Consider the following 57,063-nt stretch of genomic DNA (forward strand, 5'->3'; position numbering starts at 1 on the left):
AGTTGTCCAGGTGCTTGCGGAAGTGATTGACCGAGAAGAAGCTCTGGCGGGCGTAGTACCACTCGATGGCCAGGTCGATGTTCTTCGACTTGACCGGCTCCAGCGCCGGATTGCCCTGCGAACCGGTGCCGCCTTCGACGCGCGCCAGGGTGTCGAGCACCTGGCCGCCGGCGATCTGGTCGTAGCGCGGACGGCCGATGGTTTCGCCGTAGCTGAAGCGGCCCTTCAGGTCGGGACGGAAGGAGATGTCGGCGTCGAACGTCGGCAGCACGTGGTTGTACTTGCCGGTCAGCGTGGTGAAGCCCGATTCGCCGAACACCACCGGCAGTTCGTTCTGCGACACCCAGCTGATCGCGACCGGGGTCGGCACCAGCGCGGTCGAGCTGACGTCGGTCTTCTCGTAGCGCACGCCGACCGAGGTGTTGATCGGGTAGCGGGTGTCCCACTCGGTGTTGAACTGCAGGTACAGGCTCTTCGACTTTTCCTCGGTGCGGCGGTCGGTGTCGTAGGTGGTCTTCGGCAGGTACAGGTGCGGCAGGCCCGAGGCTTGCGCCACGATGTCGCGGATCTGGCCGAAGTTGAAGGTGTGGAAGCGGTTGAACAGGTTCGGGTTGCCGCTGCCGTCGATCTGGTCGAAGTATTTGGACAGGCTGTCCGGCGTGAACAGGCTGGCCGGGTAGTCCGAGGCCTGGGTGGCGCCGCCCCAGGTGTCGCGCTGCTGCACCGAGAACGCCGAGCGGTACTTGACCTTGGTGGCGCCGACGCCGAACTTGAACTCGGACGCTTCCATCACCTTCCAGCTGCCGTGGGTCTGGATCTGGTCGACTTCGGTCTTCATGTAGCCGTTCTCGAACACCGAGCCGGTCACCTGCTGCGGCGAGCGCAGGAAGTCGGCGCCGTCGATGGAGAGGACCGGGAAGTCCTGCGAGAAGTCGGCGGTGGTGTTGCCGCGGCTGAAGCTGGCGGTGCCGATCACGTTGCTCGAACCCCATGGGCTGTCCGGAGTCGATTCGGCCGACGAGCTGTGGGCGTCGAGTTCCAGGCGGAGGTCGGGGTTGACGCGCCAGACGGTGTTGAAGCCCAGCGACTTGTTCTCGCTCCTGGTCGCGAAGTCCGAGGCGCCCATGGCGATGTCGCTGTTACCGGCCGGGATCAACTCGGTGTACACCAGCGGCGAGGCGATCGGACCGTCGGTCCAGCTGCTCGACGACGGGCCGAAGTTGAACCAGGCCGACATGTCGTTGCGGCGGGTGTGGATCTTGTTTTCCGAGTAGGTGTAGTCGAGGGTCGAGGTGATCGACTTGTTCGGCGCGAACTGGAACACCACCTGGCCGTTGGTGCGCTCGCGCTGCACGCCGGAGAGGTTGTAGTTCAGGTTTTGCGGAACCTGGTACTGGTCGTTCGGGCCGGGACGGTTGGTGATCAGTTCCGAGCCCGGGGTGCCCGGCTGCGGGATCGTGCCCCAGGTGTTCTCGTCGCCGCGGAACGGGCCTTTCCAGCCATTCGGCACCGAGGCGCGGTTGTAGCCCAGGTTGCGCTCCTGGTAGCTGGCCGACAGGCCGATGCCGAAGCGGCCGTCGGCCGAGGTGTTCGAATAGATGCCCGACACTTCAGGGGTGACCTTGTTGCCGTGCTGGAGGCCATCCGGCAGGTTGGTGGCCGAGGTGTCGTGCACGCCCTTGATGCCGATGCTGGCCTGCATGCCCGGACGCGACAGCGGACGCGCGGTGATCACGTTGATGGTCGCGCCGACGCCGCCGGTCGGGGTCTCGGCGCGGCTCGATTTGTAGACCTGCAGCTGCGAGATCGCTTCCGAGGCGATGTTGGCGAAGTCGAAGGCGCGGCCGTTGCGGTCGCCCAGGTTCGAGACCGGCATCTGGCGGCCGTTGAGCAGCACCAGGTTGAAGTCGGGGCCCACGCCGCGCACGGTGATCTTCGAGCCTTCGCCGATTTCGCGGTCGATCGACACGCCCGAGATGCGCTGCAGCGATTCGGCCAGGTTCGTGTCGGGGAATTTGCCGATGTCTTCGGCGACGATGCCGTCGACGAAGCCCTGCGCATTGCGCTTGAGGTTCATCGACGATTCGAGACTGGCGCGCAGGCCGGTCACGACGACGGTCTGGGTGCCCGGCTGCGCCGGGCCGGTGATCGAGCCGGAGGGGTTGCTGGCGGGATCAAGTGCCTGGTTCGGGGCGCTGGTCGCGGTCTCGGCCGGCGCGGTCGCCTGGTCCTGCGCGAATGCCGGGATGAATGCCGAACATGCGCTGGCAACTGCCAGGCTGATCAGAGTCTGTTTCGCCTTCGGGTAGTACATGTCTTCTCCTGTTTTTTTATAAATATGACCGTCGCCTAGCTACGGTGTCTCCGCCAAATCGGACGCACTGCGGCATGCGTCGTGTTTTTCGCTACTCGCTACTGATCCATCCTTGCCTGGTCACCTCCCGACCAGGAAGACCTGCGGCGCGCCAAGCGGCGCAACGAGGCCGCCGGCTGGTGCCGGTGGCCTCGTTGCGTGGATTGCCCGGTGCGCGTCGCGCTGTTTCATGTGTCCTCGGCTCCTTGGCCTTGTCGACCATTTGGGAACGAAGCTGCCTGGTTCGAGACATGGAAACGTTTCCATGAAGTTGACTGAATATTAGGGTTAGGAAAAAAAATTGTCAACCGAATATCCAAGGGGGTATGACGTAGTTTTGCAACACTTTGGTGCAGCCCTAGAGTGAGCGCCGGTTACCGAAGGAAGGCGCGTCCTGTGGTTTCCCTCGTTGACACCGATTTTTCGGGGGTGCTATAGTCGGGTTGACGTTATGGTAACGTTTCCAAATTGGAGCATGGATGCACCACTTTCTTGCCCGTCGCGCGGGCCGCGCCATCATCCGGACCGCCCTGCTCGCGGCCGGCGTTGCCTTCGTCGTCACCAGCCCGGCGCATGCGCAGGAAGCCGCCTTTGCCTGGCCCGGCGGCGCGCGGGCCGCGGTCAGCCTGGCGTATGACGACGCCCTCGATTCCCAGCTCGACAACGCGATCCCGACGCTCGACCGTTACGGCATCAAGGGCACGTTCTTCCTGCAGCTGTCCAGCGAGCCGGTGGCCAGGCGCATGGAGGACTGGCGCGCCGCGGCCAGGGGCGGCCATGAACTGGGCAACCACAGCCTGTTCCATCAATGTTCCGGCGCGGGACCGGACCGCGCCTGGGTCGCGCCGCATCGCGACCTGGACACCACCACGCGCGAGCAGATGCAAGACCAGGTCCTGCTCGCCAACACGTTCCTGAACGCGATCGACGGCCGCCGCGAGCGCACCTATACCGCTCCCTGCTTCGACGTGCAGGCCCTCGGCGGCGACTACCTGCCGGCGCTGCACGCGCGCTTCGTGGCGATCAAGGCCGGCAATGGTCCCGGCGTGCCGGCCTCGATGGCGGCGGTCGATCCCTACCGGGTGGCCTCGATCGCGCCGGTGGGCGCGAGCGGCGCCGAGCTGATTGCGCAGGTCAAGCAGGCGCGCGAACGCGGCACCATGATCGCGTTCACCTTCCACGGCGTCGGCGGCGACCACTTGAGCGTGTCATCGCAGGCGCACGAGGAGCTGGTCCGCTTCCTCGCCGCGCATCGCCAGGAGTACTGGACCGACACCTTCCTCAACATCATGAAGCACGTCAGGCAGCAGCGGGCGGCGACGCCCGCGGCGCGATGACGTCGCCTTGGAGACATATGAAGACAATGAGCAAACTGGCCGCGCTGCTCGTGCTGGCCGCCAGCGCGGGCTGCGCCACGCAGCCCACCGCCACCGACGACCTGGCCGGCTGGACCCTCGAATGGAGCGATGAATTCGACGGCGCCACGCTGGACCGCGGCAAATGGCTCCCCGAGACCGGCGGCCATGGCTGGGGCAACAACGAGATGCAGTTCTATACCGGCCGGCCCGAGAACGTGCGCGTGGAAGACGGTCACCTGGTGATCGAGGCGCGCAAGGAAAGCCATGAAGGCAAGGACTACACCTCGGCGCGGATCAAGACGGCCGGGCTGAAGGAAACGCAGTACGGCCGCTACGAGGCGCGCATCAAGGTGCCGAAGGGCCAGGGCATCTGGCCCGCGTTCTGGATGCTGGGGGCGAACATCAAGCAGGTCGGCTGGCCGAAGAGCGGCGAGATCGACATCATGGAAATCATCGGCAAGGAGCCGGCCAATGCCTACGGCACCCTGCACGGGCCGGGCTACTCGGGCGAGCACGCAAACAGCCGCGCCAGCGCGCTCGAGGGCGCGGAGTACGGCGACGACTTCCACGTGTTCGCCGTCGAATGGGAGCCGAAAGAAATTCGTTGGTACCGCGACGGCATTCACTACCACACCGCGACGCCCGCGACGGTCAAGGGAGAATGGGTGTTCGAGCATCCCTTCTTCGTGCTGCTCAACCTGGCCGTGGGCGGCTACTGGCCGGGCTATCCGGATGCGAGCACGCCGTTCCCGCGCCGCATGCTGGTCGATTACGTGCGCGTGTATCGCAAGGCCGCGCCCTGACGGCCTGGCCGGGCGGCCGGATTCATGGCCGCCTCCTGCAAACAATCCGCATCGGTGCGAGAATACGGCCAGGCACGCAACCCTGACACAGGGTGCATGCCAGAACCGATTCGACAATCCCCGATCTTTCTCCACAGCGACCACAGACCCGAGCGGCCATTTGCCGCCCGGCGCGCCAGTATTGGCGTCGTTGCGCAGGAAGCATCACCTGGAAAGCACCAATGACCGCATTATTCACTCCCTTCACCCTCAAATCCGTCACCCTGCGCAACCGCATCGCGGTGCCGCCGATGTGCCAGTACAGCGCCGTCGACGGCGTCACCAATGACTGGCATCGCGCCCACTACGCGTCAATCGCGCGCGGCGGCGCCGGCCTGGTGATCGTCGAAGCCACGGCGGTTACGCCGGAAGGCCGCATCACCCCCGGCTGCGCCGGCCTGTGGAACGACGAGCAGGTGGCCGGCATGGCTGCCATCGCCGGCGCGATCAAGGCAGCCGGCGCGGTGGCCGGCATCCAGATCGGCCACGCCGGCCGCAAGGCGAGCGCGAACCGTCCGTGGGACGGCAACGCGCACATCCCGAACGACGCGCCGGACGGCTGGCAGACCATCGCCCCATCCGCCCTCGCCTTCGGCGGCGACCTGCCGAAAGTGCCGCAAGAGATGACCCTGGACGACATCGCGCGCGTGCGCCAGGGCTTCGTCGACGCCGCGCGGCGCGCCCTGGCCGCCGGCTTCGAATGGCTGGAGCTGCACTTCGCCCACGGCTACCTGGCGCAATCCTTCCTGTCGCCGCATTCGAACCGCCGCGATGACCAGTACGGCGGCGACCTCGATGGCCGCGGACGCTTCCTGCTCGAGACCCTGGCCGCGGTGCGCGAGGTATGGCCGCAGCACCTGCCGCTGACGGCGCGCATGGGCGTGATCGAATACGACGGCAGCGACGAAGAGACGCTGGCGGAATCGATCGAGCTGACCCGTCGCATGCGCGAGGCCGGCCTGGACATGTTGAACGTGAGCGTCAACTTCACCGTCCCCGACGTCAAGATTCCCTGGGGTCCGGGCTTCCTGGCGCCGGTCGCCAAGCGTGTGAAGAACGAGGCCGGCCTGCCGGTGGCGTCGTCCTGGTATATCGGCGACCCGCAGGTGGCCAACCAGGCGGTGCTTGATGAGCAGATGGACCTGGTGATGATCGGCCGCGAGCACCTGGCCGATCCGCACTATGCCTTCCGCGCGGCCAAGGAGCTGGGCGTGGAAAATCCGTTCGCCATCCTGCCGCCGCAGTACGGCTGGTGGCTGGAACGCTACCGGTAAGCCAGCCGCTGCCCGTCCTCAGCCGGCGCGGGCGGCGCCAGCCGCAACGCCGTGCCGTGGCGCGCCAGGTCGCGGCCCAGCACCAGCCGCAGGTTGACGGGCGCGCCCAGGTCGACTTCGCGCAGCTGGGTGCTGCCCAGGCGCTGCGCCAGCCTGCGCGCGGCGTCGGCATGGGACGGCTCGTATTCGATGCGGGTATGCGACACCGCGAAGCCCGGCTCGTTCGACAGGCGCGTCACCCGGATGCCCGGTTCGTCGATGCGGTTCGACAGCGCGCGCGCCATGCCGGTCACCCCATTGCCGTTGCGGATCTCCAGCCGCGCCACCGCAGCCGAAGCCGGCGCCTCGCGTTCCTCCTGCGCCTCGTGCGCCGCGCGCGCCGCCTCCACCCGCCGCAACTCCATCATGCCATCCACGCCGACGTGGATATACGACTGGGACCAGTCGGGGTGGGCCTGCGGCTTTGGCGCGGCCAGGGCCTGGCCGAGCGGCGCCACTTCGGTCTTGCCACCGGCGGCGGCAAAATCGGCGCGCAGGTCGTGCTGGCGCAGCGCCGCCGCCTGTCTGTGCATCTGTTCCGCCCTTTCCGTTTGTCCCAAGCCCGCAAGCGCGTCGCCCAGCAGCTGCCAGGCGCGCGGATTGAGCGGGTCGAGCAGGCAGGCGCGTTCCAGCGCGCCCCGCGCTTCCTCGTGCGCGCCGCCCAGCAGGTAAGCCTGCCCCAGGTTCGCGAACAGATAAGCCTTGCCCGGTCCCGCATCCAGGCCGATCGACGCAGTCAGCTCGCGCCAGATGGCGCTCGCCCGTTCCAGGTCGCCTCCTTCGGCGTGCAGGGTCGCCAGGCCGTTGCGCGCGCCGGGATGGCCGGGCTCTAGCTGAAGCGCGGCCTGGTAGGAGGCGCGCGCGGCGTCCGGCTGCTGCGCCAGGTGTTGCGCGCGGCCGGCGCCATAGAGTTGCTCGGCCTGCGCGCCGGTGTCGACGGCGGCGCGCCAGCCGAACGGCGAGCAGGCCATCAGGCCGGCGCACAGCAGCGCCAGGCGGGTCATCTTGAGGGTGCGTCGCATGGGAGTCGCTCCTTTCAGCGCGCGAAGGGCAAGGAGCCCAGGGTGCGCGAGATCTGGATCGCCGCCGGTCCGAGCAGGACCATCAGCAGCGTCGGGAAAATGCAGAAGATCAGCGGGAACAGCAGCTTGAGGCCGATCTTGGCGGCGGTTTCCTCGGCCACCATGCGCCGCTTGTGGCGCAGGTTCTCGGCATGCACGCGCAGCGAGTCGCCGACGCTGGTGCCGAAGCGCTCGGACTGGATCAGCATCGCGACCAGGGTGTCGACGTCGTCCACGCCCGAGCGCAGCGCGAAGTTGCGCAGCGCCTTTTCCTTGCTGAAGCCGGCGCGCATCTCCATCAGCACCAGTTGCAGCTCCTGCGACAGCACCATGCTCTTGATGTGGATTTCGGCCGCCACCTTGACCAGCGCCCGCTCCAGGCTCAGGCCGGCCTCGACGCAGACCGTCAGGAGGTCGAGCGCGTCGGGGATGGTCTCGAAGATCTCGCGCCGGCGCCGCCGCACCAGGCGCTCGAGCACCGCGTTCGGCGCGTAGTAGCCGAAGGCGGCGCCCAGCAGCAGGATGCCCAGCACCTTGCCGCCGTTCAGGGACGAGCCATACAGCACCAGGAACGGCGCGCACAGTGCAGGCACCAGCAGCGCCAGCGCGGTCTTGGACGCGAAGTACAGGGTCGGCGCCGACGGGTGGCGCCAGCCGGCGTTCATGAAGCGGGTGCGCAAGGTCGATTTTTCCCAGCCTTCCTCGGGGATCGACAGCCTGGTGAGGGGACGGGCGACGCTGGCGACGCGCTCGATCCAGCGCACGCCTGCTTCCTGTCCGGCGCGCGGGCCGAGGAAGCGGAGCAGGCGCTCGCGCAGGGCCAGCGGCGCGAACAGCACCAGCGCGACCCAGGCCAGCAGGCAGACGACGGCGAAGACGATCAGCAGGAATATCAGCTGGGAAGAAGTCATGGAGGCCTCACACGCGGATGCGGATGGTCTTGCGCAGCCACAGCACGCCGAACACGATCATGCCCAGGCCGTACCACAGCAGGCGCACCCCGGACGGATCGGTCCACAGCATGCGCACGTAGGCCGGGCTGCTGACCAGCATCACGCCCATCACGCCGAACGGCAGCAGGCCCAGGATCCAGGCCGACATGCGGCCCTCGGCCGACAGCACGCGCACGTGCGCCACCAGCTTCAGGCGGGCGCGGATAATCTGGCTGATGTTGCCGAGGATTTCAGCCAGGTTGCCGCCCGACTCGCGCTGGATCAGCACCGCGATGATCAGATAGCGCAGGTCGGTCAGCGGGATCCGTTCGGCCAGGCCGTGCAGGGCCTCGTTCATCGGCACGCCGTAGTTGATTTCCTCGCGCGTGATGCGGAACTCGCCGGCCAGCGGCTCGGGCAGCTCGTTGCCGACGATTTGCAGCACGTTGGTGAACGAGTGGCCGGCGCGCAGCGCGCGCGCGATGAAGTCGGCCGCTTCGGGCAGTTGGTGCTCGATGCGCACCAGGCGCCGCATGCGCATGCGGTGCAGGAGCCACCAGTGCAGGAGCAGGCCGCCGACGCAGGCCAGCAGACGCGCCGGCAGCGGCACCTCGACCGCGCTGACGGCGCTCGACGTGAGCACCAGCGCCGCCGCCAGGCAGCCGAGCGAGCCGGCGAGGAACTGGCCGACCGACCAGGTGGCGCCGGCCTGCACCAGCAGCGCATCGACGCGCTGCGCCAGCGTCGAGCGATGCAGCAGGCGGTCCAGCGCCTCGATGCGGCTGTAGCGGCGCTGCTTGAGGATCGAGATCCGTTCGCCGCTGCGGCCTTGCAGGCCGCCGGACATGATCTGCAGGCGGCGCGCGATGCGGCGCGCCGCCGCGCCATGGGTGCTCATCCACCACAGATAGAAGCCCTCGACCGCCAGGATCACGGCCGCGAACACCAGCACCACGAAGCCATAGAACAAGCCGTCCATATGCGCGCTCCCGGTCGCTCGATTCAGTCAAACCGGCGGTCGGGGTCGAACGAATCGTCCGGCACCGGGACCCCGAACAGCTTGAGGCGGTCGGCGAAGCGCGGGCGCACGCCGGTGGCGCTGAAGTGGCCCAGCACTTTCCCGTCGACGTCGACCCCGCGCTGCTCGAAGCGGAAGATCTCCTGCATCGAGATGATCTCGCCCTCCATGCCGGTGATCTCCTGCAGGCTGACCAGCTTGCGCGTGCCGTCGGTCAGGCGCGAGACCTGCACCACCACCGTCACCGCCGACACGATCTGCTGGCGGATCGCGCGCGGCGTCAGGTTCACCGCCGCCATGCTGACCATGTTCTCCAGCCGCGACAGCGCGTCGCGCGGCGTGTTCGAGTGGATAGTGGCCAGCGACCCTTCGTGGCCGGTGTTCATCGCCTGCAGCATGTCGAGCGCTTCCGGGCCGCGCACCTCGCCCAGGATGATGCGGTCGGGCCGCATGCGCAGCGCGTTGCGCACCAGCGCGCGCTGCGGCACCTCGCCCTTGCCCTCGATGTTGGCGGGTCGCGTCTCCAGGCGCACCACGTGCGGCTGGCGCAGCTGCAGCTCGGCCGCGTCCTCGATCGTCACCACCCGTTCGGTGGCCGGGATGAAGCCCGAGATCAGGTTGAGCAAGGTGGTCTTGCCGCTGCCGGTGCCGCCCGAGATCAGGATGTTGACCTTGGCCGTGCCCAGCCCTTCCAGCACCCGGATCATGGGCGTGGTCATGCTTTTATAGTCGAGCAGGTTCTGCACCGTCAGCGGGCTGCCGCCGAAGCGGCGGATCGACAGGATCGGCCCGTCCACCGCCAGCGGCGGGATGATCGCGTTCACCCGCGAGCCGTCCGGCAGCCTGGCGTCGACCATCGGGCTCGACTCGTCCACCCTGCGGCCCACGCGCGAGACGATCTTTTCGATGATCTTCATCAGGTGGGCGTTGTCGTGGAAGGTGATCTCGGTCAGCTCCAGCCGGCCGTGGCGCTCGACGTAGACCTTGTTGGCGGTATTGACCAGGATGTCCGAGATCGAGGGGTCGGACAGCAGCGGCTCGAGCGGGCCGAAGCCCAGCATCTCGTGCTGGATGTCGAGCACCAGGTGATGCCGCTCGTGCTGGTTGAGGACGATGCGCTCGTCCTCGATGATGCGCTGGACCAGCAGCGCCAGCTCGTGCTTGAACTGCTCGGCGGTCAGGCGCTTGAGCCGCTCCAGGTCGATCCGGTCGAGGATCATCTGGTGCATCAGCTTCTTGAGCTCCTGGTAGGCCTGGTTCGGCGCGTCCTGCAGCTCGGCGCCGCCGCTGGGGATGCGCTCCTGGCCGGACAAGGCAAGTCGTTCGCGAAGGGACATGGGCGTCTTTCTCAACTGGTCAGTAATCGGCGTCCTGGCGCCCGAACAGGCGGTCCAGCAGGCCGCGGCTTTCCTGGACCCGGTGCGCGGTCACCAGCTCGACCATCTCGGCCAGGCTGCGCGCGGCGGAGCTCGAGCGCGACAGCTGCAGCACCGGCACGCCCTGGTTCACCGAATCGGTTACCGCGACATAGTCGTTGGGGAAGGTGTGCACCACCTCGCAGCCGAGCGCCGCATGCAGGTCTTGCAGGCGCAGCTTGCCGCCCTTCTCGTAGCGGTTGACGATCAGGCGGATGTTGTCCAGCACGTAGCCCAGCGAGCGGAAGATGTCGAGCAGGCGCCGCGCGTCGCGGATGTCGGGCAGCGCCAGCTGCAGCACCGGATAGATGGTGTCGGTGACGTCCAGCGCGCGCAGCGACACCGCGTCGATCTGGCGCCCGACGTCGAGCAGCACGTAGTCGTAGTTCTGGCGCGCCACGCGCAGGATGGTGTCGATGTGTTCCGGCTTGGCCTCTTTCGCGTGGCCGGGATCGTCGGCCGCGGCCAGCACGCCGAAGCCCGGCGTGACGTGCACCAGGCACGATTCGAGGAAGGGCCCGTCCACGCGCGCGATCTGGGCGCACACGTCCGACATCGTCATGGCCGGCTTCTGGTCCGACACGTACAGGGCGGCGTCGCCGAACTGGCCGTGCAGGTCGATGAGCAAGACCTTCTTGCCCGCCAGCGTGGCCAGCGCATAGCCGAAGTTGGCCGAGATGAAGGTGGCGCCGCTGCCGCCCTTGCAGGCGATGAAGGCCAGCACCTTGCCTTCGCGCAGGCTCGACACGCCGGCGGCGGTGGCGATCCGGTCCATCGCCTCGTGGAAGGCGCGGTGCACCAGCGGCAGTTGCAGCAGCTCGCGCACGCCGGCGCGCATCGCCGTGATCAACAGGTCGGGCTGGTGCTGGTTGGTGAGCAGCATCAGCTGCGATCCCGGATACTGGCGGCCCAGGCGCTCGAGCAGGGCGGCCTCCAGCGGCTCCAGCCCGCTGGCGTCGACGATCACCAGTTGCGGGGCGTCGGGTTCGGGGCGGTCGAGCGCTTCGCGCAGGCTGGCGCGGGTGGCGGCCAGGTGCAGGGGCGGCACCCGCGCCGCGCCCTGCGAGGCCAGCTCCGCGTACAAGTGGCTGTCGCGGCTGATCAGGAGCGCTCTCATGGCAGCCCCGGACAGAGGACGTTCGCTGCGCGCGCGTCCATCACTGGTCCACCATCGCCGCCGGCTGGCCGGTATCCGGCCGGGCGAACGAGCGCTGGTAGTTGTCGATGGCGGCGCGCGCGGCGCGGCCATCGAGGCCCAGGGCGGGATTGCCGCTGGCGGCGCCGCTCGGGTCGAGCACCTGGGCCGCCAAATTGCTGCGGGTGGCCGCGCCGAAGCGCGCATCCCAGTCCGGCGTGGTCGAGACGCATCCCGACGCGCCGCAGGCGAGCAGCGCCAGCGCCGCCCATCGTGTGAATGTGGTTCGCATTGCATTCCCCTGTGTCAGTTCGAAGCCGCCGGCGTCAGTTCGAAGCTCCCGGATACCGCGCCGGATACCGCGGCCGGCGGCGTGGCCGGCGCCCCGGCAGGCGCCGCGGCGGCGGGCCGATCTCCTTCCAGCCGCCCGCCCAGCATCAGGCCGGCGCGCGACGGCGCGACATGGCCGTCGGTGGGCAGCACGTGGCTGCCGCCCGGCAGCGGCTTGACCAGGCGCGCCGTGATCACGAACACCAGCTCGGTGCGGTCCTGCTGGTAGTCGGTGCTGCGAAACAGCGCGCCCAGCACCGGAATCTCGCCCAGGCCCGGCAAGCCTTTCATGTTGGCGATCAGGTTGTTGCGCACCAGGCCGCCGATCGCGAAGCTCTGGCCGTCATGCAGCTGCACCGTGGTGCTGGCGCGGCGCGTGGTCACCAGCGGCATGATGGCGGTGCCGGTGATGCCGGTGGCGGTGATGCCGATCCCTTCGCGCGACAGTTCGGACACCTCCGGCGCCACCTTCAGGTTGATGCGCCCGCCCGACAGCACGGTCGGGGTGAAGCGCACGCCGACCCCGAATTCCTTTTCTTCCAGCGTGACGCGGTCATCGTCCTGCGACACCGGGATGTAGAACTTGCCGCCGGCCAGGAACGAGCCTTCCTGGCCGCTGATGGCCAGCACGTTCGGCTCGGCCAGGATGCGCACCAGGCCATCGAGCTTGTCGGCCTCGATGGCGAAGCGGTTGCCATTGGTCTTGACTCCCGACAGGCCGCCGCCCAGCAGGCCGCTCAGGAAATCGGTGGCCAGGGTGGTGGTCCAGCTGCCGGAGCCGAAGCTGAAGCGGGTGCCGGTCTCGAGCCGTTCGAGCAGGGTGCGCGAGATCTCGGCCACCTTGACCTCGAGCTGCACCTGCTGCGGCGCGCTCACCGCCAGCAGGTTGATCACCCGGGCGCCGGCGCCGCCCGCCGCGCCGGCGCCGCTGGCGCCGTTCCTTCCCACCACGATCACGCCATCGGTATCGTTTTCCTTGTCGGCCGCCGGCAGCTGGCGCAGCGGACGCCGCACATAGGCGCCGGCCAGCTCCACCGCGCGCTGCACGACGGTGGCGTCGCTGACGGTTCCGGTCAGGATCAGGCTGTCGTTGGCCGCCATCACGCGGATGTCCTGCTCGTCCGGCATCGCGGCCTTGAGCGTGGCTTCCAGCCCGCTCGGGTCCATCGCGATCGTGATGTCGATCACGCTGCACAAGCCGCTGCGACCCTGCACGATCATATTGGTGCTGCCGACGTCGACGGCGGCGATGTACAGGGTGTCCGGGGCGACCAGCATCGCCTGCACCACGGCCGGGTTGCCGACGCTGCGGCGGGCCACCTTCTCGGGCAGGCGCAGCATGGTCGACTTGCCCATCTGGAGCGCCATCACGGCCGACCGCGCGGCCTCGCCGCGGCAGCCTTCGGCGACGCGCGCGGGCGCTTCGCTCGCGGTGCGGGCGGGCGCCGGCTTCTTCGGCGCCGGCTTCGGTTCCGCCACTTTTTGCGCGGCGGCGGCGGTGGCGGGCGCGGCGCTGGCCAGGGCCGGGCCGGCCAGCGCGGCAAGGACGGCGGCAAGGGTGGCGCGCAATGCGATCGAGGGACGTCGTTTCATGATCGATCCAGTCGGTGGTCAGAAGCATTCCTGCGATGCGTGCAGGCCGTTGATGACGCTGATGCAGTCGCGCTTGGGCGGGGCCGGCGCGCGCGCCTGCTGCACGCGCGGCCGCGGCGGGGCCCGCACCACCGGCGGCGGCGCGGCGGCGACAGCGGGCAGCAGGTTCTCCTTGGTCGCGCCGAAGGTGGCGGCGGCGGCCGGATCGACCTGGTTGCGCAGCGCCAGCGACAGGGTGCCCACGCTGCGCGCCAGGTCCAGCTTTTCGGCCTCGCTTGGCGTGACCTCGAGCGTGACGGCATTGACCACCTTGGGCTTGGTCTCGTCGCGATTGACTTCCTGCGCCACCGCCAGCACCAGGATCCGCTCCAGCACGATCTTCGAGATGCTCTGCTCGCGCGCCCGGGTCGCGTTCGGGTCCGGCATGGTCTCGGTGCTGACGATGATGTCGACGTAGTTGCCCGGCAGGGTGAAGCCGGCCACCCCGATCACGTCGTTGACGCGCACCGTGATCGCGCGCTTGCCCTCGGTGATCAGGGCCGACAGGCCGCCCAGGGTGCCGGCCGGCGCCAGCTTGGCTTCGCTGATCGGTTCGCCCGCGAGCAGGCTGCTGCGCAATACCCGTCCGCCCAGCGGCGCGGGATCGGTGAAGGCGCCCTTCGGCACGCTGTCGGCCGGCCAGTCGGCCAGCTTGAACATCTCGGGCGTCAGGCGCTGGCCGATGTCGACGTCGGCCTTGGCGACGACGATCCGGCCGGCGCTTGCGCCCGGGGCATTGAGCAGCCAGCTCGCCGCCAGCGCCACCGCCAGCAGGCCCAGCAGCACCGCCAGTGCCATCATGATCACGGCACGCTTGTTCTTCATCGCGCATCCCCTTCCTTGTCTTCCCGCTTCATCGCCGCTGGGTTCGATGCACAAGGCAGCGCGGGCGGCAGGGCGCTGGCTCCGAACAGGCTGCTCCAGGCCTGGACCAGGCCGTCCACGTCGCAGCGCGGCGCGCGGCCGGCGAAGCCGGCGAAATCGGCGATGCGTCCCAGCAGCTCGTGCGGCCAGGCGGCCAGCAGCGGGCGCCGGGTGCGGCGATGCAGTTCGTCGACCAGGAAATCGAACGCCGCCTCGTCGACCTCGATGCGGCGCAGCCGCGCCTGGCGCCGCAGCAGCGCGCGGTAACTCGCTTCGGACAGCGGCCCCACGGCAATGCGGTAGCCGATGCGGCGCAGGCAGGCGTCGTCCAGCACCGATTCCGGCGCCAGGCTGGTGGCCAGCACCAGGCCGACGTCGAACGGCAGCGCGTGGCTCGGGCCGTGCGGCACCGTCACGTGGTCCTGGCCGGCCTCCAGCGCGCCCAGCCAGCGGTGCAGCAGCTCGCCGGCCGGCATCCGCTGGCGTCCCAGGTCGTCCAGCACCAGCAGGCCGTTATTGGCCAGGATGTGGGGCGGTGCGCGCAGCACGCCGCTGGCGGCGTCGACCCGCAGTTCCAGCATGTCGCGCGTGAGCTCGGCGCCGACGTGCACCAGCGGCCGCTGGCTCAGGGCCCAGCGCGCGTCGCAACTGCGGCGTTCTTCCAGGCCGCGCATCTGCAGCGGCAACGGATGCAGGGCCGGATCGTGCAGCTGGACGATCTCGTGGTTGACCAGCACCGCGTACGGCACCGCGATCGGATCCTGGCGCAGGCGGGCGAACTTGCGCGCCAGGGTGGTCTTGCCGCTGCCGGACGGGCCATACAGCAGCAGTGGACGGCCGGAATACAGGGCCGCGCCGATCAGTTCGCGCATCGCCGGTTCCAGGCCGTCGCCGTCGAGCACCGCGTCGAGTTCGGCGCGCGCCACGTGCGGCGCGTCCGGCTGGCGCTGCGACTGCTGCGCCACCACCGAGCGCCAGGCCGCCAGGGTCACCGGCGCCGGTCCGGCATAACGCGACTCGGCCAGGTGCTCGCCGGCGGCGCGCGCCCCGGCGGCGGTGAGCTGGTAGTGCACATCGAGATCGGTCTCGCCCGAATAGGCGACTTCGGCCTGCTGGCTGGCGACCAGGCCCTGCAGCACTTCGCGCACCACGCTGACCGACAGCCGCAGGCGTCCGGTCAGCCTGGACAGCGGCGTCTTGCCGCCCGCATGCAGGACCTTGAGCACCAATCCCGTCACCAGGCGCGGGTCGAGCCCGGTGTCGCGCACGGTGCGCGGCTGGCGCGGCAGCACGGCGGCCACGTCGCCATCGCTTGACGACGCGCTGGCCCCGGCCCCGAACGATGCATCGAGCCCGGCGGCGGCCGTGGTGGCCGACAACATTCCCATCATGCACCCTCCTGCCCATGAAGATGTTTCGGAAAACCTTGATTTGATTCTAGCGAGCGGCCTCATCAGGCACTTGATACCTGACAAAGGCCCGACCCGCTGCTCATAACAGCGGCCGGTCGGCGTAGCGACTGACCAGCAGCGCGATGGCGCCGGCGGCGATCGCCACGCCATAGGGAATCGAGCCGGCGCTGGGTTGGCCGCCGGCGCCGCCGATCGCGGGCGCCGGCCCGCGCGGCAGGCGCAGCAGCATGGGCTTCAGGATCGCCCACATATTGGCCAGCGCCATGCGCAGGCGGCCCTTGAAGACGATGACGGCCAGCGCCATGACGCCGCCCACGCACCAGGCCAGGATGGCGATGCGCAGCGCGTCGCCGGGACCGGCGAAGGCGCCGACCGCGGCCATCATCTTGACGTCCCCGGCGGCCATGCCGCGGACCAGGTAAAAAGGCAGGAAGATCGCCAGGCCGGTCGCCGTCCCGCCCAGCCAGGCGAGCAGCCCCGCCAGCGGTTGCGGCGACAGCAGGTGCAGGACCAGGGCGCATGCCATGCCGGCGGCCAGCAGCCGGTTCGGAATGCGCCGGCTCTCCAAGTCCTTGAGCGCCGCCGCCGTCACCATCAGCAGCAGCAGCGTATCGAGGTAAAGTGCGACAGCCATGATCGGACTCCACGAAAAAAAAAGCCCCCCGGGGCCGAACCGCGTCCCGGGGGGCAGGCGGATTACTCCGGAACGACCAACTGATCGCGGATGTAGATGAAGGCCGCCTCGATGTTTTCACCGACTTCGCCAGCGACACCGGCCATCACCACGCCGATGAGGGCGGCGATCAGGCCATACTCGATGGCAGTCACACCGTTTTCGTCAGCGAAAAATGCTTTGATGGCGGAGGTAATCGTGCTCATGACAAACTCCTTATGATGGTTGAGGAAATACTGGCTGCGACTGGGCCCCGTCGCTACTGCTGTGTTACGTTTGCCAGTGAGTTCACTGTACCGATTAGTGCCGTACGGCAAGTTGACCGTCCACAACTTTTCCGTATGGAAATTCATGCTTCTGATGAGAAACAAACTCCCAGGGCGATGTGTCAACGCGCGGGAAACCATGAATAAAAATTGTTAAGAATAGTTGCCGGTAATACAAAAAAGTATTATGCTGTTTTGCTTGACCGCTGAAAAATGCGGCACCGCCGATCATGGCGCTGGGTATCCATTCAGCGCTGTCCGCCCTGTGCGCCACGCCTTGCGCGGGGCGGTCTCCCGGTACCTCTTATTGCTTGGTCTGATAACGACGACATGGATTCCCTGCTGCGACACATGGTGGACATGACCGGCCACCGCGATCACACCATGCTGGACATCTCCGTGATTTCGGCAGTCCAGGAATTGTCCGGCGCGGCCCGCACCCGGGTGCTCACTATCTCCAGCGTCGGCGAACAGTACTTCGTGCGCTCGCGCGCCTGCATCCATGCCGGCGGCGTGGCCTGCCCCGAAGAGCCGCAGGACAGCGGTCCCGGCGAACCGATCGCGCTCTATCCCGAACTCGGCGCCTGCGTGCGCCGCCACGAACCGCGCGCGGAAAGCATCGGCGCCGACGGCCTGCGCCGCCTGTGGCTGCCGATCTGGTTCGGCGACAAGGCCGACACCTGCCTCGAGATCGTGCATGCCGAACCGTTCACGCCCGAGGCGCTGTACATGGTCAACGGGATCGTCAGCGTGTACCGCAACTTCCAGAACCTGCTCGACTACAGCGAACGCGACTCGCTCACGGGCCTGCTCAACCGCAAGACCTTCGACGACCAGCTGGCGCGCATGCTGCACGCCTCCGAGACCGACGCCACGGCCCCCGGCCAGGCCGAGCGGCGCCACCACAACGGCGAAGAAAAGCAGTGGCTGGCGGTGGTCGACGTCGACCACTTCAAGGGCGTCAACGACCGCTTCGGCCACCTGTACGGCGACGAAGTGCTGATCCTGATCGCCAACCTGCTGCAGTCGTCGTTCCGCGCCCAGGACCGGGTGTTCCGCTTCGGCGGCGAGGAGTTCGTGGTGCTGCTGCGCTCGACGAACCTGGAGAACGCCCGCCGCATCATCGAGCGCTTCCGCGCCGACGTCGAGAGCCACGACTTCCCGCAGGTGGGCAAGGTCACGGTCAGCATCGGCTTCACCAGCGTCAGCGCCGCCGATTCGCCGGTGGTCACGCTGGGCCACGCCGACCAGGCCCTGTACTACGCCAAGGCCCACGGCCGCAACCGCGTGTGCCACTACGAAGAGCTGGTCGCCGGCGGGCTGCTGCAGACCGTGGCCGTCAACGACACCGCCGAATTCTTCTGATTCCCTGCACGTGAGGGCAGCGCGTTCAATCGCATGCCGAAGCAGCCGCGCGCCGCGCCGGCGGGTGGCAGGCGCTCAGGCCTCGGCCAGCTGCATGAAGCGCAGCGGCTCGACCTGCCACTTGGCGGCCGACTCGTGGCGCACGATGCGGTCGCCGCCGCCGAAGCCCGTCGCGCGCGACAGGTCGACCGTCTCGGGGCGGATATACACCTGCTGTTTCGCATGGAAGAACACGTTCACCTTCGGCGTGAGCAGGCTCGATTCGTGCGGCTCGACCACCACGCCCAGCCGGCCCGATTCCAGCAGCACCAGGGTGCCGACCGGGTAGATGCCGACGCAGCGCATGAACTCCTGGACCAGCGCCGGATCGAAGTGGTGCTTGCTCCACTCGTAGATCTTGCGCAGCGCCTCGGCCGGTGGGATGCCCTTGTGGTAGCAGCGGTCGGAGGTGATCGCGTCGTACACATCGACGATGGCCGCCATCTGCGCCAGCTCGCTGATGCCGTCCCCGGCCTGGCGGTCCGGATAGCCGCTGCCGTCGCGCCGCTCATGGTGGTGCAGCGTGATGTCGAGCGGCACCGGGCCGATGCCGGGCGTCTTCACCAGGATGTCGTGGCCGTCGCGCGGATGGCGCTTGACGATGGCGAATTCGGCGTCGGTCAGGCGGCCCTGCTTGTTGAGGATGGCGTCCGGCACCATGGCCTTGCCGGTGTCGTGCAGCAGGCCGCCCAGGCCGGCCTGGTAGATGGTTTCCTCGTCCATGCCGCGCGAGCGGCAGAAGGCGACCAGCAGCGCGCACACGCTGACCGAGTGCAGGAAGGTGTAGTCGTCCTTGTTCTTGAGCTGCAGGAGGCTGGGCAAGGCGCCCGAATTGCGCAGGATCGATTCGGTAACGCTCTGCACCACCGGGCTTACCTGGTCCAGCTCGACGGCCTTTCCCAGGCGCGCGTCCTGCATCACGGCGCGCACCAGACCCTCGGCCTGGCGCCGCACATGGATGGCGCGCTGCAATTCCTCGGCCAGCGGCACCCGCATGCGCGCGGAGGCCGTGGCGGCCTGCGCCAGCGCGGTCACCTCGGCCTCGGTGGCGGCCATGCTCTCGTCGACGGTGGGCGCGTCGACGTCCAGGCCGCGACGGCAATCGATCACGACGCCGCGGATACGCGCCTCGACGATCTTGCGGATCTCGGCCTCGTTCGTGATCAGGAACTGGTTGCGTACGAACGGATGCTCCATCCAACCGCAATCCAGGTCGTGGATGAACATGCCCACCCTGAGCTGTGAAGAATCCACTTTTTTCAGCATCTGTCGTATCTCTTCTTCTGCATGAATTCCGATTATGCATTGAGTATAACAAGCAGATTGCATAATGGAACTTAATGTTGCCTTAGGGATACGCAATGTGAAATTGATCGAAGCCAGCCGTATTACTTCGCCGCGAGCTTGACGTTAACGTTAACGTCATATACCGTACCAGCATCCGTCCTCACCGCTCACAAGGACCCGTCCCTCATGAACGACATCACTCCCGTCGCGAAGCTCGACCTGCCCGAACAGCCGCGCCTGGCCAACAAGGTCCGTTTCGTCACCGCCGCCTCGCTGTTCGACGGCCACGACGCCTCGATCAACATCATGCGCCGCATCCTGCAGTCGAACGGCGCCGAGGTGATCCACCTCGGCCACAACCGCTCGGTCGACGACGTGGTCACCGCGGCGCTGGCCGAGGATGCGCAGGGCATCGCCATCTCGAGCTACCAGGGCGGCCACGTCGAATACTTCAAGTACATGATCGACTTGCTGCGCCAGCGCGGCGGCGAGCACATCAAGGTGTTCGGCGGCGGCGGCGGGGTGATCGTCCCGAGCGAGATCGAAGACCTGCACGCGTATGGCGTGACGCGCATCTTCAGTCCGGAAGACGGCCAGCGCATGGGTCTGGTCGGCATGATCCGCTCGATGCTCGAAGCCTGCGACGTCGACCTGTCGCCCTACGCCCCGACTTCGCTCGCGGCGCTGCGCAGCGGCGACATCGCCGCGCGCCACCGCCCGCTGGCCCAGCTGATCACGGCGCTGGAAAACGATCGGGTCGACCCGGCCCTGCGCAAGGAGATCCTCGACACGGCCGACACGCTGCGCGTGCCGACCCTGGGCATCACCGGCACCGGCGGCGCCGGCAAGTCCTCGCTGACCGATGAGCTGATCCGCCGCATCCGCCTCGACCAGGGCGACCGCCTGAATATCGCCGTGATCTCGATCGACCCGTCGCGCCGCAAGTCGGGCGGCGCCCTGCTGGGCGACCGCATCCGCATGAACGCGATCAATCCCTGGAACGGGCAGCAGCGCGTGTTCATGCGCTCGCTGGCCACGCGCGAAGCGGGCTCCGAGATCTCGCAGGCCCTGCCCGACGTGATCGCCGCCTGCAAGGTGGCCGGCTTCGACCTCGTGATCGTCGAGACCTCGGGCATCGGCCAGGGCGACGCCGCCATCGTGCCGCACGTCGACACCTCGATGTACGTGATGACCCCGGAATTCGGCGCCGCCTCGCAGCTCGAGAAGATCGACATGCTCGATTTCGCCGATCTCATCGCCATCAACAAGTTCGACCGCAAGGGCGCGCTCGACGCGCTGCGCGACGTCGCCAAGCAATACCAGCGCAACCGCGAACTGTGGTCGATGAGCCCGGACCAGATGCCGGTCTACGGCACCCAGGCCTCGCGCTTCAACGACGACGGCGTGACCGCCCTCTACCACGGCCTGCTGCCGAAACTGGCGGAACTGGGCCTGAAGGTCGAAACCGGCAAGCTGCAGGCGCCGGCGCAGCGCTACTCGAGCGGCAAGAACGTGATCGTGCCGCCCGCGCGCAGCCGCTACCTGGCCGAGATCGCCGACACCGTGCGCGGCTACCACCGCCGGGTCGGCACGCAGGTCAAGCTCGCGCGCGAGCGCCAGCAGCTGCAGGAGGCGAAGCGCATGCTGGCCGCGGCCGGCAAGAACACCGATTTCGACGACGTGATCGCCCAGCGCGACAACGCCATGGACGGCGAAGCCAGGGCGCTGGTGGCCTCCTGGCCGCAGCTGCAGGCGACCTACGCGGGCGACGAGCACGTGGTGAAGATCCGCGACAAGGAAATCCGCACGCGCCTGATCTCGACGACCTTGTCCGGCAACCCGGTGCGCAAGGTGGCGCTGCCGCGCTTCGAGGACCATGGCGAGATCCTGCGCTTCCTGATGCTGGAAAACGTGCCGGGTTCCTTCCCCTACACGGCCGGAGTGTTCCCCTTCAAGCGCGAGGGCGAGGATCCGACCCGCATGTTCGCCGGCGAGGGCGACGCCTTCCGCACCAACCGCCGCTTCAAGCTCGTCTCGACCGGCATGGACGCCAAGCGCCTGTCGACCGCCTTCGACTCGGTGACCCTGTACGGCGCCGACCCGGCGCTGCGCCCGGACATCTACGGCAAGGTCGGCAACTCGGGCGTGTCGATCGCGACGCTGGACGACATGAAGGTGCTGTACGACGGCTTCGACCTGTGCAGCCCGTCGACCTCGGTCTCGATGACCATCAACGGCCCGGCCCCGACCATCCTGGCGATGTTCATGAACACCGCCATCGACCAGCAGATGGACAAGTTCGTCGAGAACAACGGGCGCCAGCCGAGCGGCGAAGAAGCCGCGCAGATCCGCGCCTGGGTGCTGACCGCCGTGCGCGGTACCGTGCAGGCCGACATCCTGAAGGAAGACCAGGGCCAGAACACCTGCATCTTCTCGACCGAGTTTTCGCTGAAGGTGATGGGAGACATTCAGGAATATTTCGTGACGCACGGCGTGCGCAATTTTTACTCGGTGTCGATCTCGGGCTACCACATCGCCGAAGCGGGAGCCAACCCGATCTCGCAGCTGGCGTTTACCCTGTCGAACGGCTTCACGTTCGTGGAAGCGTATCTGGCGCGCGGCATGCACATCGACGACTTCGCGCCGAACCTGTCGTTCTTCTTCTCGAACGGCATGGACCCGGAATACACGGTGCTGGGCCGCGTGGCGCGCCGCATCTGGGCGGTGGCGATGCGCGACAAGTACGGCGCCAACGATCGCAGCCAGAAGCTCAAGTACCACATCCAGACTTCCGGCCGCTCGCTGCACGCGCAGGAGATCGACTTCAACGACATCCGCACCACCCTGCAGGCGCTGATCGCGATCTACGACAACTGCAATTCGCTGCACACGAATGCCTACGACGAGGCGATCACCACGCCGACCGACGAATCGGTGCGCAGGGCATTGGCGATCCAGTTGATCATCAACCGGGAATGGGGCCTGGCCAAGAACGAAAACCCGAACCAGGGCGCCTTCATCATGGACGAGCTGACCGACCTGGTCGAAGAGCAGGTGCTGCAGGAGTTCGAGCGCATCGCCGAGCGCGGCGGCGTGCTGGGGGCGATGGAAACCGGCTACCAGCGCGGCAAGATCCAGGAAGAGTCGATGCTGTACGAGCACCGCAAGCACGACGGCAGCCTGCCGATCATCGGCGTCAACACCTTCCGCAACCCGAAGGGCGCCGCGCTTCCCGCCACGATCGAACTGGCCCGTTCGACCGACGAGGAAAAGCAATCGCAGCTGCAGCGCCTGGAAGACTTCCACCGCCGCAACGCCGATGCGGCGCCAGCCGCGCTGGCCGCCCTGCGCCAGGCCGCGATCGACAACGAGAACGTGTTCGCGCGCCTGATGGACGCGGTGCGCGTATGCTCGCTGGGGCAGATCACGACCGCGCTGTTCGAGGTGGGTGGGCAGTATCGCCGCAATATGTGAAAAAGGGGCGCGCCAGCCGCGTCCTTATTCCCTTCCTGACATACCGACCAGTACCTGTCTGGATCTGGCTCAATTCAGTTATGTGGCGAAAATGCGCCACCATGCCAGCGCTTCATTTAAAGGTTGATACAGCATTAAAAAATGTGCAATATGGAAATGTTATTTACATTGATTTGTTGCATCTTTACCTGTTCAACCCAGCTTGAAGGAGCATTACCGTGGATCTGATCGACCAGCTCAACGCACTGGCTACCCGTATTCGTGCTACCAAAGACCTGATTCAGACAGAAGAGGCTACCAAGAATGCCATGGTAATGCCATTCATTCAGATCCTCGGCTACAACGTTTTCGATCCAACCGAAGTCACCCCGGAATTGATCGCGGATGTCGGGACCAAGAAGGGCGAAAAGGTAGACTATGCGATTCTGCGCGACGGGAATCCCATCATGCTTTTCGAGTGCAAACGTTGTGGTGGCGACCTGCATATTAATCATGCAAGTCAGTTGTTCCGTTATTTCCATGTCACCGAATCCCGCTTTGGCGTGTTGACGAACGGCCTGAAATACCGGTTCTTTACCGATCTCGAGCAACCGAACAAGATGGACAGCACGCCATTTTTTGAGTTCGACATCCTCGATTTCAAGGAGCGTGACGTCGAGGAGCTGAAAAAGTTCGCCAAATCGAGCTTCGATATCGACACAATTCTTAACACTGCCAGCGATCTCAAATATACGCGGGCCATTCAAGAACGCTTGAACGAGTGGGTGGCCAATCCTCCGGAAGAATTCGTGCGCTTGCTGTCTGCCGACCTGCTTGGCGGGCGACGCTTCACGCCGACACTCAAGGACCAGTTCACGCAGATCACAAAACGTGCTTTTGAACAGCTGCTAAGCGAGCGCATCAACGTACGACTGAAAGGTGCGATGGCCGCCGAGGCGCCAACGACGTCCGAGCATTCCGCGCCGATCATTCCCCACCCTGCAGATGAAGCCGAAGTCGAAACCAGCGCCGAGGAAATCGAGGGCCTGCATATCGTTCGCTCGATTTTGCGCGATGTCGTCAGCCCACGCCGCATCGTCATGCGCGACAACCTGAGTTATTGCGCCATTCTGCTCGACGACAATAATCGCAAGCCCGTCTGCCGCTTGCGCTTCAATAACACCCAGAAGCTGGCGGTTGGCATATTCGGGCCGGACAAGGCCGAGGAACGTTTTCCACTCGAAGAAATCGATGATCTCTACAGTTTTGCCGATCGGTTGCGAGCGACCGTGTCAATGCACTTGCCGGTCGAGGAATAAACCGAGCCGGGCACGCGAGCTTTCGACCGGCTGGCATTGTTCTCCTCTGGGCAGATGATCGACTGCGCACCTGCCGAAGCACAGCGGGGCAAGCCTGTTCGCATGGACGAACCTACAATGTCAGCAAGACCCCACAGGAGCTCGCATGTCCATCCAGCCAGACCAGCTCGCCGCCCTGATGCGCGAAGTCGAACGGGAAGACCCGATCGACTTCGCCGACCTGCCCTTCCCAGAGGACGAGATGCGCGCCATCGTCGCCGACCACCTGTGCGAGATGGCGGCGGCGATGGAGAACTTTAGCGAGGAAGACCGCACGCTGACCTTGCTCGCCGTGGCGGCCAAGCTGGTGCTGGAAAACCTGGTGCTGCATGTCCAGCTGTTGCGGCGCCACGGCCTGCCGGTGGGCGAGAACGTCGAAGCCCTGCTGGGCCGGCTGCGCCGCGACCCCGGCCTTGACGGCAGCGGCGAGGGGTAATTTTCCCCTGTAGTAATTTTTTCAGCATTCACGCAACACGCATCGAATAAGTTTTGCAATAGCTGTGTCCGTTTGTACACTGGGTGCGCGGTTCCTTCAGGTATGATTTGTTGTTGAGAATTTCGCTTACCCAGCGAAACGACCGTCTCCACTGCCTGAGGAATTCCACATGCCGCGCCATCCCACCAAGCTCAAACTCACCGCCGCCCTCCTGACCGGCGCCCTCCTGACCGTCGGCCTGGCCGGCTGCAACCGGACCCAGTCGACCGAAACCCTGCTGGCGGAAGCATCCGAATACCAGCAGAAGGGCGACATCAAGGCTGCCCTGATCCAGCTCAAGAACGCCGTGGCGAACAGCCCGGAAGACGGCGAGGCGCGCCTGGCGCTGGGCACCCTGCAATTGTCGACCGGCGACAACGTCTCGGCCGAGAAGGAACTGGGCCGCGCGCGCGCGCTCGGCATCGCCGACGAGCGGGTGCTGCCGCTGCTGGGCAGCACCCTGGCGCAGCAGGGCAAGTTCAAGGAAGTGCTGGAGCTGATCACGCCCGAGAAGGCCGGCAAATCGGCCGCGCTGCTGTCGCTGCGGGGCGACGCCTTGCTGGGCAGCGGCAAGCCCGACGAGGCGAAACAGGCCTACGAGGCGGCCCTGGCCGCGAACGCCAATTCCGGCGATGCCCTGATGGGCCTGGCGCGCCTGTCCGCCGTACGTGGCGAGCGCGACGCCGCCCTCCTCTACGTCGACCAGGCGGTGGCCAAGGATCCGAAGAATCCCGAAGTCTTCATCATGCAAGGCGCGATGCTGCGCTCGATGAACAAGCCGGACGAAGCCCTGGGCGCCTACGACAAGGCGCTGGCGCTCAAGCCGGATCACCGCGGCGCCCACATCGAGAAAGCGTATATCGAGATCGCGCGCGGCAAGTTTGATGCGGCAAAGAAGGAAGTCGAGGCGGCGGAAAAGAATTCGCCGGGCAGCCTGCTGGTGGTGTACACCCGCGCCCTGTATGAATTCTCGCAAGGCAAGCATTCGGCGGCGCGGGATGCGCTGGCGAAGATCCTCAAGGTCGCGCCCAACCATTATCCGAGCATCCTGCTGGCCGGCGCCTCCGAGCTGCAGCTGGGCGGCACCCAGCAGGCCGAACAGCATCTGCGCAAGTACCTGGAAGCCAATCCGAACAACGTCTATGCGCGCAAGCTGCTGGCCCAGGCCCAGCTCAAGAATTCGCAGCCGGCCGATGCCGCCGCCACCCTGGCGCCGGCCCTGAAGGATGCGCCACAGGATGCCCAGCTGCTGGCCCTGGCCGGCGAATCGTACATGCAGGTGCGCGACTTCGACAAGGCCGCCAACTACCTGCAGCAGGCCGCCACCCTGGCGCCGGAGGCGGCCGCGGTGCGCACCTCGCTGGGGCTGTCGCGCCTGGCCCAGGGCGACCAGGCGCGTGCCCTGAGCGACCTCGAGATGGCCGCCACGCTCGATCCGAAATCGCTGCAGGCGACCATGGCCCTGGTCCAGACCGAGATCAATATGAAGCGCTACGACAAGGCCCTGGCCGCCGTCAATGCGCTCGAAAAACAGCAACCTGACAGCGCGCAAGTGCAGCAGCTCAAGGGCGCCGTCTACATGGTCCAGAACAAGCACGCGGAAGCGCGCGCCGCCTTCGAAAAGGCGCTGTCGCTGCAGCCGAGCTTCCTGCCGGCGGTGACCAACCTGGCGCGCCTGGACGTGCAGGACAAGAAGCCGGATGCCGCCAAGGCCCGCTTCACCGCCTTCCTGGACAAGAACAAGGACAACGTCGAGGCCATGACGGCACTGGGCGAACTGGCCATGCTGCAAAAGAACCAGGCCGAGGCCACGAGCTGGTTCGAGAAGGCCAGCGCAGCCAATCCGAACGCCACCGCGCCTTCGCTCAAGCTCGGCGCGCACTACCTGGCCACCGGGCAGGCGCCCAAGGCACTGGCGCTGGCGCGCAAGCTCCAGACCTCGCATCCGACCGATGCCGGCGTGCTGGAACTGCTCGGCCAGTCGCAGGCCGCGAACAAGGACCTGAACGGCGCGCTCGACACCTACAGCAAGCTGGTCAACGTGCTGCCGAAGGCGCCTGGCGCCCAGCTGCGCCTGGCTCAGGTGCAGCTGGCGCTGAAGAACGAATCGGCGGCCGCCACCCACCTCAAGCGCGCGGTCGACCTCCAGCCCGACTTCGTGCCGGCGCGCCTGATGCAGGTCGACCTGGCGCTGCGCGGCAAGCGTCCGGACGAGGCGCTGGCGGTGGCGCGCGAGCTGCAGAAGGCGGCGCCCAAGGCGCCGGTCGGCCACGTCATCGAAGGGGACGTGCTGATGTCGCAGCAGAAATTTGCCCAGGCCCAGCAGTCCTTTGAAAAAGGCCTGTCCCTGGCGCGCTCGTCGGAACTGACGGTCAAGGTCATGCAGGCCATGCAGGCCGGCGGCAAGAGCAAGGAAGCGCTGGCGCGCGGCCAGGCCTGGCTGGCCGCCCAGCCGGACGACGTGCGTGTCTTGCTGCTGGTCGCCGAGCTCAACCTGGCGTCCAAGGACTACAAGGGCGCCATCGCCAGGCTCGAGAACGCGCAGAAGCGCGCTCCCGAGCATCCGCTGGTGCTGAACAACCTGGCCTGGGCCTACCAGCAGGTGAAGGACCCGCGCGCACTGGCGACCGCCGAGAAGGCATACAAGCTGGCCAGCGACAGCCCGGGCGTGATGGACACCCTGGGCTGGGTGCTGGTGGAGCAAGGCGACACCGCGCGCGGCCTGCCGCTGCTGCAGAAGGCCAGCAGCCAGGCGCCGAACTCGATGGAGATCCGCTACCACCTGGCGCAGGCCCTGCACAAGAGCGGCGACAAGGCCGGCGCACGCCGCGAGCTCGACAAACTGCTGGGGTCGAACGCGCCGTTCGCCCACGCCGACGAGGCGCGCGCGCTGCTCAAGACCCTGTAAGCGGTGCCTTCGCCGCGGGACCTGGCCCGGTCCCGCGGCGCACCCGTTGAGGCGCCCTTCTTCCCATCAGTAAAGGCTCGCGGCCTCATCCTATCGAACGCTGGATTTATTAATGTCGCGATAAGATAACGTTCTCCTAAATGAGGATGTTTATCGTGGACGACGATTCGTACGGAATCCGGCTTACCGATACTTCGGACGGTCGTAACACGGCCAGTATGCTGATCAACAGGATGTATGCCTGGCGCGGCTACGCCGGAGATCACCAGCCCAGTAGCGACCCCAACCGCATCACCCTGACCGCCACCGACAAGGGCGACGTGGTCGGCACGCTCAGCATCGGCATCGATTCCGAGGTCGGCCTGATGGCCGACGAAATCTTCAAGGACGAACTCGACGCCCACCGCCAGCGCGGCGCGAAACTGTGCGAGTTCACCAAGTTCGCCTTCGACCCTTCGGTGCGTTCCAAGACCGCGCTGGCCAATGTGTTCCACCTGGCCGTGATCTACGCGCGCGACATGCATGGCTGTACCGACATCGTGATCGAGGTCAATCCGCGTCACCGCCGCTTCTACGAGCGCATGCTGGGTTTTCGCAAGGAAGGCGAACTCAAGATCAATCCACGGGTCGACGCGCCGGCCTACCTGCTGCGCGTGAACCTGGCCTTCGTCACCGAACAGATCGACCGTTTCGGCGGCACCTGGGCCGCCGAGGGCGAAACAGAAGAACGTTCTTTCTATCCATATTTCTTTTCCCCACGCGAAGAGCGTGGCATTATCAATCGCCTGTTGCGCATGGACGAATCGCATCCGGCATGAGGCCGGGCTCTTGTTCCCCACTTTTTTTGAACCAATGAATAAACCGTTCAACTACGAACAGGCTTTCTCGCGCAATATCGGCTGGGTGACGCAAGCCGAACAGCAGCAATTACGCGGCAAGCGCGTCGCCATTGCCGGCGGCGGCGGGGTCGGCGGCGTGCACCTGCTGACCCTTGCGCGACTGGGTGTGAGCCGCTTCCACATCGCCGATTTCGACAGTTTCGACATCGCCAATTTCAATCGCCAGGTCGGGGCCATGATGTCGACGGTCGGCCAGCCCAAGGCCGAGGTCCTGGCGCGCATGGCGCGCGACATCAATCCCGAGATCGAGATCGAGATCTTTCCGGACGGCGTGCACAAGAACAATCTCGACGCCTTCCTGGCGGGGGTCGACCTGTACGTCGACGCGCTCGATTTCTTCGCCTTCGACGCGCGCCAGCAGACTTTCGCCGCCTGCGCCCGGCTCGGCATCCCGGCCACCACCGGCGCGCCGCTGGGCATGGGAACGGCCCTGCTCAACTTCATGCCGGGCAAGATGACCTTCGAAGAGTATTTCGGCTGGGGCGACCTGCCCGAGCAGGAGAAGGCGATCCGATTCGTGGTCGGCCTGGCCCCCGCCGGCCTGCACCGGCCTTATCTGATGGTGCCGGGATCGGTCAACCTGGCGGAGCGGCGCGGCCCATCGACCATCATGGCTTGCCAGCTGTGCGCCGGCGTCTGCGCCACCGAGGCGCTCAAGATCCTGCTCGGCCGCGGCGACGTGCTGGCGGCGCCCTGGGGCATGCAGTTCGACGCCTATCGCAACAAGCTCAAGCGCACCTGGCGGCCGGGCGGCAACCGCCATCCGATCCAGCGGCTGATGCTGGCGATCGGGCGGCGCCAGTTCGCGCGCATGGCGGCCGCCGGACGCTGAGCGAGCGCCGCCGGCCGGCGGCTTCCCGGACATAAAAAAGCCACTGCCGGATCGCTCCGGCAGTGGCTTTTACCTTTGCACATCGAGCCTGCGAGGCAGGCCCGTGCGTCGTGCTCAGGCGGCTTTCTTGTTGCGGCGGCGGGCGCCGTACAGGCCCAGCATGCCCAGGCCCAGCAGGGCGACCGATGCAGGCTCAGGCACTTCGGCCGCGTTGCCGAAGACCACGTCGAGCGAACCATTGATACGCTGGGTGCCGCCGACCTGGAAGTTGTTCAGCTGGCCCGACTGGAACGACATGTTGTAGAACGGATTCGGCGAGGTAAAGAACTCTGGACCGAAACCAGCCAGGGCGAACGTCGAGTCGGCGCCGAAGCTACCGCAGTTGATGCCGCGAGGACCGCAGGTCGGCAGAGTCGGATCGAGTACGCCGAAGCCCGACAGCGGATCGCCTTCCGCCAGCAGCAGGTCGTCGCCGGTGTTGCCGAGGATGACGCCGTCAGCTCCCGTTGCGCCAAGGCCGAAGGTGGTGTTCAGGCCTGCATCCAGGTACATCGCCAGGCTACCGCTGCCTTCGGTGAAGGTGAACTGATTACGCCCGTTCACGACGCCATAGGTGCCGCTGGCCCGGTACACAGCATACAGGCCGTAGTCGTTGGTCAACCCGGTGCCGTTGACGGTGGTATTGCCTTCGCCGGTAACGAATTGGCCTGCATTCCAGTACAACGACACGTCGAAAGTACCGCTCGTGGAAGTAGGGGTGCTCGGAGTGAAGGTAGCGACTTCGCTGTAGTTGCCGGTGATCTTGTCGGCGGTGAACGAGCGGCCGTCATACTCCACGGTGAACGGGTTGAAGTTGTCGGCGTGGGCGGCGGTGCCGAACAGCGAGGTGGCGGCAATGGCGCAAGCGATTACGGTCTTCGAAACTGCTTTCATCTTGGATCTCCTGGTTGTAGGGTTCGTACTAACGATCTCTATGTAAGCAACCATCGTGCCAGCAAACTCGATCCTTTTAAAATCAACTACTTAAGCCAGTATTTCGTAGAAGAAATTACAACACTGTAAAAGATCCCGACAGCCCCATTTAAGAAATTCTCATGGCGCTGTCGGTCTTGTCCTACAGGGGTTTCCGCAGCACTACATTCCAGGTATTTCCGGAGGTGAATTCGCTGGCGACCTCGTAGCCAGCCGCCAGCACCTTGGCGCGCAGCTCCTCGACGTGGAAGGGGCTGTACAGGATGCCCTTGCGGATGCCCCAGTCATTGATCTTCTGCGCCGCCCAGCGCAGCGGTGCGAAACCGGACGGATACAGCAGCACGTTGGCGGCCAGCGTCCCGCCCGGCTTGAGCACGCGCAAGATGTCGCGCAAGGCGCCGTCGACCGTCGGGAAGCAGTGGATCGAATTGGCGATATTGGCGGTGTCGAAGCGGTTGTCGGCGAACGGCAGCTGGGCCGCGTCGGCATGCTGCACCTCGACCTGCGGATTACCGGCGAAGCGGCGCTTGGCGCCGGCCAGCATCGACGGGGCGTAGTCGATGCCGGTCACCTTGACCGGCGGCAGCTTGCGGCGGCGGCGCCAGTTCAGGACCATCTCGAGCAGGGTGCCGGTGCCGCAGGCCACCTCCAGGTGGTCGGGTCCGAAATTCGGCCCGAAGAAGCGCATCTGGGTGCCGATCGTGCTGTTATAGGCGAAGGTGAGAATGAAAAAGCCGCGCAGGTCGTACCACCACGGTTCGGATGAATAGGCTTCGGCGATTTCATCCCTGGTCTTACCGGTCGTCATGGAGCGTCCTCGTTGATTGGATAGAAGCGGAAAATATAGGTCGTTAATGAACTGCAGGCAAGCGAGGATCGGGTAGCTCAGCCCAGCTGGCGCAGGCGGTTGATGATGCCGGCCTCTTCGCGCGGCGAGAAGAACCACGGAAACAGCGAGCGCTCGCCCACCGCCCGGTCCTGCATGCCGCCCCATTTCTCCACCTGTTCGGTGCCGAAGGCGGTGTCGACGCGCAGCAGCACCGCCGGGGCCTGCACCCGCGGGTTGGGGCGCGACTCGCACACGGTCTGGAAGCCGAGCATGGCTTCGTAGAAGCGGCGATGACGCGGATTGACTTCGATGAAGATATCCTTGCAGCCGTTCAGGTCGCGGGCATAGATCAGGGCCACGTGGAACAGCGAGGCCAGCACCGCCTTGGACTTGACCGCCGGGTCGACCGCCAGCTTGGTGATCTCGCACACCCGCCCGTCGCTGCGCCGCACATCGATGCAATCCTTGAACACCTGGTCGGCCAGCAAGCCGATCTCGGAATCCAGGCCCAGGCTCAGCGTGCCGAACACCTGGCCGTGGTCGGATGCCGTCAAGGTGATCCGGTTGGGGTCGCTTTGCACCTGGTGGTTGCCGCTGTAGCCGCGCCAGGAATACATCTTACTGATGAGCATGCTGGCGGAATTGCGCTGTGAATCGATATCGGCCGCGCGGATACCGAACACGCGCTCGTTGATGGCGACGTCGATGATGCTGGGTCCGTCGGAAGCGGCGACCTCGTCGTCGCCTGGGCCGGCACAGAAGGAGGCCGGCGCTAATGTCTCGATCATGGTCATTCTCCAGGCAGTCCGGCACGTCGAGTGACGGCGGCATTCCTGATCATCATAGCATTATAAATTACAAATTATCAATTGTATTAACTAGGAGTATTTAATACTTTGACATTTTGAATGTCACCGCATGGTGGACGATAGCAGCTTCAGCAGGCACTGCGGCGCGCGGGGACAATATGTCTTGAAGAAAGTAACCAGCGCACTGGTGGTGACCGGTTGTGCGGCAAGGCGCCGCCGTGGCGAACGCCAGGGGGAAGACGACCGGCGCGAGGGCCGGCCGGGCAGGATGAACGGGCTTAGAAGAAGCTTTCGGGAATGACCAGGATGTCGCCTGGACGCATCATGACATTGGCCGAGATGTCGCCATCCTTGATCAGGTCGTCGAGACGCACATTGATTTTTTCCTGCTTGCCTTCGACGGTGCGCACGATGCTGGCCTTGTTACCCGAGGCAAACTCGGTGACGCCGCCCACCGCGATCAGCACGTCCATCAGCGACATCTCGCGACGATACGGCAGCGCCTGCGGGCGCGCCGCCTGGCCGATCACGCGGATCTGTTCGTTGAAATTGCCGACGAAGTTGGTCACGACCACGGTGACCACCGGCTGCTGGATGAACTGGGCCAGGGCCTGCTCAATGTCACGCGCGAGCTGGGTCGAAGTCTTGCCGGCTGCCGGCAGGTCTTCGACCAGCGGAGTCGTGATCTTGCCATCCGGCCGCACCGGGACCGACATCGACACTTCCGGATTGCGCCAGACGATGATGTTGACGGCATCGCCCGGTCCAATCAGATAGTCCGGGTTGACCGGCGCCAGCGCGGCGGTGCTGGGAGGTACCGGAGTGGAACAGCCGCCCAGCAGCAGCATGCAAGCGGCGGCGCCGGTTGCCAACAGATTCTTCATGGTCTTCGTCATCATCGCGTTCATCCCCTTCGCGCCTACCGGCCATCCCTGGTGGAATAGTGTTCGACGTGAATCAAAAATTGTAATTTCGCCATCACGGCCTGCGCTATTGTAGCGCAGACCGGCGTGGCGACAAGCCATGCACAATTGAAATACTTGCGTGTTGCTGCCGTACGCCAGCGCGCGCCGCCCACCGATGCTAGCGGCTCAGCAATTCCCGCACGTGGCGCACCGGAATGGCATAGGTGATGCCGCTGGGGGTCGAGATCGCCGATTCCTTCAAGCCTTTCACGAACACCATATTGATCACGCCCACCACCTCCCCGGTCGCGGGGTCGTACAACGGCGAGCCGCTGTTGCCCGGATAGGCGGTGCCGTCGAGCTGGTAGATGCTGAACGGCGTGCGCTGCAGCCGGGCCACGGCGCGCGCATCGAGGCGGCGCGCGCTGAGCGAAGGCTGCATCACCGGCGTGATCGCAGCCAGCAGCGCGCGGTGGGTGGCCGGGTGGAGGCCCAGCACCATGCCAAGCGGAAAGCCGGTGAAGGCCAGGTCCTGGCCCTCGACCGCCCTGTCCGCGTCATCCAGGCGCAGGGCCGGCAGCGGCGCGCCTTCCAGGCGCAGGTGAGCCAGGTCGTGCTCGCGGTCCAGGGCCACCAGCTGGGCCGGGCGGAAGCGCACCCCGGCGCCGTCCGGCAGCACCACGCCGAGCTGCTCCATGCGCGCCGCATCGAGCTTGTCCGGCACCACGTGGGAATTGGTGATCACGCTCAGGCCGTCGCCGACCACGAAGCCGGTGCCGCTGAACACGATCGCCGGGCTGCGCGTCTGCAGCTGCGTGCCGACGCCCACGATAGACGGCTTGACCGCCGCCACCGTCTGCGGCAGGGTCGCCGCCTGCAGACCGGCTCCCGCCCACCAGAGCAGCGCGCCGGCGGCCAGGCGTTTTGAAAATAGTCTTCGCGTCATCAAACCTTCACAATCTTGAGGTAGTTGTAACAGAGCTGAGGCAATCGTACAGCCCCTTTCCATTTTTAAACATTACAATAAGCTTCTTTGAATTTCAGCAACTATTTGAAGAACCGCGCGGCCCTGAAGGGCCACGAACCGAACCCCGGCAGATAGGTGGATTCGTTTAGCGAAATACAACATGCGAATTCTTCAGATGTTTGCGATAATGCAACAACTGGCATGATGCAATTTGTTTAACATCTTCTTATTGCAGTGCGGAACATGTGTTGCAAACCGATGGCATCGGTGACCACGAATCGCTGCATCCCTTAACCCTCAATTGCAATTGATTAGGGTACAAGCGATCATGCACATTGTTTATTTGTTGAGCCTGCAGCCCAGGCCCTGACCGACGAGATCGACACGATGGCTGAAATCACAACCCAGATTCTTCACCTCCTCAAAGCCATCGGCAAGTACCGCTGGCATGCAGTCGTCATCACCTGGGTGGTGGCGCTGGCCGGCTGGGGGGTGGTGTATTCGCTCCCCAATCAGTACGAGGCGTCGGCGCGCGTCTACGTCGACACTCAGACCATACTCAAGCCCCTGCTGTCGGGCATGACCACCCTGCCGAACCTGAACCAGCAGGTGCAGTTCATGCGCCGCACCTTGATGAGCCGCCCGAACGTCGAGCGCGTGGCGCGCGAGCTCGACCTCGACTCCCGCACGCGTACCCCCAAGGAATTCGACAGGCTGGTCGACGACATGATCGACAAGCTCAAGATGGCCGGCACCGGCCGCGAGAACATCTATACCATCAGCTACACCGGCACCAGCGCGCGCGAGAGCAAGGACGTGGTGCAGGCCTTCCTGACGATCTTCGTCGAGGGCAGCTTCGCCGGCAAGAAGCAGGACTCCGAAAAGGCAGTCCAGTTCATCGACGAACAGATCCGCAGCTATGAAGAACGCCTGGCCGCGGCCGAGAACTCGCTCAAGGAATTCAAGATCAAGAATATGGGCATGCTGCCGCGCGCCGGCGCCGACTACGGCGCGCGCCTGATGTCGGCCACCGAAGCCCTGAACCAGGCGCAGCTCGACCTGGCCGAGGCCGAACAGGCGCGCAATGCGATCCGCAGCAGGATGTCGGGCGACTACAAGGGCGGCGCCGGCGCCCCGGTGCTGCGCGACCCGGCGCTGGACGAACGCATCGCTGCCGTCAACAAGAACCTGGACAGCCTGCGTACCCAGTACACCGAACAGCACCCCGACATCGTCGCCAACCGCCGCCTGCTCGAGCAGCTGATGGAGCGCCGCGCCGATGCGGCCAAGAATCCCGTGCAGAGCTCGGACCCGGGCGCCAGCTTCAGTCCCATGCTGCAGCAGCTGACCGTACAGCTGTCCGACGCCGAGGCGCGCGTCGCTTCGCTGCGGGCACGCGTGAACGAATACAGCGCCCGCGTGGCGCGCCTGCGCGGCCAGAGCGAACTGGTGCCGGAGGTCGAAGCCCAGCTGGCCCAGCTCAACCGCGATTACGAAGTCAACCGCCAGAACTACCAGCGCCTGGTCGAGCGGCGCGAATCGGCCAAGCTGTCGGGCGAGGTGTCCTCGGTCACCGACATGCTGACCTTCCGCGTGATCGATCCGCCGATCGCGCCGGCCGTGCCGACCGGTCCGAACCGCCTGCAGCTGTTCTCGCTGGTGTTCGTCGGCGCCCTCGCCGCCGGCCTGGCCGGCGCCCTGCTGCTGAGCCAACTGCGCCCGACCTTCCTCAGCCAGGCCTCCCTGCGCGAGGCCACCGGCCTGCCGGTCCTGGGTTCGGTGAGCATGAACTGGACCTCCGAACAGACCGTGCTGCGCAAGCGCCGCCTGGTCGCCCTTGCCGCTTCGGTGTTGCTGCTGTTCGGCGCCTATGGCGCCGGCGTCGCCGCCATCCTGGTCCGCCCCGCGATGTAAGGCCGGATGGCCAATAAGGAGTAAATGTGAGCATTATCGAAAAAGCCGCCAGCCGCATCGACCAGCAGCGCCAGAACGCCGCCCCCGTCAATCCCGCCGCCAGCATCGTGCCGGCCGAGCCGCCACTGGTCGAAGCACCGGCCGCCGTGCTGGTCGACGTGCCGGTCGCGCCGGCCCCGACGCCGGACCTGGCCGCGGAAGCCGCGCCCGCCCCGGCGCGCACCCGCCGTGTCGAACTCGACCTGGGCCGCATGCGCGAGCTGGGCATGGTCACCGCCGCCGGCGGCCGCACCAACCTGCTGGAAGAATTCCGCATCATCAAGCGCCCGCTGCTCAAGCGCGCCTTTGCCGAGCGCGGTCCGAAGGACAACCCGGCCAACCTGATCATGATCACCAGCTCGCTGCCCGGCGAAGGCAAGACCTATTGCGCGATCAACCTGGCGATGAGCATCGCCATGGAGCTCGACCACACCGTGCTGCTGGTCGACGCCGACGTGGCGCGTCCGTCGGTCCTGCGCACGCTCGGCCTGCCGGCCCAGCGCGGCCTGATGGACATCCTGGTCGACGACACGCTCCAATTGCCGGACGTGATCCTGCGCACCAACGTCGACACCCTGGCGCTGCTGCCGGCCGGCGCCACCTCCAACGCCGCCACCGAGCTGCTGGCCAGCTCGACGATGGCCGCCATGCTGACCGAACTGGCCAACCGCTATCCGGACCGCGTCATCATCTTCGACTCGCCGCCGCTGATGCTGACCACCGAGGCGCGCGTGCTGGCCAGCCACATGGGCCAGATCGTGGTGGTGGTGGAAGCCCAGACCACGACCCAGCATGCGGTCAAGGAATCGCTGCAGCAGCTCGAAGGCATGAGCAACGTCAATCTCGTCTATAACAAGACCAGGGATATCCCCGGCATCGAAGAAACGTATGACTATCACTACGGCTAAAGAATCCGCCGTCATCCGCTCGCGGCGCATGCCGGGACGCCGGATGCCCGTCCTGACGCCGCTGGCGGTGGCGGTGCTGCTGCTGGCCGCCCTGCCGGCCCACGCCGACTGGCGTGTGACGCCGACCCTGAGGGTGGTCGAGACCTGGACCGATAACGTCAACCTGACGGAAGACGAACTCGCGTACAGCGACCTGATCACACAGATATCGCCCGGCTTCAGGCTCAGCAACCAGACCCGGCGCCTGACCGTGAACGCCAGCGCCCAGCTGCATACGTTCGCCTACCTGCACGACAGCGACAAGCGCAACCGCGACGGTTCCTTCGGTGATGGCGAAAACGGCGGCGTGTCGAGCGTGCGGCGCAGCTACCGCGCCAACCTGCGCGGCGAACTGGCGCAAGACCTGCTGTACGTCGACGCCACCGCGTCGCGCGGCCAGCAGAACATCTCGGCCTTCGGTCCGCGCATCACCAACGACCAGTATTCGAACGCGAACCGTACCGACATCGATACCTGGAGCATCAGCCCTTACCTGCTGAAGAATTTCGGCAGCACCGCCGCGGGCCAGTTGCGCTTCACGCGCGACTCGGTCGGTGGCGGCGACAATATCGGCTTTCGGCGCACCGGCGGCAACACCCTGCTGGCCTCGCTGGTGAACGGTCCCGCCTTCCGCACCGTCGGCTGGGGCGTCACCTACACCAAGCAGGACCTGAACGGCGGGCGCTATGGCGACTCCTCGAGCGAAATGCTGGCCACTAACCTGCGCTACATGGTCAACGGCCGCTTCTCGCTGTTGGCCAACGCCGGCTACGACCGCTACGAGTTCGAAGGACTGGGCGGCGGCGAGCAAGGCGCCAACTGGTCGCTCGGCTTCGCCTGGACGCCGTCCTCGCGCACCAGCCTGCAGGCCACCGCCGGCCGCCACTTCTATGGCAACACCGGCAACCTGATGGCCCTGCACCGCAGCCGCCACACCAGCTGGAACGTGAGCTACAACGACGTCATCACGACGTCGCGCCAGCAGTTCACGCTGCCGTCGACGATCGACACCGCGGGCCTGCTCGACCGCATGTTTTCCACCGCCTACCCGGATCCGGTAGTGCGCGCGCAGGTGGTGCAGGCCTATATCGACCAGACCGGCCTGCCGCCATCGCTGTCCGACAGCATCAACTACCTGAGCAACCGCTTCATGCGCCAGAAGCGGCTGCAGGCATCGATGGTGTACCGCAAGGGCCGCAGCAGCGCGGTGCTGTCGGCCCATGCCAGCGACCGCAGCGCGATCTCGGACCAGCAAAGCGACAGCCCGCTGCTGGGCAGCCAGCAGGGCCGCTACAGCGACAACGTGCGCCAGCGTGGCTTCGAAGCGAACTACACTTACCGGCTGAACTCGCGTTCGAACCTGACCGCCCGCTACGACATCGACGAAAGCGAGTCGCGCGACCGCGGCTACAAGAGCACCCAGCGCGTGTTCCAGCTCGGCGTGTCGCGCCGTTTCGGCGAGACCATCGGATCGGTCGACCTGCGTCGTCGCAGCGGCGACCGTTTCAACGCCGGCACCTACACCGAGAACGCCATTTCGGCCAGCCTGTTCAAGACGTTTTAAGCGCAACAGACCCCAGGGAACCACGATGTACGAATCCTATTACGGCCTGTCGGCCAAGCCCTTCCAGCTCCGCCCGGACCCGCATTTCTTTTTCGGTTCCAAGGGCCACAAGCGCGCCATGGCCTACCTCGACTACGGCCTGTCGCAGGGCGAGGGCTTCATCGTCATCACGGGCGAGGTCGGCGCCGGCAAGACCACGCTGGTGCGCAACCTGCTGGGCCGCATCCCGCTCGACCAGATCATCGCGGCGCACATCGTCAACACCAGCCTCGATCCCGAAGACACGCTGCGCATGGTAGTCTCCGCCTTCGGCCTGCCCTACGAGGGCGCCAGCAAGGCCGAGCTGCTCAATCGCCTGGAACAATTCCTGCGCTCGGTCGACCGCCAGGGCAAGCGCGCCCTGCTCGTGATCGACGAGGCCCAGAACCTGAACGCGCGCACGGTCGAAGAGCTGCGCATGCTGTCCAATTTCCAGACCGACGACCGCTCGCTGCTGCAGACCTTCCTGCTCGGCCAGCCCGAGTTCCGCGCCACCCTGCACAGCCCCACCATGCAGCAGCTGCGCCAGCGCGTGATCGCCAGCTACCACCTGGGACCGATGGACGCGCAAGAGACCCGCGCCTACGTCGAGCACCGCCTGGCCACGGTCGGCTGGAAGGGCGACCCGTCGTTCGACGACGCCGCCCACGCCGCGATCTATGCCTACAGCGGCGGCATTCCGCGCAAGACCAACACGCTGATGGACCGCGTGCTGCTGATGGGCTACCTCGAAGAACTGCATGGATTCGGCGGCGCCCACATCGAGGAAGTCGTGCGCGACATCTCGGACGAGTTCCAGGCCCCCGACGGACTGGGCGAGCCTGAGCCGGCCTCCATGCGCGCGACCTCCGGCCAGCACCAGCTGCAGCACGGGGAACGGCGCAGCGCCAGCGTCGAGCAGCTCGACGAACGCATGATGCGCCTCGAAAAATCGATCGTGTCGGTGCTGTCGATCTTGAAAAAGATCGCCGCCACCCCACCCGGTGCGCAGTCCGGCACCTCTCCGCGCCACGTGGACAACCAGGAATAACAGTTCAGGAACCCGGCAATGAAAATGACCGCTCCCGCAGCCCGGCCGCGTCCAGCGCCCGGCGAGAAGATCCGCAATGCGATGACCTGCGACGTCGAGGACTACTTCCAGGTCTCGGCCTTCGCCCCCTACATCGACCGCGCCAGCTGGCCGATCCGCGAATGCCGGGTCGAGGCCAATATGGAACGCATCCTGGCGCTGTACGAGCGCCACGGCGTGCGCGCGACCTTCTTCACCCTGGGCTGGATCGCCGAGCGCTATCCCGCCATGGTGCGCCGGATCGTCGCCGCCGGCCACGAACTGGCCAGCCACGGCTACGGCCACCTGCGCGCCTCGGACCAGAGCCGGGCCGAATTCGACAACGACATCCGGTCGAGCAAGGCGCTGCTGGAAGACATCGGCGGACAAGCCGTGGTCGGCTACCGCGCGCCGAGCTTCTCGATCGGCCACGCCAACCTGTGGGCGCTGGACGCGCTGCACGAGGCCGGCTACAAGTACAGCTCGAGCATCTATCCGATCGCCCACGACCACTACGGCATGCCGGACGCGCCGCGCTTCGCCTTCTATCCGAACGGCCCGGACGGGCTGCTGGAAGTACCGATCACCACGGTCAAGATGGCGGGCCGCAACCTGCCGGCCGGCGGCGGCGGCTACTTCCGCCTGCTGCCCTACGCCCTGTCGCGCTGGATGATGGAGAAGGTCAACCGCGAGGACGGCGAACCGGCCCTGTTCTACTTCCACCCGTGGGAAGTCGATCCCGGCCAGCCGCGTCCCGAAGGCCTGGGCGCCAAGGCGCGCTTCCGCCACTACGTCAATATCGACCGCATGGAGCGGCGCCTGGAACAGCTGGCGCGCGACTTCAAGTGGGACCGCATGGACCGCATCTTCCTGGACAAGCCATGAACTCGATCATCGAAGCGGCGCAGGCCAAGCGCGCCATGCCGGCCGCCGCCGCCGGCGCCCAGACCCTGCGCCTGATGCAGCCGCAGGACGCAGCCCGCTGGGACGCTTTCGTGCGCGCCTGCCCCAGCGCCACCTTCTTCCACCTGTCGGGCTGGCAGAAAGTCATCGAGCAGTCGTTCGGCATCAAGACCTGGTTCTACTACGTGGAGCAGGACGGCCAGATCCAGGGCGTGCTGCCGCTGGCCGAGATCAAGAGCCGCCTGTTCGGCCACTCGCTGGGCGCGATGCCGTTCTGCGTGTACGGCGGCGTGGCCGCGGTCGACGACGGCGCGCGCCTGCTGCTCGACGGCGCGGCCGACCAGCTCGCGAAGAAGCTGGGCGTGGGCCACCTGGAATACCGCGGCATGCAGCGCGCCCATCCGGGCGACGACTCGTGGCATACCAAGGAACTGTACGTCACCTTCCGCAAGGAGATCACGGGCGACGACGAGACCAATATGAACGCCATCCCGCGCAAGCAGCGCGCGATGGTGCGCAAGGGGATCAAGCTGGGCCTGAAGGGCGTGGTCGAGGACAACGTCGACCGCATGTTCGAGGCCTACGCCACCAGCGTACTGCGCCTGGGCACCCCGGTGTTCCCGAAAAAATACTTCGCCCTGCTACAAAAAACCTTCGGCGACGAGTGCGAGGTGCGCACCATCTATACCGAAGACGACCGCCTGGTGGGCTCGGTGCTGTCGTTCTACTGGCGCGACGAGGTGGTGCCCTACTACGGCGGCGGCACCGACCTGGCGCGCTCGGTGGCCGGCAACGACTTCATGTACTGGAACCTGATGCAGGCCGCTAGCGCCCGCGGCTGCCGCCTGTTCGACTTCGGCCGCAGCAAGCTGGGCACCGGCGCCTACGACTTCAAGAAGAACTGGGGCTTCACGGCCGAGCCGCTGCCGTATGAATACAAACTCTACGCATCGACCCAGCTGCCGGACAACAATCCGCTGAACCCGAAGTACCAGCTGTTCATCAAGATGTGGAAGAAGCTGCCGCTGCCGGTGGCGAACTTCCTGGGTCCCTACATCGTGCGCAACCTGGGGTAATGCCGTGCAAGACCTGCTGCTGCTGATCCACCGCATCCCCTACCCGCCCAACAAGGGCGACAAGATCCGCTCGTACAACCTGCTCAAGCACCTGGCGCGCGACTACCGGGTGCACCTGGCGACCTTCGTCGACGACGCCGACGACTGGCAGCACGTGCCCACCGTCGAAGCGATGTGCGCCAGCAGCCATTTCGCGGCCCTCAATCCCCTGCTGGCGCGCGTGCGCAGCCTGGGCGCGCTGGTCAAGAACCGCTCGCTGTCGCTGGACTACTACCAGGATGCGGGCATGGCGCGCTGGGTCGAGCAGACCGTGGCCGCGCACGGCATCAAGCGCGTGATGGTGTTCTCGTCGCCGATGGCGCAATACGTCGATGGCATCCGCGACGCGCGCCGCGTGATCGACTTCTGCGACGTCGACTCGGACAAATGGCGCCAGTACGCCGACAAGAAATCGTGGCCCATGAGCTGGCTGTACCGCCACGAGGCGCGCCAGCTGCTGCGCTACGAGCGCCAGGTGGCCAGCCAGTACGACGCCTCGCTGTTCGTCTCCAAGCCCGAGGCCGACCTGTTCCGCCAGCTGGCGCCCGAGAGCGTGGCGCGCATCGGCCACTTCAGCAACGGGGTCGACACCGACTACTTCTCGCCCGAGCACGCGCTGGCCAGCCCCTACGCAGCGGGCGAAAAGGCGCTGGTGTTCACCGGCGCCATGGATTACTGGCCCAACGTCGACGCCGTGCAGTGGTTCTGCGACGACGTGTTCCCGGCCCTTTCCGCGCAAGACCCGGCGCTGCGCTTCTACATCGTCGGCTCGCGCCCGAATCCGCAGGTCCAGGCGCTGGCCCAGCTGCCCGGCGTGACCGTCACCGGCACCGTGCCCGACGTGCGGCCCTATATCCGCCACGCCACGCTGGCGGTGGCGCCGCTGCGCATCGCGCGCGGCATCCAGAACAAGGTGCTCGAAGCGATGGCCATGGGCACACCGACCGTGGTCTCGCCGCAGGCGCTGGAAGGCATCGATGCGGTGCCGGACCAGGAACTGGCCGTGGCCGACGGCGCCCCGGCCTGGATCGAAACCCTGGGGGCGCTGCTGGTGCGCGACAACCGGGAGATGGGCCGCGCCGCTCGGGCGCGGGTCGAACATCATTACAGCTGGCCGAGCAACCTGGCCTGCATCGAGGAGCGACTGGAATGCTCGTGAACCCACCCAAGGACCTGGCCGGCGCCGCGCCGCACGCCGCCGCCACCCCGCTGGCGCCCTCGAGCGCGATGCTGATCGCGCTCGCGCTGCTGGCGCCCTTCTTCCTCTACCTCGGCACCGCCGGGTCGCTGGTCGCGATCTGGAACAGTTCCGAGACCTTCGCCCACGGCTATGCGATCCTGCCGATCAGCCTGTGGCTGATCTGGCGCCGGCGCGCGGTGTTCAACGCGGTGCCGGCGCGGCCCTGGGCCCCGGCCCTGCTGCTGGTGGCCATGCTGGGCGCCGGCTGGCTGCTGGCGCGCATGGGCGAGGTGCAGGTGGTGATGCAGTACGCCTTCGTGTCGATGTTCCCGGTGATCGCGCTGGCCATGCTGGGCCCGCGCCTGGCGGGGGCGCTTGCTTTTCCCCTTCTGTTCCTGCTGCTGGCGGTGCCGTTCGGCGAAGTCTTCGTCGGCCCCCTGATCAACCTCACCGCCGACTTCACCGTGTGGGCGGTCCAGGCCACCGGCATCCCGGTGCTGCGCAACGGCACCCGCTTCGAGCTGCCGACCGGCTCCTGGTCGGTGGTGGAAGCCTGCAGCGGCGTGCGCTACCTGATTTCGTCGTTCACCCTGGGCTGCCTGTACGCCTACCTGACCTACCGCTCCACCGCGAAGCGCCTGCTGTTCGTGGCGGTGTCGATCGTGGTGCCGATCGTCGCCAACGGCCTGCGCGCCTACATGATCGTGATGATCGGCCACCTGTCCGGCATGGAGCTGGCCACCGGCGTCGACCACCTGATCTATGGCTGGGTGTTCTTCGGCCTGGTGATGCTGCTGATGTTCTGGGTCGGCAGCTTCTGGCGCGACGACGACGAACCGGCAGTCGCCAATGCATCCACACCGGCGGCGGCCGCCACCATGGCGGGCAACCCGGCGCCGGCCTCGACGGTCCGCATGGCGGCGATGTGCGCCGCCGTGGTGGCGCTCACCGCGCTGTGGCCGGGCTTCGCGCGCTACAACGACGCCGCCAACCTCAATCCGCAGCCGGTCCAGCTGTCCACGGTGGCGGTGGGCTGGCCGCAGGTGGCGCCGTTCGCCGACTGGACCCCGCGCTGGGTCAACCCGGACGCGACCTACCGCGCCACCTTCCGCAACAGCGAAAGCATGCCGCCGGTCGCGCTCGACATCATGTACTACCGCAACCAGCGCAACGGCAAGGCCCTGATCAGCTCCGTCAACACCCTGGCCACCTCGGACGACGCCTGGCATGCCGTCGGCGGCGCGCTGCGCAGCGAAACCCTGGACGGCCAGCCGCTGACCCTGCGCGAAACGCGCCTGAACGGCCCGACCGGCCAGATCCTGGTGTGGCAGTGGATGTCGATCGACGGCCACCTGACGGCCAACAACTACGTCGGCAAGCTGCTGCAGGCCCAGGCCAAGCTGCGCTTCCGCGGCGACGACGGCGCCGTGGTGCTGCTGTCGGCGCCGGTGCGCGACAATCCGGAAAGCGCGCGCGCCGCCCTGCGCGCCTTCCTGGCCGGCCAGGGCCAGGCGATCGAGCGCGCGCTGGACCATGCGCGCACCCATTGACGGTCACGACCATGCATAGCGAGCTGACGGTCCTGAACGCGCAGCGGCCCCTGGTCGTGCACCTGGTCTATTCGCTCGATGTGGGCGGACTGGAGACGCTGCTGGTCGACTGCATCAACCGCCTGCCGCCGGAAAAATACCGGCACGCGGTCGTCTGCCTGACGCGTTACTCGGATTTCGCCCAGCGCATCACCCAGCCCGGGGTCGAGCTGTTCGCCCTGAACAAGCCGCCCGGGAACGGCGCGCAAGTGCACGTCGACTTCTGGAAGCTGATGCGGCGCCTGCGTCCGGCCATCCTGCACACGTATAACCTGGCGGCGATGGAGTTCTGCTTCACCGCAGCCGTGGCCGGGGTGCCGGTGCGCATCCACGCCGAGCATGGCCGCGACGCCTCCGACCCGCAGGGCCTGAACAGGAAGCACAACTTCCTGCGCCGCCGCCTGGCGTCCTTCATCGACCGCTACATCCCGGTGTCGGACGACCTGCAGCGCTGGCTGGCCGAGGTGGTCCGCATCCCGGCCGCGCAGAACCACCTGATCAAGAACGGGGTCGACACCGAGCGCTTCAAGCCGCGCACGGATGCGATCGCCGCCGCGCCATGGGGGCCGGACGACATCGTGATCGGCGCCGTGGCGCGGGTGCAGGACGTCAAGAACCACCGCGGCCTGGTGGCCGCCTTCGCCCTGCTGCGCGAACGCCTGCCCGCCCTGCGCGAGCGCCTGCGTTTGACGATCGTCGGCGACGGCCCGCTGCTGGGCGCGATCCGCGAGCAGGTGGCCCAGGCCGGCGTGCAGGACGCCGTATGGCTGCCCGGCGCGCGCGCCGATGTGGCCGAGCTGCTGCATGGCTTCGACGTGTTCGCCCTGCCCTCGCTAGCCGAGGGCACGCCGGTGTCGCTGCTGGAGGCGATGGCCTGCGGCCTGCCGTCGGTGTGCTCGAACGTGGGCGGCATCCCGGAAGTGATCACCGATGGCGTGCACGGCCTCTTGGCGCCGGTCGAGGTGGACGCCCTGGCCGAGGCGCTGGCGCGCTACGTGCAGGACCCGGCCATGCGGGCGCGCCACGGCGCCGCCGCGCGCGAACGCATCGAAGAAAAATACAGCATGGCCGCCATGCTGCGCGCCTATATGGCGCTGTACGACGGCCTGGTCGCGCGCAAGGCGCCGGCCCGGCTGCGCCAATCCATGAATACCTAACAACGCAGGAAGTGAACGAGCATGTGCGGAATCGTCGGCATTTTTGATACCCAGGGAACTCGCGAGATCGACCGCGCGGCGCTGGGCCGCATGAACGAGAGCCAGCACCACCGCGGCCCGGACGAAGGCGAGCTGTATCTGGAAACGGCGCTCGGCATGGGCCACCGCCGGCTGTCGGTGATCGACCTGGCCAGCGGCCAGCAGCCGATCCGCAACGCCCAGGGCGACGTGGTGATGGTGTTCAACGGTGAGATCTACAACTACCGCGCGTTGCGCGACGAGCTGGTCGCGCTCGGCTTCGCCTTCCGCACCAAGTCCGACACCGAGGTGCTGCTGCACGCCTACCAGGCCTGGGGCCAGGACTGCCTGCAGCGCCTGCGCGGCATGTTCGCCTTCGCCATCTGGGACAGGAAAAAACAGACGCTGTTCCTGGCGCGCGACCACCTGGGCGTCAAGCCGATGTTCTACGCGCTGCTGCCGAACGGCCTGTTCGTGTTCGGCTCCGAGCTGAAATCGATCATGACCCACCCCGAACTGTCGCGCAAGCTCAACCCGCGCGCGGTCGAGGATTACTTCGCCTTCGGCTACGTGCCGGAACCGCACACCATCTTCCACGGTGCCTTCAAGCTGGCGCCGGGCCACCGCATCACGCTGAAGGCCGGCGACAGCGAGGTGAAACCCGAGCAGTACTGGGACATTCCGTTCCAGCGCGCCCCGCAGCGCCCGATGCAGGAAATCGAACAGGAACTGACGGCGCGCCTGCAGGAATGCGTGCAGAGCCAGATGGTGGCCGACGTGCCGCTCGGCGCCTTCCTGTCGGGCGGCGTCGATTCGAGCGCGGTGGTGGCGATGATGGCGCAGCAGAATCCCGATTCGGTGGTCACCTGCTCGATCGGCTTCGACGATCCCGAGTACGACGAATCGAAGTACGCGAATGAAGTCGCCACGCGCTACCGCACCACCCACCACGCCCAGGTCGTGGACAAGGACGACTACGGCCTGATCGACACCCTGGGCCGGCTGTACGACGAACCCTTCGCCGACAGCTCGGCGATCCCGACCTACCGCGTGTGCCAGCTGGCGCGCAAGCACGTCACCGTGTCGCTGTCAGGCGACGGCGGCGACGAGAGCTTCGCCGGCTACCGCCGCTACCGCTTCGCGATGGCCGAGCAGCGCGTGCGCGACAAGGTGCCTGCCGGGCTGCGCAAGCCCGTGTTCGGCACCCTGGGCCGGCTGTATCCGAAGGCCGACTGGGCGCCGCGCATGTTCCGCGCCAAGACCACCTTCGAGGCGCTGGCGCGCGACACGGTGGAGGGCTACTTCCACGGCGTGTCGCGCATGCCGGACCGGATCCGGGCCCAGTTGTTCTCGGATAGCTTCAAGCGCGAGCTGCAGGGCTACGAGGCGATCCAGGTATTCCACGAGCATGCGGCCAATTCGCCGACCGACGATCCGCTGTCGCTGATCCAGTACCTCGACTTCAAGACCTGGCTGCCGGGCGACATCCTGACCAAGGTCGACCGCGCCAGCATGGCGCACTCGCTCGAGGTGCGGGTGCCGCTCCTGGACCATACCTTCGTCGAATGGGCCTCAACCCTGCCGCCCGACATCAAGCTGGGCGGCGGCGAAGGCAAGTACATCTTCAAGAAGTCGCTCGAGCCGTTCCTGTCGCACGACGTGCTGTACCGCGCCAAGAAGGGTTTTTCGATTCCGCTGGCGGCCTGGCTGCGCGGCCCGCTGCGCGAGAAGCTGCGCGCGGCAGCGCTGTCGCCGCTGCTGCTCGACACCGGCATGTTCAACGAGCGCTTCCTGCGCGAGATGGTCGAACAGCACATCGCCGGCAGCAAGGACTACAGCACCCCGCTGTGGTCGGTGCTGATGTTCGAGACCTTCCTGCGGGTCAGCGCCGACGCCTGAAGCAATGTGAAAAGCCCGCGGTTCTCGCGAACCGCGGGCTTTTCAGCGAGTCTGGGGCGCCGCTCAGCGCGAACGCGTCAAGCGGCCGAGATACCACTGGGCCATCGAGACATAGCGCTTGCGCCATTGGCGCAGCCAGGCTTTCGGCGGCTTGATCGGATGCCACAGCACGTCCTTCTGGCGCCCGGGGCGCAGGCGGATGTTCAGCGTGCCGAAGGTGCCGTTCTTGGCGAAGCCGTCGTTGGGCACTCCGTGGTAGCGCTTGTTGCGGTCTTCCTCGGCCACGAATTCGCCGGCGCCGCCGAAGTCGACCACGCTCATGCCGCCATGCTTGAGGATCGTGGCCCAGGCATTCTCGCTGTGGGCGGTCCAGCCGGCGCGGTAGTAGCGGTCGATGAGGTCGAGCGCCGCGCCGCTGATGCGAAAGAACGTCAGGAACACCAGCCAGCTGTCGGCCGGCTTGAGGTCCAGGCCGGGCGCGCGCAGCATCGACGCATACGTCCATTCGGCCTCGCCGCGCGCCAGGTGGGCCGCCAGCAGGTCGCCCTCGCGGTCGGCCAGTCCGGCGAACAGTTCATGCAGCTCGCCCGAGTACTCGACGTCGTCCTCCACCACCCAGTACTGGGTGTACTGCGGCTGCGCGCGCCGGAACAGCAGCGGCGGCAGGTCGCAGTTGCCGGGGATGAGCTTGAACGGACGCGCGGCGCCCTTGGCCGGATAGCCGAGGGTGTCGATGGCGTCCGGACCGTACACGTGGTGCTCGATCTCGACGCCGTCGAGCACCACCTTGCGCACGCCGGACTTCGCATTCGGCGTGTACGAGATGGCGGCGAAGCGGCACTGCGGGCCCAGGCGCAGGAAAGCGGCGCGAAAACGCAGCAGGCGCTTCTTCACGGCGGCCGGGTCGGTGGTCTGGAACAGCAGGATCTGCGGCTGGTCGTTCATGCTCGCTCCCGCCTCATGTGCGTGCCGGCGCCCAGTCGCGGTACCAGGCCCAGAAGTTGGCCAGGCCGGTGGCCAGCGGCGTGGTCGGCGCGAAATCGACCCAGGCCTTGAGCTTGTCGATCGAGGCATGGGTGGCCGGCACGTCGCCCGGCTGCATCGGCAGGAATTCCTTGCGCGCCTCGATGCCGATCGCGCCTTCCAGCGTCTGGATGAAGTCCAGCACCCGCACCGGATTGTGGTTGCCGATGTTGAACACGGTGTGCGCGGCGCGCGTTTCCGTGGCCGGGGTCGGCTTGAACAGCAGCCGCACCACGCCTTCGACGATGTCGTCGATATAGGTGAAGTCGCGCGTGAGCAGGCCTTCGGCGAACACCGGAATCGTGGCGCCGCGCGCCATCTTCTCGGCGAAGCTGAAATAAGCCATGTCGGGACGGCCCCAGGGCCCGTACACCGTGAAGAAGCGCAGGCCGGTGGCCGGCAGCTTGAACAGGTGGCTGTACGAGTGCGCCATCAGCTCGTTGGACTTCTTGGTGGCGGCGTACAGCGACACAGGCGCGTCGACCTGGTCTTCCTCGCTGAACGGCACCTTGGCGTTGGCGCCGTAGACGCTGCTGCTGCTGGCGTACAGCAGGTGCTCGATCTTGCCGTGACGGCAGGCTTCGAGGATGTTGCCGAAGGCGACCAGGTTCGACTGCACGTAGGCTGCCGGGTTCTCGAGCGAGTAGCGCACCCCGGCCTGGGCCGCCAGGTGCACCACCAGCGTCGGCCGCTCGCGTTCGAACAGCGCCGCGACCTGGGCCGTGTCGGCCAGCTCCACCGTGTGGCAGGGCACGCCGGCCGGCGCCAGCAGGGCCGCCACGCGGTCGTGCTTCAGGCGCGGATCGTAGTAGTCGTTGAAGTTGTCGCAGCCGACCACCTGGTGGCCCATTGCCGCCAGGCGCGCCGCCACGAAGCTGCCGACGAAGCCGGCAGCGCCCGTGACCAGGATGCGGTGGGCGCCCGTGATCATCAGGCGGCCTTCCGGCTGACGCGGCCGATGCCTTCGTAGGCCAGGCCGGCTTCGGCGACTTCCGCCGGGTCGTAGATGTTACGGCCGTCGAAGATCGCCTTGCCGCGCAGGGTCTGGGCCAGGTGGCGGAAGTCCGGCGCGCGGAATTCCTTCCATTCGGTCACCAGCACCAGCACGTCGGCATTGTCGACCGCGGCGGTGGCCGAGCTGGCGATGGTGAGCATCTCCTCGACGCGGGCGGCGCCGTGGTCGCGTTCCAGCACGCGCAGCGCTTCGCTGCTGGCCACCGGATCGTAGGCGCGCACGCGGCAGCCGGCGGCGAACAGTTCCTTCAGCAGGATCAGGCTTGGCGCCTCACGCATGTCGTCGGTGTTCGGCTTGAACGACAGGCCCCACAGCGCGACCGTCTTGCCGTTCAGGTTTTCCACGCCGCCGTAGAAGCGCGACAGCTTCTTGAACAGGACGTTCTTCTGGTTGTCGTTGACGCGCTCGGTCGCTTCCAGGATGTGCAGGGTCTGCTCGTGGTCGGCGCCGGTCTTGACCAGCGCTTTCACGTCCTTCGGGAAGCAGGAGCCGCCATAGCCCATGCCGGCATACAGGAATTGCGAACCGATGCGCGGATCCAGGCCCATGCCGTGGCGCACAGCCTCGATGTCGGCGCCCAGCACTTCGGCCAGGTTGGCCAGCTCGTTCATGAAGCTGATACGGGTGGCCAGCATGGCGTTGGCGGCGTACTTGGTCAGCTCGGCGCTGCGCACGTCCATCTCGACCAGTTTTTCATGGTTGCGGCTGAACGGTGCGTACAGCTGGCGCATCAGGCGGGTGGCGGTGGCGTCGTCGCTGCCCACCACGATGCGGTCCGGGCGCATGAAGTCGTCGATCGCCGCGCCTTCCTTCAGGAATTCGGGATTGCTCACTACCGAGAACGCGACAGTGCTGCCGCGCTTGTCGAGTTCGCCCTGGATGGCGGCGCGCACCTTGTCGGCGGTGCCGACCGGCACGGTCGACTTGTCGACCACCACCACCGGCTTTTCGATGCGCTGGCCGATCGAACGGGCTGCGGCCAGGATGTGGGTCAGGTCGGCGCTGCCGTCCTCGTCCGGCGGGGTGCCGACCGCCAGGAACACGCATTCGGCGTGCGCCATGGCTTCGTCGTAGCTGGTCGAGAACAGCAGGCGGCCGGCGGCAGCGTTGCGCTCGACCATGGTGTCCAGGCCGGGTTCGTGGATCGGGATGACGCCATTCTTGAGCATGGCGATTTTTTCGTCGTTGACATCCAGGCACAATACCGTGTTGCCGACGTCGGCGAAGCATGCGCCCGAAACTAAGCCCACATAACCGGTGCCAATGATAGTGATCTTCATGATTTCTCTGGGAGGTGAATTAACTGAACGAAAGAAACCGGTGAAAGCGCACGTCGTGCGCGCCGTTTTTCCTGTGCCGGGTGTTGCTTCAGCTGCTAACGATAAGGTGTAACAGTGCTGATCAGAACTTGAATTATAGTATCATGCTTGTCAAAAATTTATGCGTCTGGCGTCAATCGTGCTGCCCTCCGGAAAATTTTTTCGCATAATGGCGGCATTGCTTTTTAACAAATACCGATCCGGCGCCAGCGCTTCCCGGCGCGCTTTGGGACCTCCCATCCACATGACACCATCCATTCCAAGCATTCCGAGGCGGCCCGGCCATGCGTGACATCATTCTACTGTTCGCCTTCGTGGCGATCATTCCCTATATCTTCAAACGCCCGGTGGTCGGCGCCATGGCCTACGCCGTGGTCAGCCTGATGAATCCCCACCGCCTGAGCTATGGCTTCACGCAGAACTTCGCGTTCGCGATGTACCTGTCGATCATTACCCTGGTGGCGGTCATGGTCTCGCGCGAGCCCAAGAAGATTCCGATGTCCCCGCTGGTGGTAATGCTGATGATCTTCTTTGGCTGGATGACCGTCACCACCATCTTCGCCCAGGTGCCCGCCGCGGCCTGGCAGGACTGGGACCGTTTCAGCAAGATTATCCTGATGGTCTTCCTCACCATCATGACCGTACGTACCCGCAAGGATGCCCAGATGCTGGCCATCGTGGTGGCGCTGTCGATCGGCTTCTGGGGCGTCAAGAGCGGCATCTTCGTCATCTTCAGCGGCGGCGGCGAAGGCATGCTCGGTCCGCGCGCCAGTTTCATCAGCGACAACAACACGCTGGCGCTGGCGCTGGTGACGATCACGCCACTGCTGGTCTACCTGGTAACCCAGGTGCATGGAAAATGGCTCAAGCGAGGAGTGCTGGCCATGGCCGCCCTGACCGCGCTGGGCGCGATCGGCTCGTACTCGCGCGGCGCCTTCCTCGCTGTCTTCATGATGGGATTTTTCCTGTGGCTCAAGTCGCACCACAAGCTCAAGACCGGCATCGCCTTCCTGCTCCTGGTGCCGGTCGTCCTGCTGGCCATGCCCGAGGAATGGATGGGAAGGATGCACAGCATCCAGACGTACGACGAGGACGCCTCCGCGACCGGGCGCATCAACTCCTGGCTGTTCGCGATCAATATCGCCAACGAGTTCGTGCTGGGCGGCGGGCCGAACGTGTTCGCGCCCCATATGTTCATGCTGTATGCGCCGGAACCCGAACGCTACTACGATGCCCACAGCATCTATTTCCAGGTGCTGGGAGAGCAGGGCTATATCGGCCTGGCGATCTTCCTGACCATGTTCCTGGTGGCCTGGCGCCTCGGTTCGCGGGTGATCCGCTTCTGCCGCGACAAGCCGGACCTCGGCTGGGCCCTGATGCTGGCGCGCATGTGCCACGTCAGCATCATCGGCTACATGACCGCCGGCGCCTTCCTGACCCTGGCCTATTACGACCTGATCTACTACGTATTCGCGATCCTGATCGTGCTCGACAAGGTGCTGATCCGCATGCCGATCCAGGAAGACATTCCGCCGATGCGCATCCCGTTCATGCAGGACCGCATCGATCGCTGGCTGGGCAAGGCGCCTGACGCCAAGGCGCAGGGCGGCGCGGCGGCGCCGCGCCAGACCGGCTAGACCAGCACTTCGAGCGCCGGCGGATGGCCGAGGAACATGGCCGGGCTGGCGCTGGCGCCGTAGGCGCCGGACTGGAACACCACCACCAGGTCGCCGACGCGGGCATGGGCCAGCGGCATGCGGTCGGCCAGGATGTCGAGCGGGGTGCACAGCGGGCCGGTGGCCGAGGCCGGGCCGCTGTCCGGCGCGTCGCCCGCGGCATTCATGCGGCTGCCGACCGCCACCGGATAATTCTTGCGAATCACCTGGCCCAGGTTGCCCGAGGCGGCCAGGTGGTGGTGCATGCCGCCGTCCAGCACCAGGAACACCTCGCCGCGCGAGACCTTGCGGTCGATTACGCGCGCCACGTACACGCCGGCTTCGCCGACCAGGTAGCGTCCCAGTTCCAGCGCCAGCCGCGCCTGCGGCAGCGCCGCGGCCAGGCGCGGCAGCCAGGCGGCCAGGTGTTCGCCCATCGGCGCCGGATCGATGCGCGCCTCGCCCGGGAAATACGGGATGCCCAGGCCGCCGCCGATGTTCAGCTGGCGCAGCGCCAGCGGGCTGTCGCCGGCCAGCCGCATGGCCAGCTCGATGCTGCGCGACTGCGCCTCGACGATGGCGTCCAGGCGCAGGCTCTGTGAACCGCTGAAGATGTGGAAGCCCTGGAAATCCAGGCCCAGCGCCGCCACCTGCCGCAGCACGGCAGGCGCCTGTTCCTCGTCGATGCCGAAGGGCTTGGCGCCGCCGCCCATCTTCATGCCCGACGATTTCAGTTCGAAAGCCGGGTTGATGCGCAGCGCCACGCGCGGCGTGATGCCGAGCGCTTCGCCGATGCGCGCGGTGCGCGCCAGCTCGTGTTCGGACTCGATGTTCAGGCACACGCCGGCGGCGACCGCCTGGCGCAGCTCCGCATCCGTCTTCGCCGGGCCGGCGAAGCTGATGTGGGCCGGGTCAATGCCGGTATCCAGCGCGGTCTTGAGTTCGCCGCTGGAGGCGACGTCGAGGCCGTCGACCAGGCCCGCCATGTGCTGCACCAGGGCCGGCATCGGATTGGCCTTGATCGAATAGTGCAATGCCACCTGCGGCGGCAGGATCGCGCGCAGGCCCGCCACCTTGCCGCTGCAGACGGCGCGGTCGACGGCGAAGAACGGCGTGCGGCCGACGCGCTCGGCCAGCCGGGTGAGCGGGATGCCGCCGACTTGCAGGACGTCGTCGACCACGGGGAAATGAATCTGGGGAGCGTGCTGGGGCTTGGTGCCGGTCATGGGAATAGGCTGGAACAGGTGCGGTAAGGTCCGGACGTTTTTTACTGGCCGGGCTGGAAGGTCGTGCGCAGCAGGTTGCGGTCGATCTTGCCGTTCGGGTTGCGCGGCAGCGCCTCGGCGCGCACGACGATGTGGGCCGGGATCATGTAGGCCGGCAGCCGGCGCCGGCATTCGGCCAGCAGCGCGGCGCGGTCGACCGCGCCAAGGTCGGCCACCGCCACCGCCACGATCGCCTGGCCCAGCGTCTCGTCGGCGATGCCGAACACCGCCACCTCGCTCACCAGGCCGCTGGCATGCAGCACGCTCTCGACCTCGGTCGGGCTGATGCGGTAGCCCGAGACCTTGATCATCTCGTCGCTGCGGCCGACGAAGTACAGGTAACCGTCGGCATCGCGCCGCACGGTGTCGCCCGACCACACGGCCAGCTCGGGCAGCGGCAGGGCCGGATCCTGGCCGGGGGCAGGACGGAAGCGCTGGGCGGTGCGCGCCGGGTCGTTCCAGTAGCCCAGCGCCACCAGGGCGCCGCGGTGCACCAGTTCGCCCGGCTCGTCGGCCTCGCACAGGGTGCCGTCGGGACGCACCACCAGCACCTCGGCATTCGGGATCGCGCGTCCGATCGAATCGGGGCGGCGCGCCAGTTCGGCCGGCGGCAGGTAAGTGGAGCGGAAGGCTTCGGTGAGGCCGTACATCAGGTAGACCTCGGCGCGCGGCAGCGCCGCCCGCAGCGCCTCGACCGTCACCACCGGCATCGCGCCGCCGGAATTGGTGATGAAGCGCAGCGTGCAATCGGCCGGCCACTCCAGGCGCGACAGGGCGATCCACAGCGGCGGCACCGCGGCCAGGCCGGTGATGCGCTCGGCGCGTACGGCGGCCACGATGTCCTTCGGGAACAGGTAGTTCATCAGCACCACGCAGGCCCCGCGCAGGAAGGCGGTGGTCAGCTGGCTCAGGCCATAGTCAAAGCTCAGCGGCAGCACCGCCAGCAGGCGGTCGTCGGCACGCATGCCAAGGTAGCCGGCCACGCTGGCGGCGCCGGCCACCATGTTCCGGTGCGACAGCACCACGCCCTTGGGGGCGCCGGTGCTGCCCGACGTATACAGGATGGCCGCCATATCGGTGTCGATGCGGCGGTGCGGGGTGAACGATACGCCGGTCTCGAGCTGCGACCAGCGCAGCAGCGCCAGGCCCGAAGGGGACGGCGCCGGCTGGGCGCCGTCGGTCAGCAGCAGCGCGCGCAGGTCAGGGCAGCCGCCCAGGCTGGCGGCCAGCTGGGCCTGGCGTTCGGGGGTCGTCACCAGCAGGCGCACATTGCAGTCGGCCAGGATGTAGGCCACCTGCTCGGCCTTGAGCAGCGGATTGACCGGCACGAACACGCAGCCGGCGGCGGCCGCGCCGAACATGGCCACCACGTTCTCGATGCGCTTTTCCATGTACACCGCGACCCGCTCGCCCGGCTGCATGCCCTGGGCCAGGAACAGGGCCGCCGCCGCGTTGACCTGGTCGGCCAGTTCGCGGTAGGTGCAGCGCGCCGCGCCATAGGCGAGGGCCTCGGCCTCGGGGGTGCGCGCCGCGCTGTCGAAGATGCTGTCGTGGATCAGGTGGTTCATCGCATAGTGGGTACGGTCGCCGCATGGCGCGAAATGGCGCGGCGCATCCGCCACGCATCTGCAATCTTACCAGTTCGGGCCGCGCCGCAAGAAAGCGGATGCTTTTTCGACATCTTTTCGGTGCGCGGGAACGGCGATACCGCATGTTATATTTAAATCATGCCTAGAATAAACACATCCGCAGCGCCAGCATGAGCGACATCCGCGCCATTCCCTCCGTCCCGATCCTCTCGCTCGGCGCCTTTGCCGGCCACGGCGCGACCCTGCCGGCGCTGGACGACGCGCCCGCGGTGCAGCCCGTCACGAGCGGCCGGATCGCGATCGGCATGGCGTTGCGCGCGCTCGGCGTCGGCCCCGGCGACAAGGTGCTGGTGCCGGCCTACCACAGCCCTTCGATGATTCCGCCGGTGCACTGGCGCGGGGCCGAGGTGGTGTTCTACCGGGTCCATCCCGACACCACGGCCGACCTGGACGACGTGGCAAGCAAGCTGGGCCCCGGCGTGAAGGCCGTCATGGTCACCCATTTCTTCGGCTTTCCGCAAGACCTGCGCGCCCTGCGCGCGCTGTGCGACTCTCACGCCGCCGGCCTGGTCGAGGATTGCGCCCACTGCTTCTTCGGCGAGCGCGATGGCGTCGCGGTCGGCGCCAGCGGCGACTACGCGATCGGCAGCAGCATGAAATTCTTCCCCATCTTCGAGGGCGGTTGCCTGGTGTCGCACCGCCACCGGCTGCCCGCGGCCCTGCATGGCGCCGGCGCCGGCTTCGAAGCCAAGGCCGCGCTGGGCGCGCTCGAAGCCAGTTTCGCCCAGGGCCGCCTGCCGCTCGTGCGCGCCGCGCTGGCCCTGCCGCTGGGCCTGAAGACGGCGCTGTGGAACCGGCTCAAGGCACGCAGCGCCAACCCCGGCGCCGGCGCGATCCCGGCGCTGGCCCCGGCCTCGTCTGACAGCAGCTTCGACTTCGATCCGCGCTGGGTCGACCGCCGCTCGTCGTGGTTCTCGCGCGCCGTCCTGCGGCGCGCCGGCCGCGCGCGCCTGGTCGGGGCGCGGCGCCGCAATTACCTGGAACTCGAACGCGCGCTGGCCGGTGCGCCCGGCTGGCAGCCGCTGTTCGCGGCGCTGCCCGCCGGCGCCTGCCCCTGGGTGTTCCCGCTGCTGGCCGACCGGCCGGACGCGCTGTTCGAACGCCTGCGCGCTGCCGGCGTGCCGATGGTGCGCTTCGGCGCCAGCCTGTGGCCCGGGGTCGACGCCACGGTCTGCCCCAACAGCGTGGCGCTCGGCCGGCGCCTGTTCGGCCTGCCCGTGCACCAGGCATTGCGCGCGCCGGAGCGCGCCTGGCTGGCCGCCACCGTGCGCCGCGCGCTGGAAGAGACGGCGGGAGCGGCGTCATGAACTGGCGCGTGGTCCCGGCAACCGAACTGGCGGCCCGTCCCGAGCACCTGGAACGCTGGCGCCGCCTGCACCGCGAGAGCGCCGGCTCGCCGCTGCTGGCGCCGGAATTCGTGCTCCCCCTGCTGGCCGTGTTCGGCACCGGACGGGAAGTGCTGGCCTGGCGCGAGCGCGATGGAGAAACCGACGCGATGGCGATCCTGGCGCCGTCGCGCCTGGGCGCCTGGAATACCTTCCAGCCGGCCCAGGCCCCGGTCGGCCTGTGGCTGCAGCGCGACGCCGGGGCGCCCGGCGCCGGCCTGCCCGGCCTGTTGCGCGCCCTGCCCGGCGCCGCCCTCACGCTCGGCCTGACCCAGTGCGATCCGATGCTGATGGCGCGTCCCGCGCACGGTGACGGCGGCTTGCGCAGCATGGACTATATCGAGACCGCCCGCGTCACCCTGCCGGCCAGTTTCGAGGACTACTGGAATACGCGCGGCAAGAACCTGCGCAGCAATCTGCGCAAGCAGCGCAAGCGCCTGCAGGACGACGGCGTGCCGACCCGGCTCCAGGCCAGCCGCGCGGCACACGAGATGGCGGCCGCGGTCGAGGACTACGGCCGCCTGGAAAGCGCGGGCTGGAAGGCGCAGGACGGCACCGCCGTCAGCGCCGGCAACGAGCAGGGCCGCTTCTACCGCGCCATGCTGGAAGCCTTCGCCGCCATCGATGCGGCTTGCGTC

47 protein-coding genes (2 of these 47 running past the window's edge) are annotated in these 57,063 nt (G+C 66.8%); 23 read left to right on the forward strand and 24 right to left on the reverse strand.

Annotated elements, in window-relative coordinates:
- A protein-coding gene (locus HMPREF9710_RS03065; RefSeq protein WP_005663796.1) for a TonB-dependent receptor crosses the window boundary here: on the reverse strand, positions 1 to 2,314 show its 5' portion. 719 nt of this gene lie to the left of the window's left edge; only the first 2,314 of its 3,033 coding nucleotides appear in the window; the start codon lies at positions 2,312 to 2,314; its stop codon lies beyond the left edge, outside the window.
- Positions 2,315 to 2,832: 518 nt separating this feature from the next.
- On the opposite strand from HMPREF9710_RS03065, the gene HMPREF9710_RS03070 reads away from it, so the two are divergent.
- The 3 genes from HMPREF9710_RS03070 (at position 2,833) to HMPREF9710_RS03080 (ending at position 5,827) form a co-directional block, all read left to right on the forward strand.
- Positions 2,833 to 3,690, forward strand: a complete 858-nt coding sequence (locus HMPREF9710_RS03070) for a polysaccharide deacetylase family protein (RefSeq protein ID WP_005663798.1) — start codon at positions 2,833 to 2,835, stop codon at positions 3,688 to 3,690.
- A gap of 17 nt (positions 3,691 to 3,707) precedes the next feature.
- On the forward strand, positions 3,708 to 4,514 hold the full coding sequence (locus tag HMPREF9710_RS03075; protein ID WP_005663800.1) for a glycoside hydrolase family 16 protein: 807 nt from the start codon (positions 3,708 to 3,710) through the stop codon (positions 4,512 to 4,514).
- Between the two features lie 221 nt (positions 4,515 to 4,735).
- Positions 4,736 to 5,827 (forward strand): NADH:flavin oxidoreductase/NADH oxidase, encoded by a 1,092-nt coding sequence (locus HMPREF9710_RS03080; RefSeq protein ID WP_005663802.1) that lies wholly within the window; start codon positions 4,736 to 4,738, stop codon positions 5,825 to 5,827.
- Here HMPREF9710_RS03080 and HMPREF9710_RS03085 read toward each other — a convergent pair.
- The 12 genes from HMPREF9710_RS03085 to HMPREF9710_RS27655 form a co-directional block, all read right to left on the reverse strand.
- Positions 5,818 to 6,888, reverse strand: coding sequence for a tetratricopeptide repeat protein (locus HMPREF9710_RS03085; RefSeq protein ID WP_005663804.1), 1,071 nt, complete (start codon positions 6,886 to 6,888; stop codon positions 5,818 to 5,820). The two genes, HMPREF9710_RS03080 and HMPREF9710_RS03085, sit on opposite strands and share 10 nt — an antisense overlap.
- Positions 6,889 to 6,902: 14 nt before the next feature.
- Positions 6,903 to 7,838 carry a type II secretion system F family protein gene (locus HMPREF9710_RS03090; RefSeq protein WP_005663806.1) on the reverse strand — a complete coding sequence of 312 codons (936 nt, stop codon included), beginning with the start codon at positions 7,836 to 7,838 and terminating at the stop codon, positions 6,903 to 6,905.
- Between the two features lie 7 nt (positions 7,839 to 7,845).
- Positions 7,846 to 8,838 (reverse strand): type II secretion system F family protein, encoded by a 993-nt coding sequence (locus HMPREF9710_RS03095; protein WP_005663809.1) that lies wholly within the window; start codon positions 8,836 to 8,838, stop codon positions 7,846 to 7,848.
- A gap of 23 nt (positions 8,839 to 8,861) precedes the next feature.
- Positions 8,862 to 10,214 (reverse strand): TadA family conjugal transfer-associated ATPase, encoded by a 1,353-nt coding sequence (locus tag HMPREF9710_RS03100; protein ID WP_005663811.1) that lies wholly within the window; start codon positions 10,212 to 10,214, stop codon positions 8,862 to 8,864.
- Positions 10,215 to 10,233: 19 nt separating this feature from the next.
- Positions 10,234 to 11,409 (reverse strand): CpaE/TadZ family protein, encoded by a 1,176-nt coding sequence (locus HMPREF9710_RS03105; protein ID WP_005663814.1) that lies wholly within the window; start codon positions 11,407 to 11,409, stop codon positions 10,234 to 10,236.
- Between the two features lie 40 nt (positions 11,410 to 11,449).
- Positions 11,450 to 11,719: a hypothetical protein gene (locus tag HMPREF9710_RS03110; protein ID WP_005663816.1), complete on the reverse strand. Its 270-nt coding sequence runs from the start codon at positions 11,717 to 11,719 to the stop codon at positions 11,450 to 11,452.
- A 14-nt stretch (positions 11,720 to 11,733) separates the two neighbouring features.
- Complete coding sequence (locus HMPREF9710_RS03115; protein ID WP_005663818.1) at positions 11,734 to 13,350, reverse strand: type II and III secretion system protein family protein; 1,617 nt, start codon at positions 13,348 to 13,350, stop codon at positions 11,734 to 11,736.
- A gap of 18 nt (positions 13,351 to 13,368) precedes the next feature.
- On the reverse strand, positions 13,369 to 14,214 hold the full coding sequence (gene cpaB, locus HMPREF9710_RS03120) for a Flp pilus assembly protein CpaB (RefSeq protein WP_005663820.1): 846 nt from the start codon (positions 14,212 to 14,214) through the stop codon (positions 13,369 to 13,371).
- Positions 14,211 to 15,644: a DUF8689 domain-containing protein gene (locus HMPREF9710_RS03125; protein ID WP_005663822.1), complete on the reverse strand. Its 1,434-nt coding sequence runs from the start codon at positions 15,642 to 15,644 to the stop codon at positions 14,211 to 14,213. The genes cpaB and HMPREF9710_RS03125 overlap by 4 nt, the downstream gene beginning before the upstream one ends.
- A gap of 100 nt (positions 15,645 to 15,744) precedes the next feature.
- Positions 15,745 to 16,299 carry an A24 family peptidase gene (locus tag HMPREF9710_RS03130; RefSeq protein WP_005663824.1) on the reverse strand — a complete coding sequence of 185 codons (555 nt, stop codon included), beginning with the start codon at positions 16,297 to 16,299 and terminating at the stop codon, positions 15,745 to 15,747.
- 62 nt (positions 16,300 to 16,361) lie between these two features.
- Entirely contained in the window at positions 16,362 to 16,544 is a 183-nt protein-coding gene (locus tag HMPREF9710_RS03135) for a Flp family type IVb pilin (RefSeq protein ID WP_005663826.1), read from the reverse strand.
- Between the two features lie 94 nt (positions 16,545 to 16,638).
- Complete coding sequence (locus tag HMPREF9710_RS27655; RefSeq protein WP_157225418.1) at positions 16,639 to 16,836, reverse strand: hypothetical protein; 198 nt, start codon at positions 16,834 to 16,836, stop codon at positions 16,639 to 16,641.
- A gap of 98 nt (positions 16,837 to 16,934) precedes the next feature.
- Here HMPREF9710_RS27655 and HMPREF9710_RS03140 point away from each other — a divergent pair, with 98 nt between their 5' ends.
- Positions 16,935 to 17,969, forward strand: a complete 1,035-nt coding sequence (locus HMPREF9710_RS03140) for a GGDEF domain-containing protein (protein ID WP_005663827.1) — start codon at positions 16,935 to 16,937, stop codon at positions 17,967 to 17,969.
- Between the two features lie 75 nt (positions 17,970 to 18,044).
- Here the strand turns inward: HMPREF9710_RS03140 and HMPREF9710_RS03145 are convergent, their stop codons facing one another.
- Complete coding sequence (locus tag HMPREF9710_RS03145; RefSeq protein WP_307159350.1) at positions 18,045 to 19,262, reverse strand: HD-GYP domain-containing protein; 1,218 nt, start codon at positions 19,260 to 19,262, stop codon at positions 18,045 to 18,047.
- 219 nt (positions 19,263 to 19,481) lie between these two features.
- Here HMPREF9710_RS03145 and icmF point away from each other — a divergent pair, with 219 nt between their 5' ends.
- From icmF to HMPREF9710_RS03175, 6 genes are all read left to right on the forward strand, one after another.
- A complete protein-coding gene (icmF, locus tag HMPREF9710_RS03150; RefSeq protein WP_005663831.1) occupies positions 19,482 to 22,769 on the forward strand; it encodes a fused isobutyryl-CoA mutase/GTPase IcmF in 3,288 nt (1,095 codons plus the stop codon).
- A 218-nt stretch (positions 22,770 to 22,987) separates the two neighbouring features.
- The gene (locus tag HMPREF9710_RS03155; RefSeq protein ID WP_005663833.1) at positions 22,988 to 24,067 is read left to right on the forward strand and encodes a type I restriction endonuclease; all 1,080 of its coding nucleotides are present in this window, start codon (positions 22,988 to 22,990) and stop codon (positions 24,065 to 24,067) included.
- A 145-nt stretch (positions 24,068 to 24,212) separates the two neighbouring features.
- Positions 24,213 to 24,542, forward strand: coding sequence for a hypothetical protein (locus HMPREF9710_RS03160; protein WP_005663835.1), 330 nt, complete (start codon positions 24,213 to 24,215; stop codon positions 24,540 to 24,542).
- A 169-nt stretch (positions 24,543 to 24,711) separates the two neighbouring features.
- Positions 24,712 to 27,489: an XrtA/PEP-CTERM system TPR-repeat protein PrsT gene (gene prsT, locus HMPREF9710_RS03165; RefSeq protein ID WP_005663837.1), complete on the forward strand. Its 2,778-nt coding sequence runs from the start codon at positions 24,712 to 24,714 to the stop codon at positions 27,487 to 27,489.
- Between the two features lie 218 nt (positions 27,490 to 27,707).
- Complete coding sequence (locus HMPREF9710_RS03170; protein ID WP_229409713.1) at positions 27,708 to 28,307, forward strand: GNAT family N-acetyltransferase; 600 nt, start codon at positions 27,708 to 27,710, stop codon at positions 28,305 to 28,307.
- A 34-nt stretch (positions 28,308 to 28,341) separates the two neighbouring features.
- Complete coding sequence (locus HMPREF9710_RS03175) at positions 28,342 to 29,220, forward strand: ThiF family adenylyltransferase (RefSeq protein ID WP_005663841.1); 879 nt, start codon at positions 28,342 to 28,344, stop codon at positions 29,218 to 29,220.
- Between the two features lie 114 nt (positions 29,221 to 29,334).
- On the opposite strand, the gene pepA is transcribed toward HMPREF9710_RS03175, so the two are convergent.
- From pepA to HMPREF9710_RS03200, 5 genes are all read right to left on the reverse strand, one after another.
- Positions 29,335 to 30,153, reverse strand: a complete 819-nt coding sequence (pepA, locus tag HMPREF9710_RS03180) for a flocculation-associated PEP-CTERM protein PepA (RefSeq protein ID WP_005663844.1) — start codon at positions 30,151 to 30,153, stop codon at positions 29,335 to 29,337.
- Between the two features lie 181 nt (positions 30,154 to 30,334).
- Positions 30,335 to 31,000, reverse strand: a complete 666-nt coding sequence (locus HMPREF9710_RS03185; RefSeq protein WP_005663846.1) for a class I SAM-dependent methyltransferase — start codon at positions 30,998 to 31,000, stop codon at positions 30,335 to 30,337.
- 77 nt (positions 31,001 to 31,077) lie between these two features.
- On the reverse strand, positions 31,078 to 31,809 hold the full coding sequence (locus tag HMPREF9710_RS03190; protein WP_005663848.1) for a GNAT family N-acetyltransferase: 732 nt from the start codon (positions 31,807 to 31,809) through the stop codon (positions 31,078 to 31,080).
- A 299-nt stretch (positions 31,810 to 32,108) separates the two neighbouring features.
- Positions 32,109 to 32,714, reverse strand: coding sequence for an XrtA/PEP-CTERM system exopolysaccharide export protein (locus tag HMPREF9710_RS03195; protein ID WP_229409714.1), 606 nt, complete (start codon positions 32,712 to 32,714; stop codon positions 32,109 to 32,111).
- 199 nt (positions 32,715 to 32,913) lie between these two features.
- A complete protein-coding gene (locus tag HMPREF9710_RS03200) occupies positions 32,914 to 33,681 on the reverse strand; it encodes a S1 family peptidase (RefSeq protein ID WP_005663852.1) in 768 nt (255 codons plus the stop codon).
- Between the two features lie 408 nt (positions 33,682 to 34,089).
- Here HMPREF9710_RS03200 and HMPREF9710_RS03205 point away from each other — a divergent pair, with 408 nt between their 5' ends.
- The 10 genes from HMPREF9710_RS03205 to HMPREF9710_RS03250 are packed head-to-tail and all read left to right on the forward strand — an operon-like array spanning position 34,090 to position 47,114.
- Complete coding sequence (locus tag HMPREF9710_RS03205; RefSeq protein ID WP_005663854.1) at positions 34,090 to 35,616, forward strand: XrtA system polysaccharide chain length determinant; 1,527 nt, start codon at positions 34,090 to 34,092, stop codon at positions 35,614 to 35,616.
- 26 nt (positions 35,617 to 35,642) lie between these two features.
- A complete protein-coding gene (locus tag HMPREF9710_RS03210) occupies positions 35,643 to 36,563 on the forward strand; it encodes an XrtA-associated tyrosine autokinase (RefSeq protein WP_005663855.1) in 921 nt (306 codons plus the stop codon).
- Positions 36,544 to 38,166, forward strand: coding sequence for a TIGR03016 family PEP-CTERM system-associated outer membrane protein (locus tag HMPREF9710_RS03215; RefSeq protein ID WP_157225419.1), 1,623 nt, complete (start codon positions 36,544 to 36,546; stop codon positions 38,164 to 38,166). The genes HMPREF9710_RS03210 and HMPREF9710_RS03215 overlap by 20 nt, the downstream gene beginning before the upstream one ends.
- 25 nt (positions 38,167 to 38,191) lie before the next feature.
- Positions 38,192 to 39,235 (forward strand): XrtA/PEP-CTERM system-associated ATPase, encoded by a 1,044-nt coding sequence (locus tag HMPREF9710_RS03220; RefSeq protein ID WP_005663859.1) that lies wholly within the window; start codon positions 38,192 to 38,194, stop codon positions 39,233 to 39,235.
- Positions 39,236 to 39,253: 18 nt separating this feature from the next.
- Complete coding sequence (locus HMPREF9710_RS03225; protein ID WP_005663860.1) at positions 39,254 to 40,138, forward strand: XrtA system polysaccharide deacetylase; 885 nt, start codon at positions 39,254 to 39,256, stop codon at positions 40,136 to 40,138.
- Positions 40,135 to 41,232 (forward strand): FemAB family XrtA/PEP-CTERM system-associated protein, encoded by a 1,098-nt coding sequence (locus HMPREF9710_RS03230; protein ID WP_005663862.1) that lies wholly within the window; start codon positions 40,135 to 40,137, stop codon positions 41,230 to 41,232. Before HMPREF9710_RS03225 ends, HMPREF9710_RS03230 begins: the two co-directional genes overlap by 4 nt.
- Positions 41,233 to 41,236: 4 nt before the next feature.
- A complete protein-coding gene (locus HMPREF9710_RS03235; RefSeq protein WP_005663864.1) occupies positions 41,237 to 42,430 on the forward strand; it encodes a TIGR03087 family PEP-CTERM/XrtA system glycosyltransferase in 1,194 nt (397 codons plus the stop codon).
- Positions 42,421 to 44,001, forward strand: a complete 1,581-nt coding sequence (gene xrtA, locus HMPREF9710_RS03240; protein ID WP_005663866.1) for an exosortase A — start codon at positions 42,421 to 42,423, stop codon at positions 43,999 to 44,001. The genes HMPREF9710_RS03235 and xrtA overlap by 10 nt, the downstream gene beginning before the upstream one ends.
- Before the next feature lie 11 nt (positions 44,002 to 44,012).
- Positions 44,013 to 45,197, forward strand: coding sequence for a TIGR03088 family PEP-CTERM/XrtA system glycosyltransferase (locus HMPREF9710_RS03245; protein WP_005663868.1), 1,185 nt, complete (start codon positions 44,013 to 44,015; stop codon positions 45,195 to 45,197).
- Between the two features lie 21 nt (positions 45,198 to 45,218).
- The gene (locus tag HMPREF9710_RS03250) at positions 45,219 to 47,114 is read left to right on the forward strand and encodes an XrtA/PEP-CTERM system amidotransferase (protein ID WP_005663870.1); all 1,896 of its coding nucleotides are present in this window, start codon (positions 45,219 to 45,221) and stop codon (positions 47,112 to 47,114) included.
- A gap of 63 nt (positions 47,115 to 47,177) precedes the next feature.
- On the opposite strand, the gene HMPREF9710_RS03255 is transcribed toward HMPREF9710_RS03250, so the two are convergent.
- The 3 genes from HMPREF9710_RS03255 to HMPREF9710_RS03265 are packed head-to-tail and all read right to left on the reverse strand — an operon-like array spanning position 47,178 to position 50,432.
- Positions 47,178 to 48,059, reverse strand: a complete 882-nt coding sequence (locus HMPREF9710_RS03255) for a hypothetical protein (protein WP_005663872.1) — start codon at positions 48,057 to 48,059, stop codon at positions 47,178 to 47,180.
- Between the two features lie 13 nt (positions 48,060 to 48,072).
- Positions 48,073 to 49,068, reverse strand: a complete 996-nt coding sequence (locus HMPREF9710_RS03260) for an NAD-dependent epimerase/dehydratase family protein (RefSeq protein ID WP_005663874.1) — start codon at positions 49,066 to 49,068, stop codon at positions 48,073 to 48,075.
- Positions 49,068 to 50,432, reverse strand: a complete 1,365-nt coding sequence (locus HMPREF9710_RS03265) for a UDP-glucose dehydrogenase family protein (RefSeq protein ID WP_005663876.1) — start codon at positions 50,430 to 50,432, stop codon at positions 49,068 to 49,070. The genes HMPREF9710_RS03260 and HMPREF9710_RS03265 overlap by 1 nt, the downstream gene beginning before the upstream one ends.
- 323 nt (positions 50,433 to 50,755) lie before the next feature.
- On the opposite strand from HMPREF9710_RS03265, the gene HMPREF9710_RS03270 reads away from it, so the two are divergent.
- Positions 50,756 to 52,108: a putative O-glycosylation ligase, exosortase A system-associated gene (locus HMPREF9710_RS03270; RefSeq protein WP_005663878.1), complete on the forward strand. Its 1,353-nt coding sequence runs from the start codon at positions 50,756 to 50,758 to the stop codon at positions 52,106 to 52,108.
- On the opposite strand, the gene HMPREF9710_RS03275 is transcribed toward HMPREF9710_RS03270, so the two are convergent.
- The gene (locus HMPREF9710_RS03275; RefSeq protein WP_005663879.1) at positions 52,105 to 53,352 is read right to left on the reverse strand and encodes a pyridoxal-dependent decarboxylase, exosortase A system-associated; all 1,248 of its coding nucleotides are present in this window, start codon (positions 53,350 to 53,352) and stop codon (positions 52,105 to 52,107) included. The genes HMPREF9710_RS03270 and HMPREF9710_RS03275 overlap by 4 nt on opposite strands.
- A gap of 41 nt (positions 53,353 to 53,393) precedes the next feature.
- Positions 53,394 to 54,959, reverse strand: coding sequence for an acyl-CoA ligase (AMP-forming), exosortase A system-associated (locus tag HMPREF9710_RS03280; RefSeq protein ID WP_005663881.1), 1,566 nt, complete (start codon positions 54,957 to 54,959; stop codon positions 53,394 to 53,396).
- Between the two features lie 191 nt (positions 54,960 to 55,150).
- Between HMPREF9710_RS03280 and HMPREF9710_RS03285 the strand changes: the two genes are divergently transcribed.
- Positions 55,151 to 56,347, forward strand: a complete 1,197-nt coding sequence (locus tag HMPREF9710_RS03285) for an aminotransferase class I/II-fold pyridoxal phosphate-dependent enzyme (RefSeq protein ID WP_005663883.1) — start codon at positions 55,151 to 55,153, stop codon at positions 56,345 to 56,347.
- On the forward strand, positions 56,344 to 57,063 hold the 5' portion of the coding sequence (locus HMPREF9710_RS03290) for a GNAT family N-acetyltransferase (protein WP_005663886.1). The gene runs 306 nt beyond the window's last position; the window shows 720 of its 1,026 coding nt (coding positions 1–720); the start codon lies at positions 56,344 to 56,346; its stop codon lies beyond the right edge, outside the window. Before HMPREF9710_RS03285 ends, HMPREF9710_RS03290 begins: the two co-directional genes overlap by 4 nt.

The sequence above is a fragment of the Massilia timonae CCUG 45783 genome (assembly GCF_000315425.1).
GTDB classification, from domain to species: Bacteria; Pseudomonadota; Gammaproteobacteria; order Burkholderiales; family Burkholderiaceae_D; genus Telluria; species Telluria timonae.

Bases quoted from the DNA above. Each gene is read 5' to 3' on its own strand.
- HMPREF9710_RS03070 (WP_005663798.1), top strand. From the start codon at position 2,833: ATGCACCACTTTCTTGCCCGTCGCGCGGGCCGCGCCATCATCCGGACC.
- HMPREF9710_RS03075 (WP_005663800.1), top strand. From the start codon at position 3,708: ATGAAGACAATGAGCAAACTGGCCGCGCTGCTCGTGCTGGCCGCCAGC.
- HMPREF9710_RS03080 (WP_005663802.1), top strand. From the start codon at position 4,736: ATGACCGCATTATTCACTCCCTTCACCCTCAAATCCGTCACCCTGCGC.
- HMPREF9710_RS03085 (WP_005663804.1), bottom strand. From the start codon at position 6,888: ATGCGACGCACCCTCAAGATGACCCGCCTGGCGCTGCTGTGCGCCGGC.
- HMPREF9710_RS03090 (WP_005663806.1), bottom strand. From the start codon at position 7,838: ATGACTTCTTCCCAGCTGATATTCCTGCTGATCGTCTTCGCCGTCGTC.
- HMPREF9710_RS03095 (WP_005663809.1), bottom strand. From the start codon at position 8,838: ATGGACGGCTTGTTCTATGGCTTCGTGGTGCTGGTGTTCGCGGCCGTG.
- HMPREF9710_RS03100 (WP_005663811.1), bottom strand. From the start codon at position 10,214: ATGTCCCTTCGCGAACGACTTGCCTTGTCCGGCCAGGAGCGCATCCCC.
- HMPREF9710_RS03105 (WP_005663814.1), bottom strand. From the start codon at position 11,409: ATGAGAGCGCTCCTGATCAGCCGCGACAGCCACTTGTACGCGGAGCTG.
- HMPREF9710_RS03110 (WP_005663816.1), bottom strand. From the start codon at position 11,719: ATGCGAACCACATTCACACGATGGGCGGCGCTGGCGCTGCTCGCCTGC.
- HMPREF9710_RS03115 (WP_005663818.1), bottom strand. From the start codon at position 13,350: ATGAAACGACGTCCCTCGATCGCATTGCGCGCCACCCTTGCCGCCGTC.
- cpaB (WP_005663820.1), bottom strand. From the start codon at position 14,214: ATGAAGAACAAGCGTGCCGTGATCATGATGGCACTGGCGGTGCTGCTG.
- HMPREF9710_RS03125 (WP_005663822.1), bottom strand. From the start codon at position 15,644: ATGATGGGAATGTTGTCGGCCACCACGGCCGCCGCCGGGCTCGATGCA.
- HMPREF9710_RS03130 (WP_005663824.1), bottom strand. From the start codon at position 16,299: ATGGCTGTCGCACTTTACCTCGATACGCTGCTGCTGCTGATGGTGACG.
- HMPREF9710_RS03135 (WP_005663826.1), bottom strand. From the start codon at position 16,544: ATGAGCACGATTACCTCCGCCATCAAAGCATTTTTCGCTGACGAAAAC.
- HMPREF9710_RS27655 (WP_157225418.1), bottom strand. From the start codon at position 16,836: ATGATCGGCGGTGCCGCATTTTTCAGCGGTCAAGCAAAACAGCATAAT.
- HMPREF9710_RS03140 (WP_005663827.1), top strand. From the start codon at position 16,935: ATGGATTCCCTGCTGCGACACATGGTGGACATGACCGGCCACCGCGAT.
- icmF (WP_005663831.1), top strand. From the start codon at position 19,482: ATGAACGACATCACTCCCGTCGCGAAGCTCGACCTGCCCGAACAGCCG.
- HMPREF9710_RS03160 (WP_005663835.1), top strand. From the start codon at position 24,213: ATGTCCATCCAGCCAGACCAGCTCGCCGCCCTGATGCGCGAAGTCGAA.
- prsT (WP_005663837.1), top strand. From the start codon at position 24,712: ATGCCGCGCCATCCCACCAAGCTCAAACTCACCGCCGCCCTCCTGACC.
- HMPREF9710_RS03170 (WP_229409713.1), top strand. From the start codon at position 27,708: ATGCTGATCAACAGGATGTATGCCTGGCGCGGCTACGCCGGAGATCAC.
- HMPREF9710_RS03175 (WP_005663841.1), top strand. From the start codon at position 28,342: ATGAATAAACCGTTCAACTACGAACAGGCTTTCTCGCGCAATATCGGC.
- pepA (WP_005663844.1), bottom strand. From the start codon at position 30,153: ATGAAAGCAGTTTCGAAGACCGTAATCGCTTGCGCCATTGCCGCCACC.
- HMPREF9710_RS03185 (WP_005663846.1), bottom strand. From the start codon at position 31,000: ATGACGACCGGTAAGACCAGGGATGAAATCGCCGAAGCCTATTCATCC.
- HMPREF9710_RS03190 (WP_005663848.1), bottom strand. From the start codon at position 31,809: ATGATCGAGACATTAGCGCCGGCCTCCTTCTGTGCCGGCCCAGGCGAC.
- HMPREF9710_RS03195 (WP_229409714.1), bottom strand. From the start codon at position 32,714: ATGAAGAATCTGTTGGCAACCGGCGCCGCCGCTTGCATGCTGCTGCTG.
- HMPREF9710_RS03200 (WP_005663852.1), bottom strand. From the start codon at position 33,681: ATGACGCGAAGACTATTTTCAAAACGCCTGGCCGCCGGCGCGCTGCTC.
- HMPREF9710_RS03205 (WP_005663854.1), top strand. From the start codon at position 34,090: ATGGCTGAAATCACAACCCAGATTCTTCACCTCCTCAAAGCCATCGGC.
- HMPREF9710_RS03215 (WP_157225419.1), top strand. From the start codon at position 36,544: ATGACTATCACTACGGCTAAAGAATCCGCCGTCATCCGCTCGCGGCGC.
- HMPREF9710_RS03220 (WP_005663859.1), top strand. From the start codon at position 38,192: ATGTACGAATCCTATTACGGCCTGTCGGCCAAGCCCTTCCAGCTCCGC.
- HMPREF9710_RS03225 (WP_005663860.1), top strand. From the start codon at position 39,254: ATGAAAATGACCGCTCCCGCAGCCCGGCCGCGTCCAGCGCCCGGCGAG.
- HMPREF9710_RS03230 (WP_005663862.1), top strand. From the start codon at position 40,135: ATGAACTCGATCATCGAAGCGGCGCAGGCCAAGCGCGCCATGCCGGCC.
- xrtA (WP_005663866.1), top strand. From the start codon at position 42,421: ATGCTCGTGAACCCACCCAAGGACCTGGCCGGCGCCGCGCCGCACGCC.
- HMPREF9710_RS03245 (WP_005663868.1), top strand. From the start codon at position 44,013: ATGCATAGCGAGCTGACGGTCCTGAACGCGCAGCGGCCCCTGGTCGTG.
- HMPREF9710_RS03250 (WP_005663870.1), top strand. From the start codon at position 45,219: ATGTGCGGAATCGTCGGCATTTTTGATACCCAGGGAACTCGCGAGATC.
- HMPREF9710_RS03255 (WP_005663872.1), bottom strand. From the start codon at position 48,059: ATGAACGACCAGCCGCAGATCCTGCTGTTCCAGACCACCGACCCGGCC.
- HMPREF9710_RS03260 (WP_005663874.1), bottom strand. From the start codon at position 49,068: ATGATCACGGGCGCCCACCGCATCCTGGTCACGGGCGCTGCCGGCTTC.
- HMPREF9710_RS03265 (WP_005663876.1), bottom strand. From the start codon at position 50,432: ATGAAGATCACTATCATTGGCACCGGTTATGTGGGCTTAGTTTCGGGC.
- HMPREF9710_RS03270 (WP_005663878.1), top strand. From the start codon at position 50,756: ATGCGTGACATCATTCTACTGTTCGCCTTCGTGGCGATCATTCCCTAT.
- HMPREF9710_RS03275 (WP_005663879.1), bottom strand. From the start codon at position 53,352: ATGACCGGCACCAAGCCCCAGCACGCTCCCCAGATTCATTTCCCCGTG.
- HMPREF9710_RS03280 (WP_005663881.1), bottom strand. From the start codon at position 54,959: ATGAACCACCTGATCCACGACAGCATCTTCGACAGCGCGGCGCGCACC.
- HMPREF9710_RS03285 (WP_005663883.1), top strand. From the start codon at position 55,151: ATGAGCGACATCCGCGCCATTCCCTCCGTCCCGATCCTCTCGCTCGGC.